This window comes from Arcticibacter sp., assembly GCF_053551015.1.
This window is the reverse complement of record NZ_JBMQOB010000007.1, coordinates 115,343-173,013: the sequence shown is the minus strand read 5'-3', so window position 1 is coordinate 173,013 and position 57,671 is coordinate 115,343. Positions and strand designations below refer to the sequence as shown.

General features: G+C 47.1%; 51 protein-coding genes (2 of these 51 running past the window's edge). 21 read left to right on the top strand and 30 right to left on the bottom strand.

Annotation, left to right across the window (positions count from 1 at the left end; translation table 11 throughout):
- Positions 1-307 carry the 3' end of a xanthine dehydrogenase family protein molybdopterin-binding subunit gene (locus ACO1NU_RS03555; protein WP_448817085.1) on the top strand. It extends 1,931 nt beyond the left edge of the window, so the window shows 307 of its 2,238 coding nt (coding positions 1,932-2,238); the start codon falls outside the window, past its left edge; its stop codon occupies positions 305-307.
- A gap of 18 nt (positions 308-325) precedes the next feature.
- Positions 326-496 (top strand): hypothetical protein, encoded by a 171-nt coding sequence (locus tag ACO1NU_RS03550; protein WP_448817084.1) that lies wholly within the window; start codon positions 326-328, stop codon positions 494-496.
- A gap of 37 nt (positions 497-533) precedes the next feature.
- On the opposite strand, the gene ACO1NU_RS03545 is transcribed toward ACO1NU_RS03550, so the two are convergent.
- Positions 534-1,343: an SDR family NAD(P)-dependent oxidoreductase gene (locus ACO1NU_RS03545; RefSeq protein ID WP_448817083.1), complete on the bottom strand. Its 810-nt coding sequence runs from the start codon at positions 1,341-1,343 to the stop codon at positions 534-536.
- A gap of 138 nt (positions 1,344-1,481) precedes the next feature.
- On the opposite strand from ACO1NU_RS03545, the gene ACO1NU_RS03540 reads away from it, so the two are divergent.
- Entirely contained in the window at positions 1,482-2,165 is a 684-nt protein-coding gene (locus ACO1NU_RS03540) for an SIR2 family NAD-dependent protein deacylase (RefSeq protein ID WP_448817082.1), read from the top strand.
- Here ACO1NU_RS03540 and rlmF read toward each other — a convergent pair.
- Entirely contained in the window at positions 2,151-3,098 is a 948-nt protein-coding gene (rlmF, locus tag ACO1NU_RS03535; RefSeq protein WP_448817081.1) for a 23S rRNA (adenine(1618)-N(6))-methyltransferase RlmF, read from the bottom strand. The genes ACO1NU_RS03540 and rlmF overlap by 15 nt on opposite strands.
- 97 nt (positions 3,099-3,195) lie before the next feature.
- Here rlmF and ACO1NU_RS03530 point away from each other — a divergent pair, with 97 nt between their 5' ends.
- The 4 genes from ACO1NU_RS03530 to ACO1NU_RS03515 all read left to right on the top strand — a co-directional run bounded on the left by ACO1NU_RS03530 (position 3,196) and on the right by ACO1NU_RS03515 (position 8,096).
- Positions 3,196-4,989: a mechanosensitive ion channel family protein gene (locus ACO1NU_RS03530; protein ID WP_448817080.1), complete on the top strand. Its 1,794-nt coding sequence runs from the start codon at positions 3,196-3,198 to the stop codon at positions 4,987-4,989.
- A gap of 63 nt (positions 4,990-5,052) precedes the next feature.
- Positions 5,053-5,700: a TetR family transcriptional regulator C-terminal domain-containing protein gene (locus tag ACO1NU_RS03525; RefSeq protein WP_448817079.1), complete on the top strand. Its 648-nt coding sequence runs from the start codon at positions 5,053-5,055 to the stop codon at positions 5,698-5,700.
- A gap of 1 nt (position 5,701) precedes the next feature.
- Positions 5,702-7,027 (top strand): ABC1 kinase family protein, encoded by a 1,326-nt coding sequence (locus ACO1NU_RS03520; RefSeq protein ID WP_448817078.1) that lies wholly within the window; start codon positions 5,702-5,704, stop codon positions 7,025-7,027.
- Between the two features lie 13 nt (positions 7,028-7,040).
- On the top strand, positions 7,041-8,096 hold the full coding sequence (locus ACO1NU_RS03515) for an oxygenase MpaB family protein (RefSeq protein WP_448817077.1): 1,056 nt from the start codon (positions 7,041-7,043) through the stop codon (positions 8,094-8,096).
- Here ACO1NU_RS03515 and ACO1NU_RS03510 read toward each other — a convergent pair.
- A complete protein-coding gene (locus ACO1NU_RS03510) occupies positions 8,074-8,469 on the bottom strand; it encodes a hypothetical protein (protein ID WP_448817076.1) in 396 nt (131 codons plus the stop codon). The two genes, ACO1NU_RS03515 and ACO1NU_RS03510, sit on opposite strands and share 23 nt — an antisense overlap.
- A gap of 169 nt (positions 8,470-8,638) precedes the next feature.
- Here ACO1NU_RS03510 and ACO1NU_RS03505 point away from each other — a divergent pair, with 169 nt between their 5' ends.
- Both ACO1NU_RS03505 and ACO1NU_RS03500 read left to right on the top strand, forming a co-directional pair.
- Positions 8,639-9,040, top strand: coding sequence for a YybH family protein (locus ACO1NU_RS03505; RefSeq protein WP_448817075.1), 402 nt, complete (start codon positions 8,639-8,641; stop codon positions 9,038-9,040).
- A 40-nt stretch (positions 9,041-9,080) separates the two neighbouring features.
- Entirely contained in the window at positions 9,081-10,346 is a 1,266-nt protein-coding gene (locus ACO1NU_RS03500; protein ID WP_448817074.1) for an MFS transporter, read from the top strand.
- Between the two features lie 47 nt (positions 10,347-10,393).
- Here ACO1NU_RS03500 and ACO1NU_RS03495 read toward each other — a convergent pair whose 3' ends face one another.
- Positions 10,394-10,936 (bottom strand): OmpA family protein, encoded by a 543-nt coding sequence (locus tag ACO1NU_RS03495; protein ID WP_448817073.1) that lies wholly within the window; start codon positions 10,934-10,936, stop codon positions 10,394-10,396.
- An 88-nt stretch (positions 10,937-11,024) separates the two neighbouring features.
- On the bottom strand, positions 11,025-11,591 hold the full coding sequence (locus ACO1NU_RS03490) for a DUF1543 domain-containing protein (protein ID WP_448817072.1): 567 nt from the start codon (positions 11,589-11,591) through the stop codon (positions 11,025-11,027).
- A gap of 142 nt (positions 11,592-11,733) precedes the next feature.
- Between ACO1NU_RS03490 and ACO1NU_RS03485 the strand changes: the two genes are divergently transcribed.
- Positions 11,734-12,093: a hypothetical protein gene (locus ACO1NU_RS03485; RefSeq protein WP_448817071.1), complete on the top strand. Its 360-nt coding sequence runs from the start codon at positions 11,734-11,736 to the stop codon at positions 12,091-12,093.
- A 58-nt stretch (positions 12,094-12,151) separates the two neighbouring features.
- Here the strand turns inward: ACO1NU_RS03485 and ACO1NU_RS03480 are convergent, their stop codons facing one another.
- The 5 genes from ACO1NU_RS03480 to ACO1NU_RS03460 all read right to left on the bottom strand — a co-directional run bounded on the left by ACO1NU_RS03480 (position 12,152) and on the right by ACO1NU_RS03460 (position 18,892).
- Entirely contained in the window at positions 12,152-12,397 is a 246-nt protein-coding gene (locus ACO1NU_RS03480; RefSeq protein ID WP_448817070.1) for a hypothetical protein, read from the bottom strand.
- Complete coding sequence (locus tag ACO1NU_RS03475; RefSeq protein WP_448817069.1) at positions 12,394-13,809, bottom strand: TolC family protein; 1,416 nt, start codon at positions 13,807-13,809, stop codon at positions 12,394-12,396. The genes ACO1NU_RS03480 and ACO1NU_RS03475 overlap by 4 nt, the downstream gene beginning before the upstream one ends.
- Positions 13,793-16,981 (bottom strand): efflux RND transporter permease subunit, encoded by a 3,189-nt coding sequence (locus ACO1NU_RS03470; RefSeq protein WP_448817068.1) that lies wholly within the window; start codon positions 16,979-16,981, stop codon positions 13,793-13,795. The genes ACO1NU_RS03475 and ACO1NU_RS03470 overlap by 17 nt, the downstream gene beginning before the upstream one ends.
- Positions 16,982-16,990: 9 nt before the next feature.
- Positions 16,991-18,124 carry an efflux RND transporter periplasmic adaptor subunit gene (locus tag ACO1NU_RS03465; protein WP_448817067.1) on the bottom strand — a complete coding sequence of 378 codons (1,134 nt, stop codon included), beginning with the start codon at positions 18,122-18,124 and terminating at the stop codon, positions 16,991-16,993.
- A 168-nt stretch (positions 18,125-18,292) separates the two neighbouring features.
- On the bottom strand, positions 18,293-18,892 hold the full coding sequence (locus ACO1NU_RS03460; protein ID WP_448817066.1) for a TetR/AcrR family transcriptional regulator: 600 nt from the start codon (positions 18,890-18,892) through the stop codon (positions 18,293-18,295).
- Positions 18,893-19,128: 236 nt separating this feature from the next.
- On the opposite strand from ACO1NU_RS03460, the gene ACO1NU_RS03455 reads away from it, so the two are divergent.
- Positions 19,129-20,463, top strand: a complete 1,335-nt coding sequence (locus ACO1NU_RS03455) for a Gfo/Idh/MocA family protein (RefSeq protein WP_448817065.1) — start codon at positions 19,129-19,131, stop codon at positions 20,461-20,463.
- Between the two features lie 95 nt (positions 20,464-20,558).
- Here ACO1NU_RS03455 and ACO1NU_RS03450 read toward each other — a convergent pair whose 3' ends face one another.
- Together ACO1NU_RS03450 and ACO1NU_RS03445 are read right to left on the bottom strand one after the other, a co-directional pair.
- Positions 20,559-21,275 (bottom strand): 3-ketoacyl-ACP reductase, encoded by a 717-nt coding sequence (locus ACO1NU_RS03450; RefSeq protein ID WP_448817064.1) that lies wholly within the window; start codon positions 21,273-21,275, stop codon positions 20,559-20,561.
- A 144-nt stretch (positions 21,276-21,419) separates the two neighbouring features.
- Positions 21,420-24,050 carry a glycoside hydrolase family 3 C-terminal domain-containing protein gene (locus ACO1NU_RS03445; protein WP_448817063.1) on the bottom strand — a complete coding sequence of 877 codons (2,631 nt, stop codon included), beginning with the start codon at positions 24,048-24,050 and terminating at the stop codon, positions 21,420-21,422.
- 214 nt (positions 24,051-24,264) lie between these two features.
- Between ACO1NU_RS03445 and ACO1NU_RS03440 the strand changes: the two genes are divergently transcribed.
- From ACO1NU_RS03440 to ACO1NU_RS03425, 4 genes are read left to right on the top strand one after another with little or no spacing between them, the layout of a single operon-like run.
- On the top strand, positions 24,265-26,706 hold the full coding sequence (locus ACO1NU_RS03440) for a PIG-L family deacetylase (RefSeq protein WP_448817062.1): 2,442 nt from the start codon (positions 24,265-24,267) through the stop codon (positions 26,704-26,706).
- Between the two features lies 1 nt (position 26,707).
- Positions 26,708-26,833 (top strand): hypothetical protein, encoded by a 126-nt coding sequence (locus tag ACO1NU_RS03435; protein WP_448817061.1) that lies wholly within the window; start codon positions 26,708-26,710, stop codon positions 26,831-26,833.
- Entirely contained in the window at positions 26,830-28,515 is a 1,686-nt protein-coding gene (locus ACO1NU_RS03430; protein ID WP_448817060.1) for a sodium:solute symporter, read from the top strand. The genes ACO1NU_RS03435 and ACO1NU_RS03430 overlap by 4 nt, the downstream gene beginning before the upstream one ends.
- 10 nt (positions 28,516-28,525) lie before the next feature.
- On the top strand, positions 28,526-29,689 hold the full coding sequence (locus ACO1NU_RS03425; protein WP_448817059.1) for an MFS transporter: 1,164 nt from the start codon (positions 28,526-28,528) through the stop codon (positions 29,687-29,689).
- Between the two features lie 63 nt (positions 29,690-29,752).
- On the opposite strand, the gene ACO1NU_RS03420 is transcribed toward ACO1NU_RS03425, so the two are convergent.
- Entirely contained in the window at positions 29,753-30,601 is an 849-nt protein-coding gene (locus ACO1NU_RS03420; protein WP_448817058.1) for a DUF2911 domain-containing protein, read from the bottom strand.
- Positions 30,602-30,670: 69 nt separating this feature from the next.
- Between ACO1NU_RS03420 and ACO1NU_RS03415 the strand changes: the two genes are divergently transcribed.
- Positions 30,671-31,873: a DUF6807 domain-containing protein gene (locus tag ACO1NU_RS03415; RefSeq protein WP_448817057.1), complete on the top strand. Its 1,203-nt coding sequence runs from the start codon at positions 30,671-30,673 to the stop codon at positions 31,871-31,873.
- Positions 31,866-33,005: a DmpA family aminopeptidase gene (locus ACO1NU_RS03410; protein WP_448817056.1), complete on the top strand. Its 1,140-nt coding sequence runs from the start codon at positions 31,866-31,868 to the stop codon at positions 33,003-33,005. Before ACO1NU_RS03415 ends, ACO1NU_RS03410 begins: the two co-directional genes overlap by 8 nt.
- On the opposite strand, the gene ACO1NU_RS03405 is transcribed toward ACO1NU_RS03410, so the two are convergent.
- Entirely contained in the window at positions 33,002-33,874 is an 873-nt protein-coding gene (locus tag ACO1NU_RS03405) for an aminotransferase class IV (protein ID WP_448817055.1), read from the bottom strand. The genes ACO1NU_RS03410 and ACO1NU_RS03405 overlap by 4 nt on opposite strands.
- A 150-nt stretch (positions 33,875-34,024) precedes the next feature.
- On the opposite strand from ACO1NU_RS03405, the gene ACO1NU_RS03400 reads away from it, so the two are divergent.
- Both ACO1NU_RS03400 and ACO1NU_RS03395 read left to right on the top strand, forming a co-directional pair.
- Positions 34,025-34,399: a BlaI/MecI/CopY family transcriptional regulator gene (locus ACO1NU_RS03400; RefSeq protein ID WP_448817054.1), complete on the top strand. Its 375-nt coding sequence runs from the start codon at positions 34,025-34,027 to the stop codon at positions 34,397-34,399.
- 6 nt (positions 34,400-34,405) lie between these two features.
- Positions 34,406-36,040 (top strand): M56 family metallopeptidase, encoded by a 1,635-nt coding sequence (locus ACO1NU_RS03395; protein ID WP_448817053.1) that lies wholly within the window; start codon positions 34,406-34,408, stop codon positions 36,038-36,040.
- Here the strand turns inward: ACO1NU_RS03395 and ACO1NU_RS03390 are convergent.
- From ACO1NU_RS03390 to ACO1NU_RS03365, 6 genes are all read right to left on the bottom strand, one after another.
- Positions 36,037-36,888 carry a VOC family protein gene (locus ACO1NU_RS03390; RefSeq protein WP_448817052.1) on the bottom strand — a complete coding sequence of 284 codons (852 nt, stop codon included), beginning with the start codon at positions 36,886-36,888 and terminating at the stop codon, positions 36,037-36,039. The two genes, ACO1NU_RS03395 and ACO1NU_RS03390, sit on opposite strands and share 4 nt — an antisense overlap.
- A gap of 28 nt (positions 36,889-36,916) precedes the next feature.
- Complete coding sequence (locus tag ACO1NU_RS03385) at positions 36,917-37,549, bottom strand: DinB family protein (RefSeq protein ID WP_448817051.1); 633 nt, start codon at positions 37,547-37,549, stop codon at positions 36,917-36,919.
- A gap of 8 nt (positions 37,550-37,557) precedes the next feature.
- Positions 37,558-37,974 (bottom strand): VOC family protein, encoded by a 417-nt coding sequence (locus tag ACO1NU_RS03380; protein WP_448817050.1) that lies wholly within the window; start codon positions 37,972-37,974, stop codon positions 37,558-37,560.
- A 91-nt stretch (positions 37,975-38,065) separates the two neighbouring features.
- Positions 38,066-38,644: a Crp/Fnr family transcriptional regulator gene (locus ACO1NU_RS03375; protein WP_448817049.1), complete on the bottom strand. Its 579-nt coding sequence runs from the start codon at positions 38,642-38,644 to the stop codon at positions 38,066-38,068.
- Between the two features lie 157 nt (positions 38,645-38,801).
- Entirely contained in the window at positions 38,802-39,194 is a 393-nt protein-coding gene (locus ACO1NU_RS03370; RefSeq protein ID WP_448817048.1) for a VOC family protein, read from the bottom strand.
- A 25-nt stretch (positions 39,195-39,219) separates the two neighbouring features.
- On the bottom strand, positions 39,220-40,107 hold the full coding sequence (locus ACO1NU_RS03365; protein WP_448817047.1) for a dienelactone hydrolase family protein: 888 nt from the start codon (positions 40,105-40,107) through the stop codon (positions 39,220-39,222).
- Positions 40,108-40,276: 169 nt separating this feature from the next.
- On the opposite strand from ACO1NU_RS03365, the gene ACO1NU_RS03360 reads away from it, so the two are divergent.
- Complete coding sequence (locus tag ACO1NU_RS03360; RefSeq protein ID WP_448817046.1) at positions 40,277-41,485, top strand: MFS transporter; 1,209 nt, start codon at positions 40,277-40,279, stop codon at positions 41,483-41,485.
- 6 nt (positions 41,486-41,491) lie between these two features.
- Here the strand turns inward: ACO1NU_RS03360 and ACO1NU_RS03355 are convergent, their stop codons facing one another.
- The 10 genes from ACO1NU_RS03355 to ACO1NU_RS03310 form a co-directional block, all read right to left on the bottom strand.
- Positions 41,492-43,408, bottom strand: a complete 1,917-nt coding sequence (locus tag ACO1NU_RS03355) for a beta-N-acetylhexosaminidase (protein WP_448817045.1) — start codon at positions 43,406-43,408, stop codon at positions 41,492-41,494.
- A 42-nt stretch (positions 43,409-43,450) separates the two neighbouring features.
- Positions 43,451-44,623: an AGE family epimerase/isomerase gene (locus ACO1NU_RS03350; protein WP_448817044.1), complete on the bottom strand. Its 1,173-nt coding sequence runs from the start codon at positions 44,621-44,623 to the stop codon at positions 43,451-43,453.
- 9 nt (positions 44,624-44,632) lie between these two features.
- A complete protein-coding gene (locus ACO1NU_RS03345) occupies positions 44,633-45,571 on the bottom strand; it encodes a DUF4434 domain-containing protein (RefSeq protein WP_448817043.1) in 939 nt (312 codons plus the stop codon).
- On the bottom strand, positions 45,568-46,251 hold the full coding sequence (locus ACO1NU_RS03340) for a GDSL-type esterase/lipase family protein (protein WP_448817042.1): 684 nt from the start codon (positions 46,249-46,251) through the stop codon (positions 45,568-45,570). Before ACO1NU_RS03340 ends, ACO1NU_RS03345 begins: the two co-directional genes overlap by 4 nt.
- Positions 46,252-46,261: 10 nt before the next feature.
- Positions 46,262-46,948, bottom strand: coding sequence for a GDSL-type esterase/lipase family protein (locus ACO1NU_RS03335; protein WP_448817041.1), 687 nt, complete (start codon positions 46,946-46,948; stop codon positions 46,262-46,264).
- An 11-nt stretch (positions 46,949-46,959) separates the two neighbouring features.
- Positions 46,960-48,189: an MFS transporter gene (locus tag ACO1NU_RS03330; RefSeq protein WP_448817040.1), complete on the bottom strand. Its 1,230-nt coding sequence runs from the start codon at positions 48,187-48,189 to the stop codon at positions 46,960-46,962.
- A gap of 79 nt (positions 48,190-48,268) precedes the next feature.
- Positions 48,269-49,186 carry a DUF5017 domain-containing protein gene (locus ACO1NU_RS03325; protein ID WP_448817039.1) on the bottom strand — a complete coding sequence of 306 codons (918 nt, stop codon included), beginning with the start codon at positions 49,184-49,186 and terminating at the stop codon, positions 48,269-48,271.
- A gap of 25 nt (positions 49,187-49,211) precedes the next feature.
- Complete coding sequence (locus tag ACO1NU_RS03320) at positions 49,212-51,059, bottom strand: RagB/SusD family nutrient uptake outer membrane protein (RefSeq protein WP_448817038.1); 1,848 nt, start codon at positions 51,057-51,059, stop codon at positions 49,212-49,214.
- A 17-nt stretch (positions 51,060-51,076) separates the two neighbouring features.
- On the bottom strand, positions 51,077-54,268 hold the full coding sequence (locus tag ACO1NU_RS03315) for a SusC/RagA family TonB-linked outer membrane protein (RefSeq protein ID WP_448817037.1): 3,192 nt from the start codon (positions 54,266-54,268) through the stop codon (positions 51,077-51,079).
- Positions 54,269-54,308: 40 nt separating this feature from the next.
- On the bottom strand, positions 54,309-56,111 hold the full coding sequence (locus ACO1NU_RS03310; RefSeq protein WP_448817036.1) for an FAD-dependent oxidoreductase: 1,803 nt from the start codon (positions 56,109-56,111) through the stop codon (positions 54,309-54,311).
- A gap of 395 nt (positions 56,112-56,506) precedes the next feature.
- On the opposite strand from ACO1NU_RS03310, the gene ACO1NU_RS03305 reads away from it, so the two are divergent.
- A protein-coding gene (locus ACO1NU_RS03305) for an ROK family transcriptional regulator (RefSeq protein WP_448817035.1) crosses the window boundary here: on the top strand, positions 56,507-57,671 show its 5' portion. Its footprint extends 68 nt past the window's final position; only the first 1,165 of its 1,233 coding nucleotides appear in the window; its start codon is at positions 56,507-56,509; its stop codon lies off the right edge, out of view.

Sequence of the window (57,671 nt, the reverse complement as noted above, 5' to 3'; positions counted from 1 at the left end):
CCAGATGATCGGTGGCGTGACCGGCGGAATCGGGATGGCCTTGCAAGAAGATGCTGTGATGGATCACCGGTTCGGCAGATACATGACCAAGGATTTTGCAGACTATCATGTTCCGGTACATGCAGACGTACCCGATATCCAGGTACTGTTCGCGAATAAGCCGGATTATATTGTGGATCCGATGGGAACGAAAGGTATCGGTGAAATTGCCATTATCGGGGTGGCGCCTGCTATTGTCAATGCGATTTTTAACGCCACAGGCAAACGCATCAGGCAGTTGCCGGTGACACCAGACAAATTAATTTAAACCAAAACAAGCGAAACTATGATTTATGAAAACGATCCGCTGGGGAGATTCCCTGACGATGAAAGTGTAGAGAAAGCGAAAACAGAAAACCCCGACGGCGACTATGAAGAAAACGATGTGGAACTGGAGGATGGAAGTGACGATTTGGTGTCGCCCGATGCAGACGAGGGTGTTGATAATCTCGAATAAAAAAAGCCGGCAAAGTTTATCCCTTTGCCGGCTTTTTCTATTGTTGTGGCCTGAGCGGATCGTTGGTGGGTTCCATCATTTTATGCATTTGCCTGGCGACCATATCGTCGGGCATCACATGTGAGGAAGCGACCATCGCCTTGTTCATGAGTCCTGACACTATCTTATGGTCGCCCGCCATCAAGGCATCATAGCCATCCTGAGCGACTTTTGCAGGATCAGCCTTGTCGCCTTCCTTAACCATTTTAGCATCTTCCTGATCAGCCTTACGGAAAAAGTCGGTGTCGGTTACCCCTGGAAGCAGAGCAGTAATCGTTACCCCTTTATGAAGCACTTCATTACGGACTGCTTCAGTGAAAGATGTAACGAATGCTTTAGTTGCATGGTAAACAGACTGAAGAGGGCCCGGCATCTCCCCTCCTATGGATGAGACGTTTAAGATCTTTCCACTTCTTCTCTGAACCATGTCTCTGAGGAAAAACTTGGTAAGCGCGACATAGGCTACGATGTTGAGGTTGATGATCTCGATCTCCCGGTTGATGTCGGTAAGAATAAATTCACCATACTGTCCCTGTCCGGCGTCATTGACCAGCACATCGATGATAATGCCCTGCCGCTTCACTTCTTCGTAAACCTCAAAAGGAGACTCGACCCTCGAAAGGTCCTTGCTGATGGGGACCACGAGGACCGCATACTGCTCCAGCAACTGAGCTGCGGTCCTTTCCAGGTCAGCCTGATTTCTGGCGACGATAACGAGGTTGTAGTCGTTTTTCGCAAAAACTTTGGCGAGCTCCAGGCCTATTCCGCTGGTAGCCCCCGTAATAAGCGCAAATTTGTGATCTGACATATTTCAATAGATTAGATGTTAAGCTTAGCGTGCCATTTCTATGCCAAAAGGAGGAGTCTAGGTGTACAAAAACGCAACGGATTGATCAAGCATGCAGGATTTTGGTACCTTAGCTAAACGAACAACCCTATTATAAAGATGAAAAGAATCGTTGTTTTGACAGGTGCCGGCATCAGCGCAGAAAGTGGCTTGCAAACCTTCAGAGGATCAGACGGGCTCTGGGAAGGCTATGCGATCGAAGACGTTGCGACCCCTGAAGCCTGGCAGCGGAACCCTGTACTTGTACAGCGGTTCTATAATGAGCGGCGCAGGTCCGTTCTTGAGGCGCAGCCGAATGCTGCTCATCTGGCATTAGCCAAACTGCAGGAGGCATTTGATGTGCAAATCATCACCCAGAACATTGACGACCTGCATGAGCGCGCCGGAAGCCGGCATGTACTGCATCTGCATGGGCTGATCACACGGTCACAGTCGAGCAAATTTCCCTGGCTTACTTACCCGCTGGAGGGAACGGAGATCAGGATGGGCGAGCTTTGCGAAAACGGCTCCCAACTACGGCCGCATGTAGTATTTTTCGGAGAACCTGTGCCGATGCTGGAGCCGGCAGCTGAGATTTGTGCGACGGCTGACTATTTTGCGGTGATTGGCACTACCCTGCTGGTGTATCCCGCTGCGAGTCTGGTTGACTATGTGCCTGCGGGCGTACCCAGGTACGTGATCGACCCGCAGATACCGGACGTACGGGATCATAGCTTCATCCGGATTCAGGAGCCCGCCACTACGGGAGTTTTGAAGATGATCGATGATTTATTTAATGGTTAAATCGCGCTGGTCAACGAAGAACGACCAGGCAAGGAGGCGGCTTTTCTTCTGACCCTGGGACATGTCGATTGTTTTCACTGATATCGCCCCGGCGGTCTTCAGCTCCCTGTAACATCCGGGCAGCGTCTCTTTCTTTGAAATCAGGGAAGTAAACCATCTGCAGTTGCTCGAGAATTGTACACTCTCCCTGATCATCTGGCGAACAAAGCGTTCCTCTCCCCCCTCACACCATAGTTCATTTCCCTGACCGCCAAAATTAAGCAGACCTGTGGCTTGCTTTGTATGTCTAAGATTCTTCCACTTTCTGTCGGAACCTTCAAGTGCCGCCTGTCGGGAGGCATGAAACGGAGGATTGCAGATGCTTGCATCAAACACTTCGCCTGCACGTACAACACCAGAGAAGATCTGCGACTTCGAGACCTGCCTGCGAATGCTGATGGCTTTGGTCAAGTGGTTCGCCTCTACTATGCTGCGTGCGTTACGCAGTGCCTGTGGATCGATATCCGTGCCGACAAACGTCCAACCGTATTCTTGATGCCCAATCAGCGGATAAATACAATTAGCACCCATTCCGACATCCAGTATTCGGACCTTTTTTCCACCAGCTTGACCATCCTTCCCCGCGATAGCGATCAGGTCGGCCAAATAATGGATATAATCAGCCCTGCCGGGTATGGGTGGACAAAGGTATCCCGGTGGGATATCCCAGAACGCAATACGGTAAAAGTGCTTGAGGAGCGACCTGTTCAATGTTTTTACCGCTTCAGCATCTTTAAAGTCAATTGACAGATCGCCGTATGCGTTTGTTGAAACATAATCGGCCAGATGGGCGTTGGTTTGTATAAGCGCAGGGAAATCATAGCGCTCCCGGTGTTTGTTACGCGGGTGCAGCATGTCTTTCTGCTCATCGTTCCGCTTGTGGCTTGGTGTCATGCTTGTAAATCGATGCGAAATTATACAATAAGCGGTACAAACAAATTTCTTATTTTAGTTTTCCGTGCCTGCAAAGGCCGTATTCAGCAAGTCACCTATGATCAAGCGCTACTTTCCACTAATTTTATTTTTTCTGTGTTTCGTATCTGAGGCCCTTATGGCCCAGGAACGCAGGGACAGTGTTGATCAAAGTCTTGGTATGGATGAGGCTATATTGCTAAAGGACCAGCAACAGAAGCAGATCGATTCACTCGTGAGACTCCAGCTGCAGCAGGAACTGGAGCAGGCGGTGGGCAATACCAAGCGAACTGAGGAGTTGGAGCAGAAGTTACGCCAGATCGCTGTGAATGATTCTCTGCGGACAATTGAACAGCTCAAAAAGATCAAAGAGCTGAAGAAGACGGCGGTCGGCTATCCCGTGACGCTCAACACTGACACACTTTTTTACATTTTCACGCGGACAGGCTCATTCCAGCCGAGAGACCGGGCTACCGCCATTTCTTCCAAGATCAAGCGTCTCTACGATGATCCGTTCTTTTCGCCGGACTCACTGGTACTGAAAAACAATGAAGACAGCTATGATCTCAGTTACAGAAACCAGGAAGTTCTGCTAACCGTATCCAATATAGACGGCTTGTGGTTTGGTAAAAGCAACGAGCAACTCGCAAAAGAATATCTGCAGACTGTCAGGGAAGCTATTGTTCGTGAACGGGAGGCACACAGTCTGGTGAACTGGCTAAAGCGCATTGGCCTGGTTGTATTGATCATTGTACTGCTGAGCTTGATCGTCATCGGCATCAACCGGCTCTTTGCCCGTAGCGCCCTGATTCTCTCCTCAGCAAAGGACAAGTACACGTCGACCCTCAAAATACGTGAGACCAGACTTATTACGCCGGAGCACCTCGACTACCTGCTGCTCCGAATCAACAACATCGTAAGGATTCTGACGATATTGTTCGTGATCTATCTGTCGCTGCCCGTCATCTTCAGCATCTTTCCGGAGACGGAGGGTTGGACGGGAACTTTGCTGGGTTGGGTATTGAAACCCATCCGGGCGGCACTGGCCGCGGTACTTAACTACCTGCCGGATCTCTTTACCATTGTGGTGATATATCTGATATTTAAATACATCCTGAAGGGGATTAAGTATATCTTTTTTGAAATTAAACGCGAGCATATCCGCATTCGCGGATTCCATACCGACTGGGCGATACCTACGTTCAACATCCTGCGTTTTATGCTTTACGCATTTATGCTAGTGTTGATTTTCCCCTACCTGCCGGGTTCAGACTCTCCGGCTTTCCAGGGGGTATCGGTTTTCCTGGGTATCCTGTTTTCACTGGGATCATCAAGTGCCATCAACAACATCGTGGCGGGGCTTGTTATTACCTATATGCGCCCTTTTAAGATTGGTGATCGCGTGAAGATCGGAGACGTAACGGGGGACATTGTGGAAAAATCTATGCTTGTCACCAGAATCAGGACGATCAAGAATGAAGACATTACCGTGCCCAATTCGATGGTGATGACCAGCAGCACGGTCAACTATTCGAACCATACCAGGGCAGAGAAACAAGGCCTTATTGTTCATTATACCGTGACCGTGGGCTACGAGGTGCACTGGAAGCAGGTTTATGATCTGTTAACGGAAGCCGCTTTAAAATCGGCTCATATTCTTGATGAACCAAAGCCATTTGTGTTACAGATTAGTCTGGATGACTACTATGTTTCCTATCAGATCAATGCCTATACACGAGAGGCCAATAAGCAGGCTGTGATTTACAGTAGCTTGCTGGAGAATATTCAGGATATATTTCATCAGGCGGGAATCGAGATTCTTTCGCCTACATATAATGTGATCAGGAAAGAAGACCCTCCCGCGAAGTCCTGACGCGACGGCTGAAGCTCAGCCTCTTTATGCAATTTACTTCAGCGTTAAACGTTTATAGACATTATGGAAATTAAAGACAGCCTTCAGGAAGCTTATATCGAGCATGTTCTTCTGCATGGTGAGCAACCAAAAACCGTTTACCTGTTTGCGAGGGAGAATGGAATTACAGAAGCGGAGTTTTATACTCATTTTGGATCTTTTGAAAGCATCGACATACGGATCTGGCAGAGCATGATGGCTGAAGCCATTCGTGAGGTAAAAGCTCAGGAGGTCTGGCCGGAATATTCGTCTCGGGAAAGGGCTCTAAGTTTGTTCTACGGCTTTATGGAGCTTCTGAAGAGCAGGCGCAGTTTCGTTACTTTTAGCCTGCGCAACGGAAAAAACCGAATCGGTCTCAACAATCTGTTTGAGGGCATGAAACAAGAGTTTGAGTTGTTCAGTGCAGATATTATCCGGGAAGGAATCGAATCAGGTGAGCTTACCGACAGGCCTTTCTTCACGGGCAAATACAAGGATGCCTTATGGGTGCAGCTTGGTCTGGTAATTAACTTCTGGCTGAAGGATACCTCGGCAGGTTTCGACAAGACCGACGAGGCCATAGAAAAGGGCGTGAATGTTACGTACAACCTGTTCCAGCGCTCTCCTATTGATGAGCTGTTTGAATACGGCAAATTTTTGGCTAAAAATTCTGGCATTAAGATGCCGTTCTGATATGATGAGAAAGGATGAAAATGAGCAAAGGAGCATTCCAACCAGCAAGGTAGAGCGCTCAACACAGTTCGTGAAAACGGGTTTCAAGATCGGTGGAAATTACGTTAAACATTATTCGAAAAAGCTTTTCAATTCCGATCTAAGTAAAGACGAGTTGAACGAAGATAACGCAGCAGACATCTACGAGTCATTAAGCAAGCTCAAAGGCAGTGCTTTGAAAGTGGCGCAGATGTTGAGTATGGATAAAAATATTTTGCCCAAAGCCTATGTAAATCAGTTCTCTCAGTCTCAATATAATGCGCCGCCACTTTCGGGACCTCTTATCGTGCAGACCTTCCGTAAGCTGCACGGAAAAGCACCCGAGAAGATTTATGATAAGTTCAACCTGAAGTCGAGCAACGCGGCTTCGATAGGCCAGGTTCATCAGGCCGAATTAAATGGACGAAAGCTCGCCGTGAAGATTCAGTATCCGGGTGTGGGTGATTCAATCTCCTCCGATCTGAAGCTGGTAAAGCCTTTCGCATTCCGGTTGATTGGAATGAGTGAGAAGGAGCTGGATGTGTATATGAGGGAAGTGGAGGAACGTTTGCTCGAGGAAACGGACTACGAGTTGGAAGTAAAACGCTCCATAGAAATATCCGAGGCATGTGCCTACCTCCGGAATATCGTGTTTCCTAGGTATTATCCGGAGCTGTCGAGCAAGCGTACCATCACGATGGACTGGATAGAGGGCCTCCATCTCAAGGAATATCTGGAGACTAACCCTTCGCAAGAAGAGAGGAATACCATTGGGCAGGCATTATGGGACTTCTACAACTTTCAGCAGCATGAGCTAAGGGCTGTGCATGCGGATCCTCACCCGGGGAACTTCATCATTACGCCTGACGGTAAATTGGGGATCATAGATTTTGGATGTATCAAGGAGCTGCCCGACGACTTCTATTATCCCTTCTTCTCGCTAACATCAGAGGGCTTCTTCAATGATAAAGAGAAGACGCTTCAGGCTTTCAGACAACTGGAAATGATCCACGAGAAAGACTCCGCGTCGGAAGTGGAGTTCTACTATGATATGTATCGTCAGATGATCGGTCTTTTTGCGAAACCATACTCCTCAGAATCATTTGATTTCAGCGGAACGGAGTTCTTTGAGCAGATCTATAATTATGGGGAGATGATTGCCAAGATGCCTGAGTTCAAAAAAGCGCGTGGTGTGAAGCATTTTATCTACGTTAATCGCACCAACTTTGGCTTGTACAATATCCTGCATGAGCTGAAAGCCACGGTGAGAACAGACACCTACGTGCCTCAGGTGGCTTATGCCGATTAACAGGTCTAATACCATGCAGGCAGCCTCTTATACAAACGGTTTACTTGATGCGAAACGCCAGAAAGGTGATGACGCGGTACAACTCTTTATTAGTGAATGGCTATCTGACCCCGGGCAGGGAAAAATATTTTACGCCTGGATGCGCGAACTGAATCGGAATATCGATCTGGACCTGTTTTCAGGCCAATTTGCGTCTGCAGCCTTTGTTTCAAGCAGCCGGACCTTACCGGCTTGGGCCGACCGAAAGTTGATGGCGCGGGGTTCAGGCTTTTTCATCAGGCGCGCGGATGCGATCATGTCATTGCTGGGCTTGCTTTCCCTACCCTATTGTTATGCCGCCGCGGAAGGTGCGAAGGTCTTGTATCTGACAGAGCGCCTTCGGGACCGCCCGGCTAAGCGCCTGTTGGATACGGCAGAGTTTGTCTGGGATGTCATGGCTCCTGATGCTTTCGAACCAGAAGGAAAGGGTTTTGCCAGTTGTTTGAAGATCCGGATGACACATGCGCTTGCCCGCCACTACGTACTTAAGAACAGCAGCTGGCCTGCAACCGCGGGACTACCCGTCAACCAGGAAGACATGGTGGGGACAAACCTTGCATTTTCACTCATTGTAGTGCGAGGCCTCAGAAAACTCGGTGTAGCTGTCAGCTATGAAGAGCAGCAATCATTTATGCATCTGTGGAACGTGATCGGGTTTATGCTTGGGGTAGATGAAGATCTGCTTCCTGAGAGCGGCAGGTCTGCAACCTTATTGGAAAGCGCCATCAGCCAGCGGCACTTCAGAATTTCGTTAGAAGGGAGGGCACTTGCAAAGTCGCTGCTTGAACACATAACGATTGATCCTGCTATGAGGCTGTCGCCGAGGGAGATTTACCAGATCATGCGATTCCTTCTGAATGACGAAGTAGCCGATATTTTGGATATTCCCAAAATGCCTGGTGTTGAATATGCCCCAGTTTTATTGAAGCTTATTGCAAATTTGCCACGTTTAGAAAACTCCAATTTACAGATAGCTTACCGAGAGCGCTACCTGGCTTTTATGAAGGCTAAAAGCGCGTCTGGGGTTTAAAAAACATGCTCTCATCCTTCTCTGTTGATTTTACAAGCTTTAACTTAAGCGAGAACTTTGCCTGATTGAATATACCCTCTATTTTATTGCTGTCTGGCACGAAGGTACCGGCAAACTTGATTCCCAGCTTTGGAGATGATACGCTCAATCTGTTATCTGCGAAACTGGTCTCTTCAATGGGAATATTATGGGCGCCCTGCGCGGGACTGTCCATAAGCGTTGTGTATCCGTTATTTGCTTTGCTGATCTTGAAAACCAATGGAAGCTCAGCTCCCTGGATGTTGAGGGTTCCCCGCCATTTGCCACTAATATCCTGGGCTTTAATTTCTAGTAAGGTGCAGGAAAGAAGTATAATTGCTAGTAGATGTTTCATAATATGGGTGATCTTAAATAAGATAAATATACAAAAAACATATAGGAGAAATTAACGAATATTGCTTCCCGATTGCTGGCTGTTCAGGTTAATGTATCCAGAGCTTACTTGTATGCAACTGTTTGTGGTATAAGTCCGGCGTAGTTGAGGAGTAGAATTTTAGCTAAATATGAGTGGATTAACAAACAATGCTTTATTGGATCTGAGTAATGAAGATGTACTATGTATTCACCGGGCAAGGGAAACATCTAACCAAGCCATAGCCAATAAGGATGTAAAAACGGTTTCTTCATTTTGGCTCGACGACTTTGTTCAAATTGCGGGAGATGGAAGTCACACCAAAGGAAAGAAGAAAATTACGAGCGACTGGAATTACATGTTTTCGAATGGAAGTCCCCTTTTTGAGAGGCTGCCAGAAGAGATCGTCATTGCTGACAACGGCAAGTATGCTTGGGAAAAAGGCCGCTGGCGTTATAAGACAGATCCTTTTCATGGGACTTACTCGGCTATGTGGAGGAAAGTCAGGGGGAAATGGATGACCCAATGTGAAATGTACGTTTCACTGAACTAGTTTTCAATTTCCCTGAATATATAGATTCAACATAATTCTGATGGAGCTTGATGCCATAAAAAATGATCCTTACGCAGCCTTGCGTTTTCCTGAATTCAGGGCATATCTGCTAATGCGCTTCTTTCTAACCTTTGGGTACCAGATCCAGGCAGTCGTGATCGGCTGGTATATCTATCATCTCACGAAAGATCCGCTGTCCCTGGGCATGATCGGTCTTTCAGAAGCGATTCATGCGATCGGTATAGCCCTGTATGGCGGATATGTAGCTGATAAGTCGGAAAAGACTAAGTTGTTGAAAGTCATCATCACTGGCATGTTCACTTGCTCGCTTGTGTTATACCTGATTACTCTGCCAGGTCTGGCATCTTCGCTGATAACGGGGCACATTGTTGGAATCATCTATGTGATGATCTTCTGTATCGGTATATGTCGCGGTTTTTTGGGGCCGGCAACCTTTTCACTGATGTCGATGATTATACCCCGGGAGCTTTATCCGAACTCTTCAACCTGGAACAGCACAGGTTTTCAAATCGCATCGATCGCTGGTCCAGCATGTGGGGGACTTATATATGCCTATGCTGGTGTATCCGCCACCTTTCTGCTTATATTGGCATTTATGGCTCTGGCCTTCTGCTGCATTTTGTTTATCAGAAAAAGGCCGCCGGTGTTTATGGCTAAGGAGAATATCTTCAAAAGCCTCAGCGTAGGACTTAAGTTTGTATGGGGAAACAAGATGATGCTGGGAGCAATGAGCCTGGACATGTTTTCTGTGTTCTTCGGAGGAGCTGTGGCACTGATACCGGTAATTGCCAGTGAAGTACTTCATGTAGGTGCTGAGCAATTTGGAATGATGAGGGCAGCGCCGGCCTTGGGAGCCGTACTGACGATGTTGTTTATGGCCCGGCATTCACCTATGAACAAGCCCTGGCGAAACCTGTTGTTTGCTGTAGCCGGCTTTGGGGTCTCTATAATCTGCTATGGGCTATCCACTAACTTTTATCTGACGCTGATCTTCCTGTTCTTTGAAGGGGTGTTTGACAGCGTAAGTGTGGTAATTCGATCTACGATCATGCAATTGCTTACGCCCGATGACATGCGTGGAAGAGTGTCATCAGTGAATTCTATGTTTATCGGCTCTTCGAACGAAATAGGTGCCTTTGAATCGGGACTGACTGCCCGACTAATGGGAACGGTACCCGCAGTTGTTTTTGGAGGAACGATGACTTTGATTGTGGTGGGCGCCACCTACTTCAAAACCAAAGTGTTAGTACCTTTGGGATTAAGGGATATTAATGAGAGAAAATAGCTTATAAAAAGGGTATCAAAGAAAGATACCCTTTTTATAATGGTTCATTAAGGTGCTAATTCTATTTCCACACGTCTGTTGATCGCACGGGCCTCTTCGGTATCATTCTTAGCAATCGGCTTTGATTCGCCGAAGCCTTTCGTAGCGAGACGGGACTCACTTACGCCTGCGTTGACCAAATAAGTCTTTACGGAGTTTGCGCGGTCTCTTGAGAGCGACATATTGTGTTCAACAGATCCTTCAGAAGACGAGTGACCATTGATGATGAATTTAACATTTGGATCCTTCTTCATTTCAGTAGCAGCCTTATCCAGTATCGGATAAGATACCGTCTTCAACACAACTGAGTTGAACTCGAACTGGATATTACGGAAGTTAAAATCCGGCACTTCTTTAACGGGCTCAGCAGGTTGCTCGACTTTCTTTGGTTCAGGAGCAGGAGTTTCCGCTTGTTGCGGCGCAGGTTCTTCTTTTACAGTACCATAAGGGTTAGCACCCATGCCTGCTTTCTTTGTTTTACAAGCCTGGAAGGTGGTCAGGGCCATAACAGCGATAATGGCCGGGAGCAAATTTGATTTTGCGAACTTCATATCTTAAATGTGATTTTGGATAAACATACAAGTTATCCTGGAAAAATAAAGCCGATAAAACAGTTTTCTCAGGAACAAACAACATTCATTACAACCTATCCAGCTTAAAATATCCCAGATGGTATTCATCTGCGAGGCCTGAATTGCCTTCTGTTATCCGGAGTGCATATCTTTCCTTCTGGTAGACAGGGAGGATTTCCGCAACGTCATATATGTCGTCTACGTCCAGTCCGTACTTATCGTCAATATGAGAATTGGCCCCCGGAAACTGAGTTTCCCTGTAGAAGGATGTTCTCTTTGCTTCCTGGACGGCTGTTGCCATATCGCTCTGAACAGATAGAACTTTGAAATGAGGTTCATCAAACAGGCCTTCCTGATAACCTCCCAGATTGATAAAAAACAAGTGTTTAGGGCTTTCTGCCTGTACCTCCTGGTTGCGGGCAATAACCTCAATCCTGTAAGGACCTACGTTATTGACTTCACGCCAGGCGTCAATATGCATTTTCCCTTTAGCTTCAGGCCAAAAATGGTTGATATCAGGAATTAAGGATTTGAGACTTTCTCCGATGGCAAAAAAGATATCGTGTTGTTCTGTATGTCTGCCCTCAGGCTTCCCGCCGAGTAGCAGCATGTAGAGTTTTAAGTTCTGTTCCAAATTTGTCGTTATTGAATGATAGCTAAGGCAAATATCTGAATTGTATCGTATCTGAAAGATCCTTTTTGGCATCAATTTGGAAGAAAGTAAATCAATACCACATTCACAATGTTTCTTATGTATCTATCTAAAAACATGAATTATGAAACGACCTATTTCAAGAAAAGCGCACGGCGTAGCGGATTGGACCTATATACCGCTTACTGCACTGGCACCTGAGCTATTGCATTTTAGAAATGATAAAACACCGGCTACCCTGGCTCGCGTAATGGCAGCAGCCATGTTGGGTTCTGCTTTGGTGACCAGATCTGAGTGGGGCTTGTTTAAATACATGCCGTTTAAAGCCCACCTGGGTGCTGACATTGCATTAGGTGCGGTGTCGCTGCTGGCGCCATGGCTGGGTAAGTTCTCAGAGAATGCTGTTGCCCGTAATACTTTCCTGGCAATCGGCCTTTCTGGGATCGTTATTGGTGGACTGCTTACCCAGAGAAAAGAAATGTAAACGAGTGCGGGAACCTCTCTCTACGGTTCCCGCTCCTGTTTTGCCAATGAAGGCAGGCTTACCAATAAGGCATTGACTCGCATGTGTATGCATATTGGGCAAAGACTTGTTCTATATCCCGCGCTACTTCCTTGTTGCATACAACCCTTAGTACCTTATCTTCATCATCCAGATCTATTGTCCAGTTTTTTTCTCCTACGAGGTAGTTTAGCTTATCGGCGACCCTGGATTTTTCGTTGGTGTTCTGCACGGATGTGCGATATATCAGAATACTGTTCCAGTTGCTATGTCTGTCGTTGCTCATCTCCATCCCCCTCCCAGTGTGCGATAAAGTTCGACATTTGCAATGAGCTGTGCGGTTCTTATAGAGGTCAGATCAAGTTCACTCTGCAGGGCATTTGCTTGCGCGGTAACTACTTCAAGGTAGTTAGCCATGCCGCTTTTGAAAAGTAAATTAGCATTGCGAAGGCCTTCTTTCACGATCTTAACCCGGGCGTCTGAAATGCTATACTGTTCTTCGAGCTTCTCGATCCTGATCAGTTCATCCGAGACTTCAGCTACCGCATGGAGCACTGTAGAGCGGAACTGAAGTACGGACCTTTCCCGATCGATCGAAGCAAGCTCGTACTGTGTCTTTAACTGCTTCCTCTGGAAAATGGGTTGAGTAATGCCCCCTCCCACTACGCCAAACAAAGAGCCGGGAATAGCAAACCAATTACTGGCTTTGAAGGCATTAACTCCACCTGTTGCTGAGATAGTCAGCGAAGGATACATATTTGCACGGGATATTCCTACCAAAGCATTGGACCTGTGCAGCTCGAGCTCAGCAGCTTTCACGTCCGGGCGGTGAGACAACATATCGGAAGGAATACCGGTGGCAAAACTTCTTTCTGTTTTGACGGAATTCAATGCGACCTGTCTCTTGATAGCGCCAGGGAAGACACCAGTGAGGATACTGAGTGCATTCTCCTGTATAGCGATTTTTTGTTCCAGTGCAGGAACGAGACCTGCTGCAAGCTGCCTCTGTGCCTGAGCCTGCTGTATCGCCAGCGAGGTCACTTGCCCGGACTTGAATTGCAGCCGGATCATATTGAGGGTGGTATCGTTGAGTCGCAGGCTTTTTCGGGCAATTTCAAGCTGAGCATCGAGCATGACCAGATTATAAAATCCGGTAGCAATAGTGGATACGAGTCTTGTCTGCACCGCTTTTTTAGCTTCTTCCGATTGCAGATAAGTGGCACCTGCCAGATTTTTCTGGTTTGCAATTTTGCGCCATATGTCTGCTTCCCAGCTCAGACCTACAGATGCATTGTAGTCTTCGATATGCCTGGTATCTGCAAACTGGCTTACCGTGAGTCCGTTGAGGCTATTATCAGAAGGTCGACTTGAACTGGCAGTGATATTGAGGTTTGCTGATGGCAGGTTGCCAAGCCTGGATTGCCGTAACACTACTGACGCCGCTTCTATGTTCTTCAAGGCGATTTGCATATCGTAATTTTTCAGCACAGCGGAGTCAATAAGCTGTATAACGGCTTCCTCTTTAATGAAATCTCTGTATGGCAGAGTTGCTATGCTCTTATCCATGGTGATTAGCGTCCCCCTGAATGTAGCCGGCATCGTATTATGCGGGACCGGCACGTCGCGGGAGATCACGCATGACGAAAGCGAAATCATCAATATGAGAATAAGAAGCCTGTTTTTAAATGGTAGTTGCATGATCATTTATGATTAAAGGTTGAACATGGGTATTTCTGACGATAGGTCTTCCGTTGATCTTTTCCTGCAAGGCCTGGAAGATGACGAATAGTACCGGAATGATTAAAAGACCGAGTATAACACCTGTTACCATGCCTCCCGCAGCTCCGATACTGATCGAATGATTACCGAGAGCCGATGGTCCGGTAGCGCTCATCATAGGAACGAGACCTACAACGAATGCCAGCGAGGTCATGATAATCGGACGGAGTCTTAGCTTTGCAGCTTCGAGAGCTGAGGCTACGAGTGGAACACCGGATTTTCTTCGCTGGACAGCAAATTCCACAATCAAAATGGCATTCTTAGCGAGGAGACCGATCAGCATAACCAAGGCAACCTGTACATAGATATTGTTTTCAATGCCTGTTAGACCAATCGCAGCGAACACGCCGAATATTCCTGTAGGGATAGATAAGATAACTGCCAGAGGAAGTATATAGCTCTCATACTGCGCCGCCAGTAAGAAGTAGACAAAGATGAGACATAGGCCAAAGATGATAGCCGATTGTCCGCCTGAAGATATTTCCTCCTTTGTAAGTCCTGTAAATTCGAATCCGTATCCCGAAGGAAGTTCTTTGGCGGCAACTTCTTCAACTGCTCTGATAGCATCACCTGAACTAAAGCCCGGCTTCGGCATGGCATTTATACCTATGGAGTTGAAGAGGTTATATCGAGATGCTGTTTCCGGGCCATACACGCGCTTCAGCTTGACCAGGGTGTTTATCGGGACATTCTCCCCATTTCTGTTTTTTACAAAGATCTCGTCCATGGCAGAAGGGTCGGCACGGTCTGCTACGTCAGCTTGCACCATTACCCGGTAGTATTTCCCGAACCGGTTAAAATCAGAGGCTTGTGCGGAACCGAAGTAGGCCTGCATGGTTTGAAGAACATCGGTTACGGACACACCTAGTTGCTCCGCCTTGGCATCATCCAAGTCAAGCTCCAGTTGAGGGTAGTCAGCTCTGAAGGATGTGAAGGCTACGGCGATTTCCGGTCGCCTCATCAGTTGCATGATGAAGTTGTTGGCTATTCCGCTAAACTTGTCCAGTTTTCCGCCGGTCTTATCCTGCAAGACCATGTCAAGGCCATCCACATTACTGAATCCCGGGACAGTAGGAAAAGTAAAAACAAAGAAATTGGCACCTTTGATCTCCGAAAGTTTTGCTCTCACGATATTCATGATGGCATTGATATCCTGTACCTCTCCCCTTTCATCTGTCGGTTTCAATAAGATAAAAGCGACGCCTGCTGAGGGACTTGTTGATTGAGTGAGTAAGTTGAAACCCGACAAAACATTGAACAGCTTTGTAAAAGGCAGAGGACTCAATGATTTTTCAGCCTCCTTTAATGCGGCTGTGCTACGATCCATGGAAGCACCGGCGGGCATGGACATGGAGATAGCTATAAAGCCCTGATCTTCCGAAGGAATGAATCCGGAGGGCGTTCTGTTCACCATCCAGAATGTTGCGAGGATCACCAGCACCAATCCGCCTATGCTGACCCATTTAGCACGCACAAGAAACCGAAGGCTCTTTACGTATCTGTTGCTGAGGTTCTCAAAGCTGGAGTTAAAGGCTGTAAAAAATCTCGCTTTAAACCCGAGAGGTTTAACTGTGCCATTTCCGGAAGTATGTGTACTCTTCAAAAACAGAGCACAGAGCGCGGGACTTAGCGTCAGCGCATTTACTGCGGAGATTACTATCGCGATAGCCAGTGTGAAAGCGAATTGTCTGTAAAATACTCCGGTTGATCCTTCCATGAACCCAACCGGTAAAAACACCGCACTCATAACCAGAGTGATAGAGATGATGGCTCCGGTGATTTCATGCATGGCTGATACAGTGGCTTGTTTAGGTCCGAGATGTTCATGTTCCATCTTCGCATGTACCGCTTCGACGACCACGATCGCGTCGTCGACTACAATGCCGATGGCGAGGATCAACGCGAAGAGCGTGAGCAGGTTGATGGAGAAGCCGAATACCTGCATGAAAAAGAAGGTCCCGAGTATGGCCACAGGAACCGCAATTGCGGGAATGAGGGTTGACCGGAAGTCCTGCAGAAACAGGAATACGACAAGAAATACCAGGATGAACGCTTCAATAAGTGTGTGAATGACCTGGTTAATGGACTGATCGAGAGAGACTTTGGTACTGTAAAGAATATCATACTTCACTCCTGCAGGAAAGTCTTTCTTCGCCTTTTCCATAAAGTCCATAACAGCCATCTGTATTTCGTTGGCGTTCGATCCACTGAGTTGCTGGATGCCGATATTTAATCCGGTTTTACCGTTGATACGGGTCAGACTGGAATAGGAATATGCTCCCAATTCTATACGTGCAACATCTTTCAGCCGGAGGAAGGACCCATCTGCATTTGATCGTATGATGATATTCTCGTAATCCGTGGGCTTGTTTAACTTTCCCTTGTATTTGATGATGTATTCAAACGCATTGGTACTGCTTTCGCCAAACCTTCCCGGAGCGGCCTCCAGGTTTTTATCTTTGATTGTTGATATAACTTCCTGAGGAGTCAGGTTATAGGAAGCCATCTGTGCGGGGTTCAACCAAATACGCATGGAATAATCTTTACTACCACCGAACATAACAGCCTGACCTACTCCCTGGATCCGCTTGATCTCTGGAATAAGATTTATGGCTGCATAGTTCGCCATAAAGGTTTGATCATAGGCGGCTTCATTCTCGGTATAAAGGTCTACAACCATGATCAGGCTATTCTGCTGTTTCGCCGTTGTTACGCCTGCCTGAACCACCTCAGCCGGTAGCTGGCTTGTAGCCTGAGCAACGCGGTTTTGGACGTTTACAGCGGCCTGATCTGGATCTGTGCCTAGCTTGAAGTATACCGTAATCATGAGGGAACCGTCATTGCTGGCGGTTGAGCTCATATAGCTCATTCCTTCGACCCCGTTTATGGACTCTTCCAATGAGGGTGCCACCGAGCGTAAAACTGTTTCGGCGTTAGCGCCTGGGTATAATGCCGTAACCTGTACAGCTGGGGGCGCAATGTCGGGAAACTGCTGCAGAGGAAGTCGGCTGAGGCCAAGTAAACCGACAATAACCAGCAGAATTGATATGACAGTTGCGAGGACGGGCCTATCTATAAATATTTTAAACATAATGATATCTTATCTGGATGTAGCTGCGATTGCTTGGCTTTTGGTGTTTGCGGGGGCAATGATGTCGCCATCTTTTAACTTATCGATTCCGTCGACCACGATGCGCTGACCTGACTTGAGGCCGTTGCTTACTAGATAGTCGCTGCCGCTGGCAGCCATAACCTCAATAGGTTGTCTTGCCACCTTATTTTCCGAATCGACAGTATAAACGAACATTTTATCCTGGACTTCTACAGTTGCCGACTGAGGTATGAGAATTACATTCTTATGGTCAATCGGAAGGCGAATCTTACCTGTGTTGCCAGACCTTAATAAGCCATTGTTATTAGAGAACCTGGCTCTCAAAGTGATGGATCCCGTCTGATTATCAAACTGTCCGTCGACCATATCTACGGTACCCTGCACTGCGTATACTGAACCATCAGTTAAAAGAAGTGATACAGGAGGCAATTTGTCCAGCCTTTCCGTGACTGAAGCGCCTGGATACCTGGCGTTGAAGGCGATAAAATCAGCTTCAGCCAAAGAAAAATAGACATGAACGTCATGCGTGTCGGAAAGCTGGGTAAGCGGCACGGGATCAGTTGGACCTACCAGACTTCCCTGCTTCTTAGGAAGGCGCCCGACATAGCCGCTAACAGGCGACTTAATCACGGTGTAGCTCAAGTTTATCTTCGCCGCAGCGACGCCAGCTCTTGCTTGTTCAAGGTTAGCTAGAGCAATCTGGTGTGCAGCTTTTGCACTTTGTAACTGGAAGTCAGACACGACCTTGGCTGCTACCAAAGGGCTTAGTTTGTCCACTTCTATCCGGGCGTTCAACGCTGCTGCTTTGGCTGCCTGAAGAGTCGCGTTTGCATTATTTAAAGCCTCCTTAAAGGGTAAGTCGTTGATTTTAAAAAGAATCTGACCTTTGCGGACTTGAGCACCTTCGTTGATGTAGATCTTATCGAGTAAGCCTGATATCTGTGGCCGAAGTTCCAGATCGACGGTGCCTTTTATCGATGCAGGATATTCCATATAGGTCGTTTGCGGACCATTTACAAGAGATTTAACAGGCAAGGACTGAACCACCGGATCAGCAAGGTGAACTTTTTCGTTTGAACACGCTGCGAAAAGAAGTACGGATAGTGTTAAAGGGATTTTCATAACGTTTATTAATAATTTAACAGTGTTAAGTGTAGGCTTAAAAAAAAGCATAATGATGATTTGTGAAGGAGATATCTAATGTTGATATTATATTTAACAGCGTTAAGTAGATGTCGAAAAAAGAGGGAGATCTATGTCTCCCCTTAAGTCAGCCCTTGTTCGGCAGCCTTAGTCATTTATATATTTAATAATGCCGTTTATGGCATCTTCAAGAATTTGTCTGTTTGTTTTCTCGTCATTCGTACACTTTCTGACAAGGTTGATCGAAATCAAGCCGTGAATAACAGACCAGAAGGTATAGTACTTGCGGCAAATCAATTCCTTATCGGGCGACTTGTTGTCCATTAGAGCCACTATCGCGTCAATCACCAGCTGTCTGGCTGCCTCCGCCTCGGGAATCTGTTTAGCAACGCAACAGTTCATGTCGACACCAAACATGAGCTGGTAGAGTTCTTTATGTGCAAAAGCGAAATCCCAGTATGCCGTCCACATTGCTCTGAGTTGTTTCTCAGGTGTATCAAAGGATTCTTTAGCTGCAGCGAAGTCTTTAAGGAGCAGTCGGTTACCCTGACGGGTTAGTTCCAGGAGTATGCCTTCTTTATTGTCAAAGTACTCATAGATAATGGGAGCTGTGTATTCTATCTTATCAGCGATCTTTCGCATGCTTAAAGCCTGCCATCCGTCTTCTTTTACAATCTCCAGTGCTGCTTCCAAAATATTGGATTTTGTTTCTTCTTTCTGCCTTTGAATTCTTTCTTTACTTCCCATGAAACAGTCCGTATAATAATTTAACAGTGTTAAGCAAATGTATCTCTCTTTTTAGAAGATAATATCAGCCGATTGTCATAAGACGTAGCAAAAGAGGCGTGCACTTGAAATAAAAAGTTTGTTCGGGCCACTTTTCGTAAAATAATTATTACGGTATCGATTGCATAGTTTTCTTTCAGCGGTTTAAGATTTTTGATCTTGTAATTTTTTAGATTCGTTTAACTAACCAAAATAATATGCTTCGTAGAAAATTCATCCAACAAACCGGTACGGTAATGGCCGGGGCGCTAATTTCAGACTCTTTATTTGCTTCCTCATTAAATCTTCCAAAAAAGAGAATAGCAATGGTTGGAACTGGCCATAGGGGTACAGGAATGTGGGGCACTGAGGTGCTCGAGGAGTATGCGCAGACCGTCGAATTTGTTGGGCTTTGTGATAAAAATTCAGGCCGTGTTGCAACAGCGAAGAAGATGTTGAAGCTCAGTTGCCCTACTTATGTCGACTTGGATAAGATGCTAAAGGAAACCAAGCCGGAGATCCTGATTGTTACAACGGTTGACAGCACTCATCACGAGCAAATTGTAAAAGGACTGGAATCCGGGGCTGATGTAATCACTGAGAAGCCGATGACGACGGATGAAAAGAAGTGTCAGATGATCCTGGATGCTGAAAAGAGAACGGGCAAGAAAGTTTATGTGACGTTCAATTACCGATATTCGCCACACCGGCAGAAAATATATGAACTGCTGAATAATGATGAGATTGGAAAGATTACCTCTGTAGACTTTCACTGGTACCTGGATACTTCACACGGTGCGGATTATTTCAGAAGATGGCATAGAAAGAGAGAATTCGGAGGATCCTTACTTGTTCACAAATCGACACACCATTTTGACCTTCTGAATTGGTGGCTCAATTCCGACCCCGAAGAAGTATATGCAAACGGTGCCCTGGAGTTTTATGGAAAAAACAACCCGTTCCGTCATACGCATTGCCGGCCCTGCCCACATAAAGATAAATGCAAGTTCTATTTTGACGTAACGAAAAGCCCTCGCTTGGTGGAGCTATATGTCGACAATGAGAAATACGACGGATACCATCGCGATGGCTGTGTCTGGAAAGAAGATATTGATATCTTCGACAAGATGGCCGTTCAGATCAAATACGCCAATAATGTTCAAGTGAGTTACTCACTCACCACCTATTCACCGTACGAGGGCTACAGGATCTCCTTCAACGGTACGAAAGGAAAGCTGGACGCCTGGATACATGAAAGACAGCCCTGGGAGATGGAAAAATACGATGAGATCCAGGTAACCAAAAACTTCGGAAAAACGGAGTATATCCGCATCGATAATACGGAAGAGGGACACGGTGGCGGCGACAAACGTCTTAGAAAACAGCTCTTCAATCCGGGACCAGATCCTTACAAACAAGGAGCAGGTAGCCGCGACGGAGCCATGTCTATCCTGGTGGGTATCGCGGCCAGACAGAGTATAGACAAAGGTGAAGTGGTTAAAATTAAAGACCTGACTAGCTTAGTCCCGCATCCTACAAGGGGCAATGCTTAGTATCATATAACAAAGAAGGAGCTGCAATTTGCAGCTCCTTCTTTGTTATATACCGGATCAGCTCATTAACCTAATGAGCGTGCTAGAGCCGGATCTTATGGATTTGTTGACCACATCGACGCGTCCTTCACAAACACACGCCTGTTTAACTTCAGCTGCGCGATGATCAGTTCCGCAAGATCTTCCGGATGCATAACCCTCTCTTCATTGTTGTTGATCAGGTTGGAGCTTTTTGCCAGGTCTGTAACAACCGTGCTTGGCGTTAGAGCTGTAACGCGGATGTTGTGCTTACGCATCTCCTGCATCAAAGAATCTGTGAGGCCCAGAACACCGAACTTAGAAGCACTGTAAGCGCTTGTTGCCGGCGCACCCTTTAGTCCTGCTGTTGAAGATATATTGACGATGTCGCCTGTTTTCCTGTCGATCATCTGTGGTATAACCGCTCTTGTCACATAATAGGTTCCGAAGAGATTTACTTTAATCTGGTCTTCCCACTCAGCAGGCTCAAGATCCATGAACTTGCCGAACTTCGCAATACCTGCATTATTGATCAGTATATCTATATTTCCCAGACTATTTTGGATCTGCTGAACGGCTGAATTAACCGATTCTATATTGCTAATATCAGCAGCGGCAATAGCAGACTTTACTCCTTTTTCTTCGATCTCACGCGACAATGTTATCAGGTCACTCTCCGTCCTGGCAAGCAGAGCTACATGAACTCCTTCGTTTGCCAGAGCAATAGCTATCGCTCTTCCAATGCCTTTCCCGGCGCCTGTTACCAGGGCTATTTTTCCTTTTATTGATTCCATTTGTTTAAGATATTAGAGCTGCAAACCTAAGTACTTTATTGGTCATTCAAATGTTATTTTGCATTACGGCTTTCCTGTGTTGCTAAGGCAGCAATGTTATTGGCAGGCCGGGGCTGTGTGTCAAAACGCGGCCCCAGCTGCACGTTAAAGAATGCTCAACGTCTTTTCAACTACCTTGCCCTGGCTGATAGCATCCTGCCCTGGCTGGCGTCCGCCGGCACTGATGCTGATCTTCCCTGCCTGCTGTTGAACAGCTCCATCTGCCGAAACTACCGTCAGGTCGAGCGCACGGAGTTTGAATGTAAGCGTCTTGCTCTCTCCTTTTTTCAAGAATACGCGCTGAAATCCTTTCAGTGCTTTAGCAGGCGTTTTGAGTCCGGTGTCCTTGTGTGAAACATATAGCTGCACCACCTCATCGCCGTCCCGGGCGCCGGTATTCGTTACGCGCACACTGACAGTGACATCCTTACCTTTTGATGTACTTGCCGGAATGTTAAGCTGATCATAGCGGAAAGTGGTATAGCTCAAGCCATGTCCAAACTCGAACAAGGGTTTACCTTTGAAATAACGGTAGGTCCGGTTGTCCATAGAATAGTCGTTGAAATCAGGCAGATCCTCGTCCTTGCTGTAGAACGTTACCGGCAGGCGGCCTGCAGGATTATAGTCGCCGAACAGAACGTCAGCTAATGCAGTACCGGCCGACTGGCCACCATACCAGCTATTGATAATGGCAGGAAGGTTTGCCGCTTCCCATGGTGTTGCAATGGCACTTCCGGTCATCATCACGAACACAACCGGTTTTCCGGTGGCATGAAGCGCTTTCATTAGTTCAGTCTGCACAGCAGGTAGTAATATAGAAGTACGGTCTCCTCCGTCAAATCCTGCTTCATTTACTTTCATCTCCTCGCCTTCCAGTTGTGGTGAGATACCTCCCACGTAGACGATTGCGTCTGCATCTTTAAACCGTTGAGCGAGGTTCTGGAAGTTTGTACGTTTGAAGTTTCCGGCACGCAGTTTAACGGAGGCCTTCCCCTCAGCCTGATAATATTCTAAAACCAGACGGTACGTTTTACCTTTCTGCGTGTTCAGCTTGTAGCTCTTCGCTCCCCAACGGTTCCTTGTCCATGCATTTAAAACCTCTTCACCGTTAACCAGGAAACGGTATCCGTCATCACCCTCTACTTCGAAAGTGATACTCTCGTTGTCAGCTGCCTTGTAATCGGTAGTATAGCGCGCAGAGAAATTGTAAGCCTTCATTTGCTTAACCACAATCTCTCCCTCCTGCCAGTCGTGATTAACATCTTTTTCCATCCGTGTTATAACCGGCGTTCCACTCAGCTCCTTATTGGAGAAATATTCAGCTTTCACGCCTTTGCTGCCGTCGATGCTGTAGAAGCTGCTCACGTCCTTGTAGGCTAAAAGCGTGTCATTGGTGAATGTAGTAGCACGCTCATAGACGATCTCGGTACCTTTACCGATCTTGTTTTTAATTCCCTGAAGAGGAGTCACGATCTCAGAAGGCGTCCCGTTATAGTTCCCCAACACCGAAATAGGATTGTCGGCATTCGGCCCCAGTACCACAATCTTCTTCAGGTTCTTTCTCAAAGGAAGAACATTGTTCTCGTTCTTCAGCAGCACGATAGATTGCCGTGCCATCTTAAGAGCATGTTCACGATGCGGAGCACTTTCAAGTACTGAAACCGGAGTCTGCGCATATTTCACCATAGAAACAGGATCAAACATCCCTAATCTGAAGCGGATCTTGAAAAGCCTTTTCACCGAGACGTCGATCTGCTTCTCTGTTATTTTACCATCCTTTACAGCCTGAACGAGAGCCAGATAAGCGGATTCGCCGCAATCAATATCTGTACCGTGCATCACCGCATCAGCAGCTGCACTGGCAGCATCCGGATGAGTCTTATGATTTTTATAGAAATCGTCTATAGCCCAGCAATCGGAGGTTACATAACCGTCAAACTTCCACTGATTTCTCAATATATCGTTCATCAGAAGGTCACTGCCGCAGCATGGCTGTCCCTGGTAGGCATTATAGGCACACATCACGCCGGCAACATTTCCCCTCACGATCAGTTCTTCAAAAGCAGGAAGATAGGTATCCCAAAGATCATACGGGCTCACCGTTACGTCGAATACGTGCCTGAGAGGCTCGGGACCGCTATGTACCGCATAATGTTTAGCACAGGCAGCTGCTTTGAGATATTTCGGATCGTCTCCCTGCAGACCGTGAACAAATGCCCGGCCCAGCATAGCTGTTAGATACGGATCTTCACCGTAGGTTTCCTGCCCCCTGCCCCAACGTGGGTCTCTGAAAATATTAATGTTAGGGGTCCAGTATGTGAGTCCCACATAGCGCTGCCCTGCCTTACCTTCAGCAATGGCCTTGTTATAGATCGCTCTGCCCTCAAGTGCTGAGTAGTCTGCCATCTTGTGCAGCGATAAGGTGTCAAAAGTTGCCGCCATACCGATCGCCTGCGGAAATACTGTAACCTTGTAAGGCGTCCGCGCCACTCCGTGCAGAACCTCGTTCCACCAATCGTAGGCTGGGATTCCAAGACGCTCAATGGCAGGTGCTGCGTTCAGCATCTGAGCAACCTTCTCTTCCAGTGTAAGCCGGGAAACAAGGTCGTCCACGCGGGTATCGATACTCTTAGATGGGTCTTGGAAAAGATAGGTGTACTGACTTGCTTGCGGCGACTTAAAAGAAGAGCTTACTACAAGAACGAGCAGGATAATCAAGTTAGCTGTTTTTTTCATTGGAGAAATTTTACATGCCGGCGTATGCCAACGTTGGAATTATAGTTTATTAAGTTCGTTAGTTTCACCATAAAACTAAAAAATTTATTCTTACAGGTTTATCAAAAATGGCAGAATATCAAAATAAACTTCTTGTGAATCACTTTTTTTACAGACTTTAAAGCTGGTACGTATATTTAAGAACTTAATTTTACCCTTTCCTACTTCGCCAACAATGAAACTTATTTTCTTCACCTTTAATCTTCTGTTTTTTTCCATCGTCGCATTTGCGCAAGTATCTCCGCAGCTATCGTCCGCAGAGATTAAGCTGAGAATAGAAAAGCTTGGTGTCACCGGGAGCGTTCTTTATATCGCTGCTCACCCGGATGATGAGAATACCCGCCTATTATCTTATCTGGCTACAGAAAGGAAAGTAAGAACCGGATATCTGTCGCTGACACGGGGTGACGGTGGGCAAAATCTGATTGGTACCGAACAAGCAGAAGAACTTGGTCTGATCAGAACGCAGGAACTGCTTGCAGCGCGCAGGATTGACGGTGCAGAGCAGTTCTTCACCAGAGCAAACGACTTTGGCTTTTCAAAAACGTCAGAGGAGACCTTCCGTATATGGAACAAAGACAGTATCCTTTCAGATGTTGTCTGGGTTATCCGCAAGTTCAGACCAGATGTGATCATTACCCGGTTTCCTCCGGATGCAAGGGCGGGGCACGGTCATCACGCAGCTTCTGCTATACTGGCAATTGAAGCGTTTAAAGCAGCGGGGGATCCGGCAGCATTCCCTGAACAGCTTTCTTCTGTGAACCCCTGGAAAGCTCAACGATTGTTATGGAACACCTTTAATTTCGGCGGCAACAACACAACCAGCGAAGATCAGCTCAAGGTCGATGTTGGCCAATATAATCCGCTTCTTGGAACCTCTTATGGCGAGATTGCTTCTGAAAGCCGGTCTCAGCATAAGTCGCAGGGTTTCGGTGTAGCCAAACAAAGAGGAGAATCATTTGAATACTTTGGATTGCTGGCGGGTACTCCGGCCAGGAAGGATCTGCTTGACGGTATAAGCATAAACTGGGATCCTGCACAGTCGCTGATGAGCTCCATATCCCGCGCGGCCAGCGATATCAATGCAAATTACCGGATTGATGCACCGCAAAGTTCTTTACCTGCGCTGATCAGGTTGTACGACCTGGTAGCCCAGGTTCCCGATAAGCAGCTAAGAGAACGAAAGGCTGCTGAAGTGGCCGACCTGATACTCGCTGCAAGTGGTACATGGTTCGAAGTATATTCACAGGAACCTGCCTATTCGGTGACGGACAGTATTCCCCTCCGTGTACAGGCTATTTCCAGATATCCGGATGCTCCTACCCTGACAGCCTTCTTCGGTAATACCCCGGGGCGGAATGTTACTTTGACTCCAAACCAGCTGACCAGCTTGCAGGGAACTGCAAAAGCAAGTTCACTGAGTCAACCTTACTGGCTGGCTGAAGCACATCCTATCGGCGAGTATGTAATCGACAGCAGACAGAAGATCGGTTATCCGGAGAATCCCGATCCGCTTGCTGTGCGCTTTACTCTCCGCATCCATAACCGCACGATTCCGTTTAGCCGCCCGGTCCTCTACAAATTTACCGACCCGGTCCGCGGAGAAGTATACCGCCCGCTTGAAATCACTCCGCCGGTCATTGCCAGCCTCCAGAGTTCCCGCCTGCTCTATACCAGTCAGCAAGCTCAAAGCCTGGAACTGAAACTCAAAGCTTTCACCGCGAATGCAGCCGGCGAACTCCGCTTAAGAGTGCCCGAAGGCTGGAGCGTACAGCCGCAGTCTTTCCCTTTTGACTTTAAAAACGAGGCTGAGGAAAAAAGCTTCCGCTTTCAAATCGTACCTTCAGAGAAGGCCGTGTCCGGAAGGCTTATAGCAGATATAAATCTGGATGGAACCAGCTGGTCCAAATCATTAAGAAGCATCCAATACGACCATATCCCGTCTACAACCTGGTTTCCGGACGCAACGGCTCAGCTGATCCGACTGAACGTCAAAAAAGCCGGAAACAGAATTGGTTACCTGCCGGGTGCAGGCGACCTGATTCCCGAATCGCTGAAACAACTTGGATATGAGGTCGTCATCTTAGATGCAGCAGCTATTGCGACGATGGATCTTAGCGGCTTTGATGCCATTGTTACCGGGATCCGCCTCTATAATGTCTCTTCTCAAATCAGCTATACCAACAAATTCCTGCTGAAGTACGTGGAAGATGGAGGTATTCTTGTTGTTCAGTATAACGTCAATCAGCCCCTGAAGCTCAACGCAATCGGCCCCTATCCTTTCACCATCACCCGCAACCGGGTGACGGAAGAAAATGCATCGGTTCGAATCCTGAATCCCGCTCACAGGATCTTTAATTATCCAAACAAGATAAGTTCGCAGGATTTCGATGGCTGGGTTCAGGAAAGGGGGCTCTACTTTGCTGAGGCGCTAGATCCCCGATATGAATCCCTCCTCTCCATGTGGGATACAGGTGAAGCCGAGAATACCGGATCTCTTTTCGTCGCCAATTACGGCAAGGGGCGTTTTGTCTATACAGGCCTGTCCTTTTTCAGACAACTTCCTGCTGGTGTTCCCGGAGCATACCGCTTGTTCGTAAACTTAATTTCCAGATAACATGAAGGAAAATACCGATGGTCTTCCATCATTCATCAAATCATGGAAGCAATTCTACCTGATCATCGTATGCTGGCTCGTTTTTCTGATCCTGGCTTTTTCTCTTATCACTAACATTTACTCATGAGCTTACTGGATTGGGTTGTACTCGGCATTACCCTGCTGTCTATAGTCATCTATGGCATCTGGAAAAGCAGTGGAAGCAAGAACCTGGATCACTACTTTCTTGGCGACCAGTCGCTACCATGGTACCACGTGGGTCTCTCCGTAATGGCCACCCAGGCAAGTGCGATCACCTTCTTATCGGCACCGGGGCAGGCATTTTCAGATGGGATGCGTTTTGTGCAATTCTATTTCGGACTTCCGCTGGCCATGATTGTTCTTTGTATCACATTCGTGCCAATCTTTCACAGGCTGAAGGTCTACACGGCATACGAGTACCTCGAACAGCGCTTTGACCTCAAAACACGGGCATTTACGTCTTTTTTATTCCTCATTCAGCGTGGGCTATCTACCGGCATATCGATATATGCTCCCGCCATAATCCTGTCGACTATTTTACAGATCGACACCGTCTATACAACGCTGTTTACGGGCGGACTGGTGATCGTATATACCGTCTACGGAGGTACCAAGGCCGTGTCGTACACGCAGCTCCTACAGATGAGTATCATCTTTTCCGGGCTCTTTGTAGCGGGTATTGTGGTGGTCATGCTGCTCCCTGATAATGTCGGAATGAACAAAGCACTCCATATTGCCGGCAGTATGGACCGCATGAATGTTATCGACTGGAATTTTGACTGGAATAACCGTTATACGGTCTGGACCGGACTTCTCGGGGGCTTCTTCCTTCAGCTCTCGTATTTCGGGACGGACCAATCACAGGTCGGGCGTTATCTCACAGCGGAGTCCATCAATCAAAGCCGGCTGGGCCTCATTATGAACGCCGTCATCAAGATCCCAATGCAGTTCCTGATCCTCCTGATCGGGGTCTTAGTCTTTGCCTTTTATCAATACAATCAGCCGCCCTTGTTCTTCAATAGCTATGAAGTAAAGCAGATCTCCAATTCAGCTTACAAAGGCGAGTATAAGCAATTGGATGAACGCTATCAGACGGAGTTTGAACAGCGTAAACGATACGCGACCCTCCTGGCGGATGATAGCCACAATGCAGACCTGAGAGCTCAGGTGAAAAAATCCAACCTGGCAATGGAAGATATCAAGCAGGAAGCCACTGCGCTGATGAAAAAGAACAATAAAGAGGCGGATACGAACGACTCCAATTATGTTTTCCTGACGTTTGTTACGCAGTATCTTCCAAAGGGACTAGTGGGACTGTTGATTGCCATCATCTTTCTTGCTTCCATGGGTTCCATCGCCAGTGCTTTCAACTCGCTTGCCTCAACCACCTCGGTGGATATTTATAAGCGTCTGATCAACCCCGGTGCCAGCGATAAAAACTACCTCCGCTTTTCCAGGCTCAGCACCGTAGGCTGGGGCATTATCAGCATCGGTATGGCGCTGTATGCCGGTAAGATGGGAAATCTCATCGAAGCGGTAAATATCCTCGGCTCTTTGTTTTACGGAACAATACTCGGAATTTTTGTTGTGGCCTTCTATGTGAAGAGCGTTAAAGGAAACGCCGTGTTCATCGCCGCCCTGCTTGCAGAACTTATTGTATGCCTCGCTTTTTACTATGAGGTTATGGCCTACCTGTGGCTTAACGTACTGGGTTGTGTGCTCGTGGTTGCCTTTGGATTAATTGCTGAAGCGCTGCTCCCGAAACAATCTCCCCGTATTGAAGGTTAGGCTTACTGAAATGAATCAAGAAAGTCTCAGTAGATCACAGATCGCCATTATGTCTGTTACGGCCGGTGTCTGTGTAGCCAACATTTACTACAACCAGCCCATCCTGAAAGATATCGCACAAACATTTGGCACGAATGAAGCCAGGGTAGGCGTTACATCGGTGCTCTCGCAGGCGGGCTATGGTCTCGGACTACTGCTGCTCACTCCTCTCGGTGATAAAGTTGATCGGAAAGCGCTCATCCTGCTGCTTCAGGCGCTGCTCGCCCTGTCACTGACGGCAATGGCCTTTGCTCCTAACTTTGCTACCGTAGTTCTGCTGAGCACCCTGATCGGGATATTTGCAGTAGCTGCGCAGGTAATCCTGCCCATGGCTGCGAGTTTGGCGGGCGATAACAAAGGAAGAACGGTGGGCTTCATCTTCACCGGGATTTTATCAGGCATTCTGCTGGCGCGCGTATTCAGCGGCATTATTACCGGCTGGCTAGGTTGGAGGTACGTCTACGGGATAGCTGCAGGAATGGTATGTATGACTGCTGCCACGTGCTACATGACTCTGCCCAGCGTGAAGCCACTATTCCGCGGAACCTACGCTGAACTTCTGGGATCTACCTTGAAACAGATTGTACGATTTCCGGTGCTGAGACGAACAGCTCTGATCGGAGCGCTCGTTTTTGGAGCATTTTGCTCGTTCTGGACAACCCTGACGTTTCACCTGAGCGGTCCGCCTTTCGGCTATTCGTCCGAGGTAATCGGCTTGTTCGGCATCCTTGCGGTAGGTGGTGCACTCCTGGCACCTTTATTCGGCCGCTTAGCAGATAAAGGAAGCCCTCAGAAGTCGCAGCTTTTCGCCATCTCTCTGCTCATTATAGCGGTTATCCTCATCAAAGTATTTCCATATGGACTTGCTTCTCTGGTCCTTGCCGTTTTACTCCTGGACGTGGGTGTACAAGCTACACAGGTGACCAACGTAGCAACGATATACACGCTCGATGAAGAAGCACATAGCCGGGTCAATACCGTCTACATGACCACTTATTTTATCGGCGGATCTCTTGGAACGCTTGCAGGTGTGCAGTCATGGGGTTTAGGTGGCTGGTCAATGCTGACCTGGCAGCTGCTGATCTGGAGCATTGCAGCCATGGTTATCACCCTCTGGAGTGTCAAAACAAAATAGCCGCATCATGAATACATGACGCGGCTATTGAACACGGCTCTGAAATGCCGTAATTAAAAATGACTATTTACCAGCTTCAGCGATTAGCTTTTTATTTAAAGCGACATAGTCGGGGTTCTTCTGAACTTCCGCCTTCTTCAGCGAGCTTTGTGCTGCCGCAACAGCGCCTTTTTTGTCGCCCTTCTTCAGCAGGATCTTCGCACGCAGGTGCTCAACCCAGTAAGCATCCGGCTGTGCTTTTACAGCTTCGGCTGACCAGTCAGCGGCCTTATTCAGATCCAATCCCTTCTCATAGTAATAGCTCGCTGCCTGGAAATAAGGCTTCTTGTCGCCTTTCATCGCAGTTTCTATGGATGACAGGATCTTCTTGTCGATATCTGCCTTTACTGTGAATCCTACTGCTACATCGTCCCAAAGCAGCTGTATGTCCACAGAATTAGCCGTCTGGTTGGCAAAAAGGATGCTGAAGTTCTCAATCTTAAACGGAAGCTTTTGCGGTGTAGCAGTAAATCTTATCAGGTCGTCAGATTGCTGATACCCGATTGATCCCCATAAAGAAAGCTTCTTGCTTAAAATGAAGGTCCATGTATTTGCTGTCGGGATGCTGTAAAGGGCATACTCCCCTGCAGGTACAGGCTTGCCGTCGATGCTCACGTCTTCACCGAACTTGATCTTTGTAGGAGAATTCGCTCCTGTGCGCCATATTTGTCCGTAAGGAACGAGGTCCCCAAATATTACCCGTCCTTTTACTGCCGGTCTGGAATAGCTCAACGAGATGCTGGATAAAGCAAATTCCTGAGTAACTGTTTGAGCCGGACTGGCTGAAGGGAGTTTCACATCCTGGGCCTGAAGGTTGCCGGATAGCACTATACCCGCAACGGCAACAGCCAGAACTCTTCGTAGATTTTTCATAATGTCGTATATATTTAACAAATTAAAGGATAAATTAAGAAAGTTCCTTTTCTAAGGCCCATTTGTAAGATGCTTAAAACATTTGTTACACTTTTATCTGTCCTTGCGACGTTGCCGGGCTTCAGTCAGAAAACAGATCGTATCAGCGTTAATAATCCGGGCGCAAGCCGCAGGAACGCCATCATTACCTTCCCCTATACACCAGCTTCGGGCACGGCAAACCTCTGTCTTACTGATTTACGTAGTCGGAAGAGTTATCCTCTGCAGATTCTTCCTACAGGCGAGGCCGTGAGCATTATCGACATAGATGCGGGCGAAAGGCGTATTTTCCATATAAAAGCTGCCGCAACGCAGGCTTCCAAAGCCGAAATAGTAGAGGAGGAAAAGCAGGTCAGGGTGCTCCTAAACGGAAAGCTGATCATAGGGTTTCAAACCGGCAGAGGAGATCTTCCCGAGGGAGTCGAGCCCATTTATCGCCGCGGCGGATACATACATCCGGTATTGTCGCCCTCGGGACTGCAGATCACGGACGATTATCCCCAGGATCATAAACATCATCATGGTGTTTGGGCTGCCTGGACCAAGACGAGCTTCCAGGGAAGAAACCCCGACTTCTGGAACATGGCCCAAAACAAGGGCGCAGTGGAGTTCCGGGCCTTAGATCATGTGCAGGCAGGGCCTGTGCTGGCCTACCTTGCTGCAAAAAACAGCTACATGGACAAGACCATCCTTCCACACGTCGAGGCCTTAAAAGAAGACTTCATCGTTCGCGCATACAATATCAACGGTAGCCAAAAGCGATTCTATGTTTTTGATATTGAATTACAACAGCGCTGCGCAACACAGGATCCGCTGATACTGCTTAACCATATCTATGGAGGGATCGCATTCCGCGGAAACGGAGCCTGGAACGGCAAAGAGCATGCACAATTCCTGACTTCTGGAGGAAAGGACAGGGAGAGTGGAAATGCGACAAATGCTGACTGGATCAGGGTGAGCGGACAAGTTGCCGGCAAGCTTACAGGTCTCACCATACTCAGCCATCCCTCTAATTTCAGAGCCCCGCAGCCACTTCGCATCCATCCGAAAGAACCTTACATCAGCTTTGCCCCTTCGCAGGCAGGCGAATTCCGCATTCAACCAGGAGAAGTTTATACCGCCAGATACCGCTTCATCGTGTACGATGGCGAGGCGGATACCGGCTTTATCCAGGGCATGTGGAAGGACTACAGTCAACCTCTTAAAGTTGAATTCAACCTAAACCATGATTAGAACCACCTCACTCTTATGCGCTGCCACACTGCTGTTTACCACCGCCTTTTCTCAAACAAAGCGGGTTGCAGAATATGGAATCAAGATAGGCGTTCTTCCTTCAGGCAAACTGAACGCGATAACTGATGTTGCAGGCGTCAAAGTGGGCCAACGCACACTGATAAGCGGCGACGATGTCAGAACAGGCGTGACGGCGATCCTGCCGCACGACGGAAACATCTTCCAAAGCAAAGTTCCCGCTGCCGTGTATGTGGGCAACGGCTTTGGAAAGCTCGCGGGAAGCACCCAGATCACCGAACTCGGATATATGGAAACGCCCGTGGTCCTCACCAATACTCTCAACGTCTCTACAGCAATGGAGGCCGTAATCACACATACGCTCAATCAGCCCGGAAACGAAGACATCCAATCTGTCAATGCAGTAGTAGGCGAAACGAACGACGGCTATCTGAACGATATAAGGGGGCGGCACGTGAAGGTTGAAGATGTCCTCTACGCGATAAAGAACGCAGATTCCTCGCTGCCAAAAGAGGGAAACGCAGGAGCCGGTACCGGCACCATGTGCTTCGGCTTTAAAGGCGGGATCGGAACGGCCTCGCGGAAGCTTCCTCCCGCGCTGGGCGGTTATACCGTGGGCGTTTTGGTTCAAACAAACTTTGGAGGGGTGCTGCAGGTTGCCGGCGCAAATATCGGCAAAGACCTGGGGGTATTTTCCTTCAGCGATAAGCTGCTTAATAATGTAGATGGCTCCTGTATGATCGTGGTGGCAACCGATGCTCCTCTGGACAGCAGAAATTTACAGCGGCTGGCTAAACGTGCATTTATGGGTCTGGCCAAAACAGGAGGCATTGCATCTAACGGAAGTGGTGATTATGTTATCGCCTTCTCAACAGCCGAAGAAATGCGGGTGCCCCACAATGGGAAAGCATCCCTGCAGGAAAACAGCACGGTTCCAAACGATCTAAGCTCCCCCTTGTTCATGGCTGCTATCGAAGCAACGGAAGAAGCAATACTCAACTCCCTGTTTAAAGCGGCGAGTGTTACGGGGAGAGACGGCCATAAAGCAGAGGCATTACCATCGTCGAAGGTGCTGCCCCTGCTTAAAAAGTACGGGATTATTACAAAAAACTAAGTCAGCCCTGTTTCTGCTGCCACGCGTTCCACAAAGGCCTTCTGCAGGCGACGGGTAAGCGGACCGGCTTCTGCTGCGGTATAAACCTCTTTATCGCCCATCGTAGCCGACGTTACAGCCGTCACTTGCACGGTTGTGCCCGTCAGGAAGATCTCATCCATTGACGTGATGTCATTCACGTGCAGAGCCTGTTCGCTTACCGTAAGCGACAGCTCCTGACAAAGGCTGATGACGACCTTCCTCGTAACACCCGGGAGAATATGATGGTCTTCAGGATGCGTGTACAATACGCCGTCTTTCACAAAGAAAACGGAGGTATGTGAACCCTCGGTTACATAACCGTCCCGGGCGAGAAGATTCTCTGCCACTCCCCTTTTATGCGCCTCATTATTAGCAAGTACATTCGCCATCAGCGATATCGACTTGATATCACATCTGTGCCAACGGCGGTCTTCGGTCACAATGACGCTGGCTTTTTTCTCCTCAAATCCCTTAAGAGTTATCGGATAGGCATACAACAAAACACCCGGTTGTACATCCTCAGGGAAGAAATGCGTACGTGGTGCTACTCCTCTGGTTACCTGGATATAGATGGCCGCATCGGAGTTCTGCAAACCCGACCTCCCGATCGCTTCCAGTATCAGCGGCTTCAACTCCTCCACATCGAAATCTATCCCCACCGTTTTCAGTCCGTTCTGAAAACGCTCCAGATGCCCTCCCACCGCAAAGGGCTTGCCTTCATAGACCGGAATTACCTCGTAGATACCATCACCGAGCAGGTATCCGCGATCAAATACAGAAACAAATGCTTTATCGTGAGCCGACCATGCGCCGTTCAGATAAACTTCTTTGGGGAAAGACTTTTTCATACATGCAATATCCCAAAAAACCTGAATATACCGGATCTTAAATGGACACCTGTTGCAAAAAAATGCACAAACGCGGCACATCTGCAAATTTTCCTTTGTTATTTACGAAATCCTTCGTACTATTACATACGAAAATATTCGTACTATATCATGAACATCAAACCAACTGATAGTGAACTCGATATACTGCAGGTCCTTTGGGAACTGAAAAGTGCCACTGTAAGGGAGGTGAACGACACCTTGTCAAAGAACAAAGAGAAGGAAGTTGGTTATACCACCACCCTCAAACTGATGCAGATTATGCATGAAAAAGGTATGGTTGAACGCGACATCAGCTCACGCACGCATATTTACAGGGCAGTGGTCAGTCAAAAAGATACGCAGGTAAACCTCGTCAGTAAGATCATCGACACCGTATTCAACGGATCGCCCGCCCAGCTTGTCATGCAGGCGCTGAACAGTAAAAGGTCTTCTCCTAAAGAGATTGAGCTCATCAGGAAGTATCTGGAACAAATGGAAAAATAGTAGATTATGGAAACCTCTGCATTTATCGAAGCTTTAACTGAGACGCTGATTATATCAACAGCTCAGGCCTTTGCAATTGTGCTTTTTTTCAGGGTGATGTTTAGTGCAGTGCCCGAAATACCATCTGCAATCAAATACAGGCTGTGGTATTCATCCTTAATACTGATCTTCGGCTTGTTCATCTATACCCTCTCCTCGATGTACGGCCAGAAGATACATCAGGATACAATCTCAGGAACTGTCCCGATCTTACAGCAGGAAAATCACCGGGTCTCCTGGCTGACCACGCTGGAATCGTGGAAGCTGAAATATGCAGGCTTCATCGCCTCTTTTTATTTCGCCGGCGTCGGTATACAATTCCTGTCACTTACTTTTGCATGGTTCAGGGCCAGGTCGCTCGGCCAGGCAGAGCCCTTACTGCATGACCCCGTCTGGATGATGAAGCTGGATACGCTGTGCGAAAAATTGCAGATCGCGAAAAAGATCAGTCTCCATATCTCTGAAAGAATCACCGTGCCGGTTACAGCAGGGTTCATCAAGCCCGTTATCTTGCTGCCGGTGGCGATGGTTAGTCGTCTCAGTCCTGAGCAGGTGGAGTCCATCCTCTTACATGAACTGGCTCATATCAAAAGGAACGATTATATCTGGAATATCGGGCAGAAGGTTATCGAGAGCATCCTGTTCTTCAATCCTTTCGTATGGTTGATCGCCGGGGAAATTCATAAAGAGCGCGAGTACTGCTGTGATGAAATCGTAGTGAGCAAAACCTCCGATCCCATGACCTATGCCAAAGCACTTCTGCAGCTCGAAGTACAGGTAAAATGCAACGAACTTACCATGGCAGCGAGCGGAATGGATAAATATCCGCTTCTCGAACGTATCAAGCGTATCTCGGGACTGAAAAATCCAGATCCTGCTCCAAGAACCGGTCTAATCGTACTGGCTACGATCCTTTGTATCGGCTTGTCCCTGGCTGTTGCGCTGCCCCAGCATGAAGGAGTTAAAATGGACCTGGATGCTAAACAAAACGCCAGCAAATCACGGGTTTCTACCGAGGTGAAATCTCAGGAGATCAGCACCGTGGTAGACAGCCCTGACGAAGGCAGACCTGTGCTATCCAGATTTATTGTTAAAGCCCCACTCCGGAAGGATACTGTTTCCGGGGAGCCTGCTGAAATAAAGTTACACAAAGAGGCTATTCACATACATGCGGCGGAAGTTCGCAAGATTGCCTTAGAGCAAGCCAAGCATCAGGAAATGATAAAGAAGCACGCGGAGGAAATACGGAAGCACTTCGAAAGTAAAGAGTGGAAAGAGATGCAGAAGGAGCTTGTTGAACACAGCGTGGCCATGTCTAAGGCCGCTGTAGCTGCAGCAAAGATAAGTGAGGTTCCACCAGTTCCTCCTGTTGAGGCAGAAGTACCCGCATATCCGGACAAGCTGAACCGAAAATTGGAAAAACTCCAACGCAAGCTGGAAAGTGCCGAATGGCAGGAGAAACAAATGGAACTGCACAGGAAGATTTCTGAGTTCACCCGGAAGGTTACTTCTGTCGACTGGGACAAGAAAGGTCACGAAATTGAGAAGCAGGTCGAAGCCCTTGTTGAAGGCTTCGATCCGTCTTCTACCATCAAGTACTAATCTTGTGCCGCAGCCCTCTCCACACCCGCTATATCAAATTTTTTCATCTTCATGAAGGCTTCGGTCACCCTTGCTGCGGTAGCCGGATCCTTCATGAGTGTATTTAGAACGGAAGGCACTACCTGCCAGGAAACTCCGAAAGCATCGCGACACCAGCCACAGTCCTCCTCTGTTCCCCCCTCTGTGAGATTGAGCCAGTAAAAGTCTATCTCCTCCTGCGTTTCGCAGGTGATCACAAAGCTCACACCAGCATCGAAACTGAAATCGTGATTGAAAGAACTTTCCATGGCACCCATGCGGTAACCGTTCAGAAAGTACTGCGAATACTTGATATGGCCTTCTGTATCGTGCTCGCCTTTTTCATAGCGGGAGATAAGGCCTATTGATGAGTTTGGGAACAATGAAGTATAAAAATTAATGGCTCGTTCAGCATTGCCGTTTTGCTCGCCTACAAACATGAGGGACGGAAATACATCCGGTTTCTCATCCCCTTCTTTTCCGAGGGACAGCTGCCAGGATACGCCGTACCTGTCTTGTACCCAGCCATATTTATCACTCCAGGGGTAGCTGTCCAGCTGCATCAAAGAATGGCCGCCTTCCATCAGCTTTTCCCAGGCTCTGTTGATCTCTTCCTCGGAACTACAGATGACAAAAAACGAGATGGAGGGATTAGGTCTGTACACCGGACCGCCATTCAGCGCCATGAAAGGTTTATCCTTGATCCGAAACCTACACAAAAGAGGTGAGCACATTTCCATGCTCGTATCCGAAAAAGCCTCGCAATAGAGCTTTACTGCTTCCTCGGCTTTATTATCAAACCAAATACAGGGATAAATTGAGCTTTGCATAAAAGTATTTCTTAGAGATGTATCATTCTTACTTGGTGGGGAAGTTCGGGTCTGCTTTAATCTCGTCGATCTGCAGCGTATGTCTTGCCGTATGCCCGGCGATAAATAAGAACGACTGGAACGCGTCAACCGGTCCGAATGGAGAGTCACTGATGTGGTTGCGCAGGTCCGCCTCATTAACGTTAGCCAGATAATCGAAAATCACCTTTCTGTCGTTCTTGAGTGCAGCCAGCGCCTCGTCTGCTTTATTCAGCAGGTTCTTTCCCGTTAGGTCATCAGTAGCCTTGGCCTTATGAGACCTGTCGTTTATGCCCTGTATAATCTCCTCATCGCTTACCTTCACTTCTGAACGCCGGGCCGGAGTAGCGGGACTCTCCATCGCCTGTTTTGCATAGCCGAACAGCGTCTTTTCTGTTGCGACGATATGCTCCAGGCATTGGCCAACCGACCATTTGTCTGCTGCAGGCTTAAAATGCAGCTGAGCAGCACTCAGGTTCCCGGTGCTCTTTGTCAGGGCGTCTAAGGTCTTCTGATAATAATCAAGAAGGTACTTTTTGTTGTTTAACTTCGCGGGGGCTTCTTGACTTTGCGCGAAGCTTTGCGTGCCGACAGAACCCAGGATCAGGAGCATAGTCAGCAATTGGGATAGAGAACGTCTCATAATACAAGCTAGTTATTTGCGTAATTGATCATCCAACAGGTGCCGAACTTATCTTTAAAGGAGCCGAAATAGTCGCCCCAGAACATATCCGCCAGAGGCATTTCAATGGTTCCTCCTGCAGATAAGCCATTGAATATTCGCTCCGCTTCTTCTCTGCTGTCCGGGGAAACTGAAATGTAATTATTATTGCCATTCGTGAGCACATGCCCCTGTGATTTAATGCAGTCGGATGCCATGAGGAACTGCCCGTCGCCTACAGGTATAGCGACATGCAACGCCAGGTTCTTCTCCTCTTCCGTCAGGTTTTCCATACCGGGTGCTTCGCCCATTCTCTGGATATACAGCTCGCCGCCGAATACCGCATTATAGAACCTGAATACTTCTTCAGCATTTCCATCGAAATTTAAATAGGGATTGAGTTTCATGATGTTGATTTTAGAATTTTTATAGTTTTAGTTTATACCAAAACTAGTTTAGTTTTAAATCAATCCACTTGCCATAAGGCAAGAAAGAAACTCAGCCTTCCCGCACAAGCTCTTTTCTGATCCGACTGAGTGAAGTGTCCGTGATCCCAAGAAAACTGGCGATGAACTTCAAGGGAGACTGCAGCAGGATCTGCGGATGTTTAGTCCGCAGTGCGATATACCGCTGACTGGCGGAATCGGCGACCATGGAGATCGTACGTTGCTTAAGTTCGAATAAACTGGCCGACATCCAGGATCGCCCCCATTCGTTAAATCCTCTGATCGAGTGATAAAGAACCTGGAAGTCCTCCAGGTTGATAACAGCGCATTCGCAGTCGGTCAGCGCCTGAAAGTATTCGACCCCTGGTACGCGGTTAAATAATGAAACCACGTCTATCGCCAGTTCATTCTCTCCTATAAAACCTGTGGTAATGTCATTCCCATCGTAATCGTAGACATAGGAACGGATTAACCCCTTTTCAATACAGAAATACCGGTTCGCTATTTCTCCCTTTTTAAACAGGAAGTCGCCCTTTTTGATCTGAGTCCTCCGGTGCGCGTTCAGTATAGCTGACATATCGTCCTGGGACAGCAAGGGATGATGGTAAATGGTTTTTAAGGCGGACATCATGTTGAATTTGAATCTGACAAAAGCAGGCCGGGCCTGATGCGTATGCACCAATTTACACAATTCATCGACAAAAGACAATGTAGCGAGTGCACATGGGTCGCACCTTGTGCCAATAAATCCGCATCATATTTCATGAGACGACCTCTTATCGATGAACCTATTGGGGAGACAGAAGCGGATTGGCTCGTTTACAAAACTGTATAGCCAATCCCCAGGGATCACGCATCATCACCAGATGAGATCCGTCGTCAAGTACATCGTCTGAAATACTCGTTGCCCCGGCATCCTCCAGACGCTTCTTATCTGCCGCAGGATCTGCGGAAACAAAAGCAATATGCATGACGAGGGGATGCATTGTCCGGTAATCCGGAACCTGGTCCGCGGGATTTGTATAAATCTCGATCATCATCTGCCCACTGTCGTCGGCCAGGAAGGTCATAAAGGGAGCCTGCTCTTGCTGCTTTACTACTACAAGGCCTAAATGTTGTACATACCATTCTGTCATCCCACGGGGATCACTTACATTAATCGCAAAGTGTTCAAATTTCATACGTTATTTTAAGGTTCACTGAGGTTTAGCTCAGCGTTTTTTTAAAGAAGTCGAGCGTACGACTCCAGGCCAGCTCTGCCGCTGCCTTATCGTACCGCGGTGTGGTATCATTATGGAAGCCATGGTTTACCTGCGGGTACATGAAGGCCTCATACGTCTTCTTGTTTTCCTTCAAAGCAGCCTCATAGGCAGGCCAGCCTTCGTTAACCCGCGTGTCGAGCTCTGCATAGTGAAGCTGAAGCGGCGCCTTGATCTTCGGAACGTCAGCCAGGTCCGGCTGACCGCCGTAGAACGGCACCGCTGCGGCGAGTTCGGGAATACGTACAGCCATCATATTGGATATCCATCCTCCGATGCAGAAACCCACTACTCCCACTTTGCCATTGCAGCTTTTGTGGTTCTTCAGGTAATCGTAGGCCGCTATAAAATCTTCCAGCATCTCATCTCTGTTCCTCTTGCTTTGGAGATTCCTGCCGTCATCATCATTTCCGGGGTAGCCTCCAAGCGGAGTCAAGGCGTCCGGAGCGAGAGATACGAATCCGGCAAGAGCGGCCCTGCGGGCAACGTCTTCAATGTGCGGATTCAAGCCCCTGTTTTCATGAACCACAATGATCCCGCCGAGCTTCTCCTTTGAGCCAGCCGGAGTGGATAATAGTCCCTTTATGTCGCCGCCGCCTTTTGGCGAATTGTAAGTAATATAATCTGAGCTCAGGCGGCTATCACCCGCTTTTACCTGGATGGCGTCAATGTAATCCGGGGAAAGGAAGCTCATCAGCGAGGTGACGGTAAGTCCTCCTACTGCAAAAACGGACAGTCGCTGCACGAAGTCGCGACGGTTCAAACGGTTATGTGCATAGTCGTCATACAGGTCGAATACCTCCTGTTTGATGTCTTCTTTTTTGATTTCTTTCATGGTGAGGCGTGATTAATGTAGCTTAGCTAATAAAAATACATTTTTAAACGGGAGTATCGATGAATGATGATTATTTATGTCATAAGCTGGTCCGATCTCTTAACTTTGCGCCGCAACATACCTGAATGGCCATGCATAACGGCCTTCAACAAATCCATTTTTAATTATCGTGACACGATTCTGGAAATTCTACCTTGCCTCTTATCAGGGGCTCACGCAACCGGTTTGGATGCTCTCGCTCATTATGCTGATCAACAGAAGCGGTGCGATGGTCATTCCTTTTCTGGGTGTGTATATGACGCGGGCACTTCAGTTCAGCCTGACGGAGACAGGTACTGTACTGAGTTGCTTCGGCATAGGCGCCATGTGTGGCTCATGGGTGGGCGGCTGGCTAAGTGATCGCTTTGATCATTTCTACATTCAACTGCTCAGCTTGCTGCTCTGTGTCCCGATATTCTGCCTTCTCCCTTTGCTGAAAGAACCACTATTGCTCTCGGCGGGAGTTTTTACTCTCAGCCTGATATCGGAGACGTTCAGACCCGCTAACTCGGTGGCGCTTGCGCACTATACGAAACCAGAGAACATCACAAAAGCTTTTTCCCTCAACCGTATGGCCGTGAACCTCGGATTCTCGGTAGGACCCGCTCTCGGGGGCTTTCTTGCGGCGTTTTCTTACAACCTGCTTTTCTTTGGAAATGCACTTAGCTGCGCTATTGCAGCCCTGGTTTTCTTCTTCTATTTCAGAAGCCGAAAAGGCGAGCAACACGAAACAAGAAATTCGCGGGCAGCGCATTCAGAACTTAAAGGAATATCTCCATGGAAAGATGGGTACTTTCTGGTGTTCACGCTATTATGCTGTTTCTATGCGATCTGCTTTTTTCAGCTGCTGAGTACCTTGCCGCTGTTTTACCGGGAAGCACATCGGCTGAATGAGTGGAGCATCGGGCTCATACTTGGATTTAGCGGACTGGTTGTCTTCCTCCTCGAGATGCTATTGGTGCATATCGCTGAAAAAAGGCTGAGCACGACTGCTGTGATCGTCACCGGCACTGTTCTATGCGGGTTGTCTTTTCTAATGTTGCTGATCCCGGGGGGACAAATTGTGTTGTACGCTTCGATCTTTGTGCTCTGTATATCGGAGATTCTGGCAATGCCGTTTATGTCGACCGTTGCGATGCAGCGTTCAACCGCTGACACCCGGGGTGCCTATATGGGAATGAACTCCCTGGCATTTTCTGTGGCTTATGTTTTGTCGCCTTACCTGGGAACTCGCATCGCGCATAACTGGGGCTTTGACATTCTGTGGTTGCTTACGGGACTTGTGATCTGCCTGACAGCTCCCGGATTCAGCTGGGTGATCAGGCGAATGAAAATGTAAGCGGCTCTAATCCTTGATGCGTTTCGTGATTTCCTCCACAGGCATATTCTGCATTCTTCCTGCGACTTCGTCGCCCCGATAAGTAATCACGCGAAGCAAAGTAGCGTCTTTGGGTATGGAAAGCGGCTTTTCGTAACGCGGATAGAATCGGTCGGGATAGGAATTGTCAAAGCTGTAATGTATAGAGAGTCCTTCGACTTCGGTAGACAGCGTAACGAGCGGTTCAGACTGGGCCGATTTTCTTACAGTGAAAATCGGATCATACACACTCGGCGCGTATTTCGTCTGCCGTAGATCCAGCCTTTTGAAATGATCTTCCACGCGGTGAAAGAACTCAGGCCAGTTCTTAGTCGTGTCGGCGGACCATAGTGCTTCTGCAACAGCAAACCCTCTTGGCCAGGTCATGTACTCGGCGTGACGAATGTTATAGACATTCTCAGTCCAGAGGTTCGCCTGTCCGCCCAGAATGTACGCGGCGTCAGATCCTGCTGGAACAGGATTAAACTGATAGGTTTTACTCAGACGCACTTCTTTATAAACCGGAGGTTCGATGATCGCATCTCCTTGCCTAAGATCCAAGTAGTTATGGCCGATAGGCGCTAAGACCACCGCATGTTTCAGCCGGGATGCCTCAACAGCTTTCTCCGGATTGTGCCACACCATGACGGCAGCATCCTGAGGAAGGCCATTATCCAGGATCTCGTCCCAGCCCATGAACTTCTTCCCACGTTTCTCTACCAGGCTTTTTACCCGCTTTGCGAAGTATCCCTGTACCTGATGCATGTCTTTCAAGCCCTCTCTGGCCATCAGCTCTTTCACGGCTTCGCTTTTCTCCCAGTAGTTAGTCGATGTTTCGTCGCCGCCCATGTGTATATAGCTGAATGGAAAAAGCGGGACGACTTCTTCAAGAACATCGTCTATAAAGCTATAAACGGATTCATTAGCGGGGCAAAGGTTATTATCATAGATGGCCTGAGGTAACTTACCACCTGCCGACCAGTCCATGATCCGTTCCCCTGAACGCACACGGTAATTGACTGCCTCCGGGGTGCAGGATAGCTCGGGATAAGCAACTACAGCAGCCAGGCTATGGCCCGGAACGTCGATCTCCGGAAGAATATCAACAAACCTTTCTTTGGCATACTGAACCAGTTCCCGGATATCGTCCTGCGTATAAAAACCACCATAGTCGTTTGCAGCGTCTGCTGCAGGTGGGCTAAAGGTACCAAAGTTGCCCTCTCTTCCAGGCCTCCAGGCACCTACGGCCGTAAGCTTGGGATACTTTTTGATTTCAATACGCCAGCCCTCATTGTCTGTCAGATGCAGGTGAAGCAGGTTATACTTATAGCGAACCATCGCGTCAATGTATTGCTTTACCTCGTCCTTTGTAAAGAAGTGGCGGGCAACATCAAACATCAGTCCTCTCCAGGGAAGTCGGGGGAAATCAAGGATCTCCACACAGGGTAGTGTCCAGTCGGCAGTTTGCACCACGTTCTCTGCTTCAATCTCTTTCGGGAACAGCTGCAATACGGTTTGTACCCCGTAAAAGAGCCCGGCGGCGTGGTTAGCCTTAATGGTGACGAAACGAGGGGTAACAAGGAGTCTGTACCCCTCATTACCCAACTGAGTTTCTTGTTTGTGCAGGATTTCAAACCTGATTGATGCCTTCTTTGAAGTATGATTAAGCAGGCTTACTTTCCTTCCGGTAGCAGCACCAATCCTGGTTTTCAAAAATACAGCCGCAGCTTCACTTTGCTTAGCGCTGTTTGAACTTATCAATACGTGCTGCGGCAGCTCGAAGCTTCCCTTGTTTAGCTCCAGGGATACTGGTTTAGGAAGAATAGCGAACTGAGGCGTTTGAGCTTCAGCCACATTCAGAACAGTCCACAGAAGAATAACAGAGAGAAAACCGAGGCGCTTCATCACATAAATTGATTGACGTATTGAACTTTATTAAAGCCTTGATCAGATCAGTTGAATTTCCGGCTGCGGCTCGAGTGTTTTATACACCTGGAAGAGCGCACGAGGCACATGAAAACAACCCTTCCATTTACCGCCCTTCAAATTCAGAAGAACCTCACCGCGCCTGTTCAGATAACCGAACCATTCGCCATGTTCCGGATCCTTGAAGTGATTCCAGGTATAGTCATGTAATTTCAGGAACCACTCTTTTGCGGCCTCATTACCTGTTAATGACCAGGCTTTAGCCATGCATACCAGAGCTTCCACGTGTACCCACCAAAGCTTCTGATCCCATTCCAGCTGCTGCGGCGGATTGCCCTTGCAGTCGAGGAAATAGAAAATACCGCCATACTGCTCGTCCCAGCCATATTCTAGCGCCTTTAAAGCAATATCGATACTCTTGTTTATTAAAGCCTGGTCGTTTAAACGAACACCAAGGTCCATCATAAACCACATGGCCTCGATAGTGTGGCCCGGGTTCAGCAAGCGTCCTTCGAAGCTATCGGAGAATGATCCGTCGAGGTTAACATTCTCATAGATGATACCGCTTTCAGGCTGATAGAATACGTTCATCACCTCATTGATTACATCCTGAATCAGACCTTCTACCAATGATTTGTCCAGCAGGTGTTCTAACTCGATGGATAGATTGCTCAGGATCATAGGCAGGGAGAAGTTCCGCAGGTCGCGTGTACCAGGGTAAATCTTATTGTATGCGCCTTTCGTATTGTTCCTTCTTCTGAGGATATTTTCAAAGGTCTGCTTGGCGATCTCTCCAAACTCATCTTTCTTTGTTGCCTCATACAGAGCGCCAAAGCCCATTGTAGCGAAACAATCAGAAAAGATATTGTAAGGCTGCACCAGAGGTTTGCCTTGTTGGTTGAGAGAGAAGTACCAGTTACCCTCGCTGTCTCTGCCATATTTTTTCATAAAGTCTGCACCGTGCAGAGCCATATCCAACCATTCCTGCTTCGCTTCCAGTTTATTGTACAGGGTTGCAAACATCCATACCTCACGGCCTTGCAGCCACATAAACTTGTCTGTGTCGAATACCTTACCATCACGTCCCAGACAGGTGAAGTAGCCACCATGCGTTTCATCTTTCGAATGCTTCATCCAGAACGGAATTACATTCCCTAGCAGTTCCTCCCTGTAAATTTCACTAAGCTTGTTCATATATCAATCTCAAAAAGTCAGTCCTTTCAGGTACTCCTGATACCTGTTGTATAAATGTCCTGCCTGCAGATAAGCTGACTGAGGACTCATAAAATGTGAAAACTCAAATGTTATCGCCTTATCGTAGCCGGCTGCGGCTGCGGCCTCCAGCTTCAGGCGTAACTTGTCGAATTTAATCGGCAAAAACTTAATGGGCATATCGCGATCAAACGACTCCACGTTAGTCCAGCACTCCAAGCCGAAGCGGTCGGCCAGTTTTTTGTTTACTTCGAAGAAGGCAGGCAGCTCGTCATAGTCGATGTGCCCGTCCTGGAACGCCACCGCATCGATAGCTCCGGAGATGCCTTCAAAGATCTCGCCCCATTCATCTTCGTGTTCCTTAACCGATATGGCATCTGCCTTACTCAGCTGTGAAGAAGAAGCCATGACTGCCTTTTTGCCGTCGATCCAAGGGGAAATCAGCGTTGGCAGACCGTTGCTGATGCCTTTGCATTGCATCCCGAGGGTTCTGAACGCTTCCGTTGCCCCCTTTGTTTTTCTGCTTATTTCTGTGCTTACATACCAGCCTCCGAAGCTTTTATAGTGGCCGTACTTCTGCCATACTTCATCTACCACATAGCGGTTGGCGTCGATCTCATGCTGAAGATTCCCTGTATCCCAATAAATGCCGCTGTCATAAAGCCCGAAGTAAAACTTCATAGCGTATTTATCTGCAAGGCGTAGGAAAAGATCAACCAGATCCGTCGATGGCCTGTAGCAGCCGTAATGGTCCATCAGGTATTGCGATGGGTAAGTAATAAACTTCCTGTACCCACTGCGGATCATGATAACCGTGTCGATACCTATGCTCCTCATATGAGCAAAGTCCTGATCCCACTCCTTTTCTCCCCAATTCTGATGCGGAATATCGTGTGAGATTTCGTCTATAAACGTTCCTGTTATTTTCATAAAACTTTCTTGCGCTTTAGGAATGCAACCCAGTTAATATAAGCTGCCGGTTTCAGGTGAATACCGTCCGGGGTGTATTCAGATTTGAGCACACCATTTTCGTCCTGAAACAGCGGACATATATCAATATAGGTTATCTTTTCATCTTTGGCCAGCTGCTTTAGCTTGGCGTTCAGCTGAGGCACCAGTACATTTCGGCCCTTGGTATAAGGCTCGGTTGTCATGGCCTCGTTTATCGGCAATGCGCTCTCCAGATAGATCTTTGTCTTTGGCGACAAGGCTTTAATCTTCCTGATGATGCGGAGGTAGTTGTAGATGCTGACCTCATGAGGCAGCTTTCTGAACTGGTCGTTAATGCCATCCATCAGAAAAACCGCTTTCGGCTTGCCTTTCAATGCCTCCTCTATTCTGGCGAGTATGCCGAAAGAATTATCGCCGCCAATTCCTCTGTTTACAACAGGATATTTGCTGCCGGAGAGTATTTCCTGCCACTCGCCCCGTTCGGTTATACTATTACCCAGAAATACGATCGCATTTTTAACGGGCGGCATATTATTAAAATATTCCATGCGCTGTACGTAGTACCAGTTGGCGTAAGCGCTGTCGATCTTAACACTCTGTGCGTTTGCCGAGGCTGCCAATAACAGCAGCATGGCGGTTGTTGATATAAACTTATTCATCAGGTTGAGGCTAATCCAGTAAATTCAATTTCTTCAGGTGATTGGCCCACAAGATATAAGAGGCCTGGCGCAAGTGAAGGCCATCAATGGAAAGCTCCTTGCGCAGGCTTCCCTCCTGGTCTTCCAAAGCCGGATGCAGATCAACATAAGTCGCGCCTGTCTGTCTGCACAGGGTCTCCAGGCTGCTATTCAACTCATTAATCCTGGCATTGTTGATCTTGTCATAGGATGCGGGCAGCATCGCCTCATTAACGGGCAAAAGGCTTTGTATGAAGAGACGGGTTTTAGGCGACTCCCTCTTTACCCGCGTCGCGATCTTAGCGATGTTAGCGAGGATGACCTCGTTTGGTGTTCCCCGCTTCATGTCGTTAATACCACAAAGCAGAAAAATTTTCGAAGGTCTCGAACTTAATACCTCATCCAGCCTTGCCCATATTCCGTAGGTTACATCACCACTGATGCCCCGGTTGATTACATTCTTTTTGGAGACAAGTTCCTGCCATTTACCACCTTCAGTCAAACTGTTACCCAGAAACACGATCTCGTGCTTCTTATTAGGCATCTTTCTAAAAAAATCAAGCCTGGCGCTATAGTGACTGTTCAGATAGGTACTGTCCACCGTAGTTTGTTGTGCATTGGCAGTGCTGCAAAATATAGCAATACAGCCCACCAAGGCTCTTTGATATAAAGCGTTCATCTTTTTATAGTTTATACTGTCGCAGAATCGTTCTCGATTTCCTCAGGCGTTTTTAACGGAACCAGCCAGGTGACAATAAATGCCGGGATTGTTGCAATAAGCACCCAGATGAAGAATTCCTTATAGCCAAGCATATCGCTGAGCAATCCGCTGATCATTGAAGGAATCATGAAGCCCAGATTCATCAGTCCGCTTCCAAAAGCATAATGCGCCATCTTGTATTTGCCGGGCGCAATGTTCTGCATCATAAACAAGATCAGGCCAACAAAGCCATAACCATAACCCAGATATTCAATCGCTACTGCTGCTGCGATCACATACAAGTTTGTCGGCATAAAAATGGCGAGGAACGCATATGCTGCAAAAGGAAAATTAAAGAAGGCACACAGAATGAACAGGGTACGTCTCGTAAGACCTTTATTGGACACATAATAGCCCGCCAGGATGGATCCCAAAACGAATGCAATGGATCCGAAGACACCATATAGCAAACCAATTTCAGAAGTGCTTAGTCCGAGTCCTCCGCTTTCACGAGAGGCCTTAAAGAACAAAGGAACGATCTTGATAGCTTGTCCTTCTGCAAAGCGATAGAAAACAATAAAGCACAGGCTGGCCCAGATGTGTTTCTTCTGAAAGAAGGTGATGATAACATCTTTTAACGTGGCAAAGCCTTCCCTCACCGAAGAAGTGGTCTTTACCTGACTGCTGGAAGGCAGCGCCCTCATGTTATAGAGGCCAAGTAAAACCATGATGATCCCGTAAATAAACATCACGACCATCCAGGCACTCGGTATACCGATTTCCTTTTCCAACTGACCAGCCAGATAAACCAGCGCACCACCCGAGAACACTTTGGCCACATTGTAGAAGGCACCCTGCCATCCTACAAACTTCGCCTGCAGTTTCGGAGTAAGCTCGTTCAGGTATACACCGTCTGCCGCCGTATCGTGAGTGGCACCGCTGATCGCGATGATTGTCAGCATCGCGATGGAGAAGCTGAAGAAATGATCCAGTTGCAGGGTCAAGGCCAATAGCCCGAACACCAGACCGGTAAAGATCTGGGTGGTATAAACGAAGAATTTCTTCGTTTTATACATCTCTAGGAATGGTCCCCACAAAGGCTTTAAGGTCCAGGGTAACATAATCAAAGATGTCCATAAGGCGATCTGCGTATCGCTGATGCCCATGTTTTTGTACATAATAGAACTCGCACCCGACAGGGCAACGAAGGGAAGCCCCATGGCGAACCATGTTGAAGGAATCCAGCGAATTGGATTGGGAATCTTTTTTTCAGCTTGTATCAACGTGTGTAGGAATTAGTTATTTTACAGTAATGTTCAATTCTCTAACAACCTCTTTGTCTCCATGGCTATTTGCGTTTCTGGCAACAAAGGTAACCTTGTAGTGGCCGGGCATGCTGAAAGCATGCTTATACTCAGCGGGAGTCTTCGCAAGGAAGGCTTTAACCAGTGTTCCCTTGTCTGGATTGACGAGGCTTGGCTGAAAGGGCGCAGAGATCGCCCAGTCCAAAGATGGGCTAGTGTTGCCTGGTGCGAAGAAAACAAAAGGCGCAGTGCTTGCAATTGTCCATTTGTTCGCTTTGTTTTTTATATCAACACTGATCCAGCCGCCCGTTCTGGCTGTTGCTACTGTAGAAACTCCACCATCCGCATTAACCGTTTCTAAATTGAAATCGTAAACTCTCCATGTACGGCCGCCAAGTGCCGTAGTCGCACTCGTGTCACTTTTGTACTTAAAAGCAAAATATAAAGGCTTGTCCTTCTTAACGAATTCCGATAAATCAACCGGACCGGATAAAGTAGTAACGGTTGTACTACCGCCTGCAGGCGTTGGAGACAACGTGAATTTACTTGTAATATCCGTCCATTGTTCCTCCTTTATACCATTAGGAGTATAGCTGCCTTCGAAATCGTTCGAGCAAAGTATGCTGAAATTGTTGGTCTGTGCTCCATATAGAACCCGGGTACCAAGAGTTAAACGCAACTTCAGATCTTCAACATTCGTACGGTCTCTAAACCGGTATTCCTTTCCCAGTTCGCCAGAGTAAAATGTGATGACGTCAGCATCGCCATGGAAATGGAATGCCAGAGAATCATTTACCGCTATCTCTGTATGTGCAACGCTTACGTCAAACGAAGGAGCCTCAGGCTCGTCCTTGCCGCAAGATGCTAAAGCAAAAAAGGCGAGAGCTATAGTAGAATAAAATATTTTTTTCATAAACAATGTTCTATAAAGTATAAGCCTACCATCCGTTATTTTGACGAGCCTCTTTGTTTAAGAGCATCTCTCTTGAAGGGACGGCTAAAACTGTATCCCTGGCTGAAATATTATTACCGTGTCTTGCTGCATAAGAATAAGCGGAAGGCGCTGTAATTAAGATATCATTTGCTACGTTCTTCATCGCAGAAACATAGTCTCCCCAACGTACCAGATCGAAACGCCTTAATGCCTCATAACCCAACTCCAAATTCCGTTCCTTACGTATAGCCTGACGGAAAGCCTCCTGACCCGATACTTGTTCAGCCGGGAGATCAGAAACAAGGCTTGACTTTGATGTAAGAACCACTCTTGCCGTAGCGCCCGAACCCATATCCTGCGAACTGATGACTACTGAGGGTGCAGATGTATAGCCAGAACCGATATTGGTCAGCATAATGGACGCCACCTTGCCGCCCGAAATCGCTGCGGTAGCCTCTGCGCCAATCCCGCCGCCTCCAACGATTTCCACCTTAGGGGCAATTGTATAGCTGGATCCGCCTCCATTTGCAGGAACCTCAATGTACTTGATCGATTCGCCTGAACTTAGTTTTCCATATGCCCTTCTTCTTACCAGATTAACATACTCAATGGCCTCCTGTCTGGGACCATTGATTTCGTTATCTGCCTCTGCGTACATCAATAGAACATCCGAATATCTCAAAAGAGGGAAGTTGATTGTAGACGAACCATTAAATCGGGTCTCAACTTTCTCGTATTCCCGACGCCATTTCGCGTCAAATCTATTGTAGACAGAGCTAACTCCGTAGTTAATCTTAGCACGGCTTGTTGCATCGTAATAATAGGTTCCGATTGTCCAATCCCGTCTCATATCTGGCGAATGGCTGATTTGCACTCCGTTTACAGTCAGAAGATCTGCTTTAAATTGTCTGAAATAGTAATCTGTTGTATGCTTGGCACCGTAGCTATACCCGTAAGGTTCAGCATTTGCAGAGATTCCGTTGATGACTCCCACAGAGCCTTCCTCTGCCTGAGATTCATTATAGCGGTTGAATTCCACCTCCCAAATCGTTTCTTTGATATCATACGTTCCGTTACACATTCTGATGAATACATCCCGGTAATCAGGATTCAAGACATGGAATTTAGAGTCAATCACCTTTCCAGCCCACTTGACGACTTCAGGATACCGGGAAGCATCCCTTAACGGTGCTCCTGCCATCTTTAGATTTACTCTTGCGAGTATGCCCCATACCACGGGTTGGGTCACCCGGCTTCCATACGCATAAGTACCGGCAGGCTCCACCAACTCGGCTGCCTTTTCCATATCTGCGACGATCTGCGCATAGACCTCTTTGTAGGAAGTCCGTTTCAGGTTGACGTCATTTACTGCAGATGTTGCAGTGAGTCGCAGGGGAACGTCTCCCCAATAGTTCGTGAGCAGAAAATAATAGTAGCCGCGCAGAAACAAAGCCTGGCCCTCAATGGCCTTTTTGCGAGTTGCATCCATCTGTACCCTTGGAAGGTTCTCCAGAAGCACATTCGCGCGGTTGATGGCATTATATAGTGCTACCCAGAGATCTGTTACATCCGGATCAGAAGGGTTATAGTTAAACAAAGCTACATTCTGCGTCCAGTTCGAAAGTGCCACAAAGCTGTCGTCTGCGATATCGAGTTCAAAAAACAGCTTTCGACCATACGTGCTGTTTTTACCCAGGGGATCATATACACCGGCGAGGGCTACTTCTGCTTCCGCCGCTGTATTGAAATAGCCTTTAGGAGACAAGGTATCCTTAGGAGTGGTATCTAAAAACTTTTCACATGAACTGAAAAGTAACGTAGATATAGCGAGCATTAAGAATGTCTTTTTCATATTATATCTTTCCTCCACTAAAATGATGTAGTTAGTCCAAATGTGATTGTTCTGGCTCTTGGGTATGCCGAGAAGTCGAATCCGGGAGTAAGTGCCGAGTTCCGTACAGAGACCTCGGGATCATACCCGGAATAGCCTGTGAAAGTGTACAGGTTTTGCGCCGATACATATACCCTGGCCGAGGATACTTTTATCCGGTTCAGCAGTTCTTTAGGCAGGCTATATCCAAGGGAAACAGTTTTAAGTCTTAAGAATGAACCATCTTCTACAATGCGGGTCGAATAAGCTTTGAGACCAGCTCCTTTGATCGCTTGTACGCCTGGAATGTCTGAATCTTGGTTTTCTGCTGACCATCTGTTCACGTAACTCTCATATTGGTTATATCCATACTTGTAGGCAGACTCAAACATGATCCTGTTAGCGTTGTAAATGTCGTTTCCGTATGACCACTGCAGGAAAATACCGAGGTCGAAACCTTTGTAAGTGAAGTTATTGGAAAAACCACCGGTGTGCTTAGGGTTAGGATTGCCGATGACGGTCTTGTCATCCTCATTGATGATCAAATCACCATTCAGATCCCTGTATTTCACATCGCCCGGTTGTACCGAGCCGCGCGAAGCGTTGTTGGCAGTTATATTATTCTTCAGCGTATACGTATTGCCTACCTTGATGAAGTCTTCATACTGATACACGCCATCATATATCAAACCATAGAACTGCGAAATCGGTTGATCGATCATCGCCACGTAGCCATAGACGTTCTGCCAATCCTGTCCCCAGTTCTGAGCAGAAACGATGTAGTTCTGATTGTCTGACAATGCCAATACTTTATTTCTGTTAAAAGCAATGTTGAATGAGGATGTCCAGTTGAAATCCTTCTTCACGATCGGACTGTAGGATAGACTGATCTCTAAACCCTTATTACCGACCTTTCCGATATTTCTGACAGAACGGTAATAGCCGGTGTTGGGCGACATGTCTGCATTCAGCAGAAGATCGGTAGTACGTTTATCGTAAACATCAACTTCGATGTTCAGCTTGTCTTTGAATAATCCCAGATTGTACCCCAGATCCAGCTGACGTGTGGATTCCCATCTGAGATCAGGATTCCCAATCCCCACGTTAATCAGACCATTCTGATAGCCGCCACCAAATGTATATCCCGGATTGTTGTTAGCGGCGTTTCCAGCGTCCGGGTTTGAGGTCGACAATGCGGAATAAGAGGCATAATTGCTTACCGCATTATTACCCGTCACCCCCCAGGAAAACCTTAATTTAGAAGTCGAAATAAACTGCAGGTTCTTCATGAAAGCTTCTTTATCCATCTGCCATGCAAGGGCCGCCGATGGAAAATAGCCCCACTTATTCTTTCCTTGAAATCTCGAAGACCCGTCAGAACGCATCGTGGTAGTGAACAGGTAGCGATCGGAAAGTTTATAATTAACACGACCAAAGAAAGATGCCATCGTCCAGTCAGAAGAGTACGAGGTAATATTATTCGCTTCTCCTTCATCTAAACCATTGAGACCTAATCCAGCGTTAGGGAGATTAATAGCATAAGCACCAAACGCAGAGCTCTCTCCTCGTTCAGCAGTGAAACCACCCAATAGATCAAAATAGTGGTTTTTATTAATGCGTTTGCTGTAGCTAAGTGTATTGGTATTCTGCCACCCGACACTGTTGTTAAACGTCTTCGATCCGCTTACCGAATTGTTAGATAAGAACCCTGCCCTCGAGAATGGCCCGTTGAACAGATCGTACTGCCGGGTGCCTCGGTTAATGCCTCCCGAAATCTTCAGTTTCAATGCCTTAGTGAAGCTATACTCCGCAAAGGCATTGGCAACAAGGTTATTACCGAAGTTCTCTCTAAGCTCGTTCTTCGCCGTTAGCACGGGGTTGAATGTATTATTGCTTCCTTGTTCAACTTCGGGATCGACAGGCGAGTCAATCAGGTTTAGAGTGGAATCCACAGCTACAGGCCTGAAAGACCAGACGCTGAACAGCATATTCGTCTCATTACTGTAGCCGCTGGAAGAAGTTGGGCTTCCATAGTTCTTGACGTATGAATAGGTGGAGCTAATCCCAACCTTCAGCTTGTCATTTACCTCCTGGTCTAAAACCAGCTTACCCATCATTCTTTCAAATCCAGAATTAATTAAAACGCCGTCTTGACCAGTGTAGGATAAAGAAGCAGAATACTTGGTCTTCTCTGTACCTCCTGCCATATTCAGGTAATGGTTCTGCATCGGAGCAACTCGGGTAACCTGGTCTTCCCAGTTAATGCCACTCACATTCCGGTAATCTTCAAGGGTCTTTCCATTCTTGAAATAGAGTGTTTTAGTACGAATGGAGTCGATTTCGAACTGGAGTTTAACGAAATCATAGGGATTCATGGAGGACACCCTTCGATTGTTCTCCTGGAAACCATAATAGGCGTTATAGGAAATGACCGGCTTGCCTAGTTTCCCTCTCTTTGTGGTAACCATGATCACACCGTTTGCACCTCGCGCCCCGTATATGGCGGTCGCCGATGCATCTTTTAATACGTCAATGGATTCGATGTCATTTGGATCGATTGTAGAAAGAGGATTTACGGGAAAGTCTGAAGCGCTTTCAAATGGAAATCCATCGATCACAAAAAGAGGATAGTTGCTTTGCGTGATCGAGTTGTTCCCCCGTATAGTAATGTTAATATTAGATCCGGGTTGCCCTTCAGATGACGTTACCTGTACTCCTGCAACACGCCCTGCCAGAGCCTCGTCGAACGTTTTCACCGGAGCTTTTTGCAGATCCTCAATACTAACCCTTCCTACTGCGCCAGTAAGGTCTTTGCGTTTAACCGTGCCATACCCGACAACGACGGCCTCTTCCATCAACATGGAAGATTCGCTAAGTACAATGTTTAATGTTTCCTGACCGATAACTGTCACCGCCTTTTCTTCAAATCCTATGTATCTGAACAAAAGCGTGTTTTGCCCTGCACCAAGATTTAGCTGGAATCTACCCTGGGCATCTGTAGCTGTGCCTTTCTGAGTTCCTTTTACCTGCACAGAAACACCCACGAGTGCTTCCCCCCGCATGTCGGAAACTTTTCCTTTAATTATTCGATTCTGGGAATATGCCGATACTGAAAAGCAAAACAATAACATAGAAACGATTATTGCCCGGCACACAGATAGACCATTCGACTTGATACTTCTATACTTCATACAGAATAGGTTTAGGTATACTAACTTATAGGGTTAAAGATTATTTGAGATTTCCGTCAAACCCAATCGCACGATCAAACGGACGAAGCAGACTGTCAAGCATCACCGCAACATCTTCTCTTGTCATGAATGATGTATTTTTTTTCATCTCCTTGAATTTGCTGATCACGTGGTCCTTCGATACAGCAGGCTCCGCCTTGTTAATTGCATCAGCAAAGAAATCTATTTCCATATCCTTACCAGAGCCTTCTATTGCAGCTACTTTCGGATAGTAGGTTTTTAAACCATTGATGAAATCATACTCACTTACAGGATGCTTCGGATAAAACCAGGTCTGGTTAGCCCATTTGTATGAAAGTCCGGTTCCCTTCAGGATGCCCGTAGCTCCTATTCGCTGGATCGCCTGGAAACCCGGATCATGAGGTTTTACATCAATAAATGGCAGTAAATACGCATTGGCATTTAATAGCTCCTGCTGAACTTCCCTTACATTGACATCTTTGGGATCAATACCATGTTTGATAGCTGTTCCAGCTAAAGCTCCCGCAGCCTGGCCGATGCCAAGAACCACGGGCTGCAAGCGGGTTGCACCTGCTACAATATTTGAAACACTAATGCTTTTTTCGGCGACGATCAGTCCACTAACATCATTGGGAACGAGTGCGCCCAGAGGTACGTTGTACGAAGGCACTTTGATCTTAACAAAATCAATCTTCGGCGCATCTGCATTCTTTAGATGATGATGATCGATGGTATAGTCACCTACGATTGCTCCCGTGCGATACAAGGGCAGATCCTGATCATAAGGTTTGGATACATAGGGTAGCGTATATCTCACCAGTCCATTAACTCTTCGTGATTCACGGTGGTATGGAATCATTGGCAGCTTATCTTTAGTCGGGAACTCATCTGCTATACCCAGATGCTTGTATCCCAGTGTTGTCTGCATATGATAAACGAATCGTAAAGTATGCAATTTCGCTTCTTTAAGCGCTTCTTCGCGCTCTTGTGGCGTCTTCTCGATGATATTCAGGTAAATATCATTACCATCCTTAGGCCAGTTGATCATGTACTTGCCGTTAGGTAACTTACCATAAGTAAGCATTTTGGAACAGTCGATATGCGGAGCTGCATTTTCAGCAGCCGGATCGGCTACATCGCAGCAGTGTTTGAAAACTTCCGGATCATATCCCCTGGGTTTCTTTATTGTTTTATTTGCGCCTTTTCCAAAGTCTTTGAGAATGACTACGTAGGTAAGATCCTGAATAATGTCATTGGCTTTCTCGGGGGCATACATCTCGCCACTTACAGAGCGGCTATCCATACCGATATCATATTTTGCACCGGCTGCTGCCATCACATCACCAAGCTCGGTACAATCAATTACCAACTTGGCTTTGATCAAACGGAACGTCCCACCCTTCCTTACTTTTACCAACCACAGATTTCCTTCTTTTTTAATACTCTCATAGCGTGTATTATACCAAACATTCAGGTTTGGTGTGGCGACCATTTCTTTTAGGATTTTATTACCGACAGAGGGCTCAAACAAGGTATTGCTGACCCATCCGGTTTCTACAGCTTCCGGACCCCCATAGTGTCTATATAGTTTCTCACGAAACTCTCCCCATAAACCTGAAGGCAGCTGATGATTTCCGTCGATTGCTGAAACTCCTGCGGAGGTGAGCATACCTCCAAGCCAGCCTGTCTCCTCAATAATGAGCGTATTTGCCGACATTCTGGATGATTGAATACCCGCAGTCACACCGCTGGCTCCGCCACCCACAATTAAGATATCTACAGATACTGACTCTTCAGCAACCGCACGGAGGTGAAATGTCACCAGAAAACATATGAAAGTTATATAAAGATTACGCATAAGCTGATTTATAAAGACGAATGTAATTTATTTTTAATAACATTCCATGCGTTTTTAATTTTATTTACTAACTAATCAATGACAAATTCTTCTGTATTCAGAGACGTTCAGAGTCAGACAGCGATCAAAACTAAATAATTTCCAAAAAGAAGCGTGTTCTGTTAAGAATATCGCAATAAATATTATCTAATCTAACCGATAACTATTATAAAAACCAAGATATGAGCAAATCGAAATGTTAGAGCGGTTTTTAAAAATTATGAAGCTGTCGACAGGTTCTTGAGATAATTTTGCCATTTTTAGAATATATTTGATCACGAGTACTACCTTAATTTCTACTAGAACGCTTATCAGAGATCATGACCTTTTTTGAAGAACTTAATGACGAAAACATGTCCGGGGTTGCATATAAGAATATTCAGCTCAAAAAAAACGCTATCTCTTATTTGTGCAACAATGGAAGCTGCACGATAGCTGATCTCTGCAGAGAGCTAAATTTAAGCACGCCCAAAGTAACTAACCTCGTTAATGAACTGATGGGTGACGGGCTTGTCAAAGATTTAGGAAAGGTCCAATCTACCGGGGGCAGAAAGCCGAATCTATATGGAATGATCGCAGACTCAGTATTCTTTCTGGGTGTCGATGTGAAGCAAAACCATATTAATATCGGTTTGACAGATCTTCAAAAAAACCTTAGGGAGACCCAGGAGCATGTCCCCTACTTGCTGAGTAATGATCAGCAGTCACTCAATCAGCTTGTCACACTTATCAAGGACTTTATTAAAAGCAGTAGCGTCAGCCGTGAGAAGATCCTTGGATTAGGCATCAATCTATCCGGAAGGATCAACTATTCAACCGGATATAGCTATAGTTTTTTTCATTTTAATGAAGAGCCGCTGGCCAAAACACTCGAGAAAAAACTCGGCATAAAAACCTTCCTGGAGAATGACTCCCGGGCGATGGCCTATGGAGAATTCAATGCGGGAGTGGTAAAAGAAGAAAAGAATGTACTCTTCCTGAATATGGATTATGGGTTGGGAATGGGCGTCATGATCAATAGCCATCTTTATTATGGCAAGTCTGGCTTTGCCGGAGAGTTTGGACACATCCCCATTTTCGATAACGAGATCATCTGCAACTGCGGAAAGAAAGGTTGCCTGGAAACTGAAGCATCCGGGTGGGCTTTAACCCGCCTCTTCAAGGAAAAAGTAATGGCCGGATCTTCGACCATCATCTTTAATAACAAAAACATCAAGGCCACTAAGATCGAGGAGATTCAGCTTAGCGACATTCTGGAAGCTGCGAGTAATGACGATGTGCTCTCTATTGACCTTATAGCCAATGTTGGCGAAAAGCTCGGACGGGGAATCGCCCTTCTCATCAATATTTTCAATCCGGAACTCGTCATTATAGGTGGAAGTCTCGCTACAACCGGAGAATATATAAGATTGCCAATCAAAAGCGCGATCAATAAATATTCGCTAAGCCTGGTGAGCAGCGACACTCAGCTTCGGGTTTCACAGC

Excerpts from the sequence above, each read along its gene's own strand:
- ACO1NU_RS03320 (WP_448817038.1), bottom strand. The coding sequence starts at position 51,059 with ATGAAAAAGACATTCTTAATGCTCGCTATATCTACGTTACTTTTCAGT.
- ACO1NU_RS03485 (WP_448817071.1), top strand. The coding sequence starts at position 11,734 with ATGAAACGACCTATTTCAAGAAAAGCGCACGGCGTAGCGGATTGGACC.
- ACO1NU_RS03470 (WP_448817068.1), bottom strand. The coding sequence starts at position 16,981 with ATGTTTAAAATATTTATAGATAGGCCCGTCCTCGCAACTGTCATATCA.
- ACO1NU_RS03390 (WP_448817052.1), bottom strand. The coding sequence starts at position 36,888 with ATGCAAAGCTCAATTTATCCCTGTATTTGGTTTGATAATAAAGCCGAG.
- ACO1NU_RS03345 (WP_448817043.1), bottom strand. The coding sequence starts at position 45,571 with ATGAAAATAACAGGAACGTTTATAGACGAAATCTCACACGATATTCCG.
- ACO1NU_RS03340 (WP_448817042.1), bottom strand. The coding sequence starts at position 46,251 with ATGAATAAGTTTATATCAACAACCGCCATGCTGCTGTTATTGGCAGCC.
- rlmF (WP_448817081.1), bottom strand. The coding sequence starts at position 3,098 with ATGACACCAAGCCACAAGCGGAACGATGAGCAGAAAGACATGCTGCAC.
- ACO1NU_RS03335 (WP_448817041.1), bottom strand. The coding sequence starts at position 46,948 with ATGAACGCTTTATATCAAAGAGCCTTGGTGGGCTGTATTGCTATATTT.
- ACO1NU_RS03420 (WP_448817058.1), bottom strand. The coding sequence starts at position 30,601 with ATGAAAAATCTACGAAGAGTTCTGGCTGTTGCCGTTGCGGGTATAGTG.
- ACO1NU_RS03315 (WP_448817037.1), bottom strand. The coding sequence starts at position 54,268 with ATGAAGTATAGAAGTATCAAGTCGAATGGTCTATCTGTGTGCCGGGCA.
- ACO1NU_RS03465 (WP_448817067.1), bottom strand. The coding sequence starts at position 18,124 with ATGAAAATCCCTTTAACACTATCCGTACTTCTTTTCGCAGCGTGTTCA.
- ACO1NU_RS03325 (WP_448817039.1), bottom strand. The coding sequence starts at position 49,186 with ATGAAAAAAATATTTTATTCTACTATAGCTCTCGCCTTTTTTGCTTTA.
- ACO1NU_RS03410 (WP_448817056.1), top strand. The coding sequence starts at position 31,866 with ATGATTAGAACCACCTCACTCTTATGCGCTGCCACACTGCTGTTTACC.
- ACO1NU_RS03350 (WP_448817044.1), bottom strand. The coding sequence starts at position 44,623 with ATGAACAAGCTTAGTGAAATTTACAGGGAGGAACTGCTAGGGAATGTA.
- ACO1NU_RS03495 (WP_448817073.1), bottom strand. The coding sequence starts at position 10,936 with ATGAAGTTCGCAAAATCAAATTTGCTCCCGGCCATTATCGCTGTTATG.
- ACO1NU_RS03405 (WP_448817055.1), bottom strand. The coding sequence starts at position 33,874 with ATGAAAAAGTCTTTCCCCAAAGAAGTTTATCTGAACGGCGCATGGTCG.
- ACO1NU_RS03435 (WP_448817061.1), top strand. The coding sequence starts at position 26,708 with ATGAAGGAAAATACCGATGGTCTTCCATCATTCATCAAATCATGGAAG.
- ACO1NU_RS03415 (WP_448817057.1), top strand. The coding sequence starts at position 30,671 with ATGCTTAAAACATTTGTTACACTTTTATCTGTCCTTGCGACGTTGCCG.
- ACO1NU_RS03330 (WP_448817040.1), bottom strand. The coding sequence starts at position 48,189 with ATGGGGCTTCCCTTCGTTGCCCTGTCGGGTGCGAGTTCTATTATGTAC.
- ACO1NU_RS03505 (WP_448817075.1), top strand. The coding sequence starts at position 8,639 with ATGAGTGGATTAACAAACAATGCTTTATTGGATCTGAGTAATGAAGAT.
- ACO1NU_RS03525 (WP_448817079.1), top strand. The coding sequence starts at position 5,053 with ATGGAAATTAAAGACAGCCTTCAGGAAGCTTATATCGAGCATGTTCTT.
- ACO1NU_RS03550 (WP_448817084.1), top strand. The coding sequence starts at position 326 with ATGATTTATGAAAACGATCCGCTGGGGAGATTCCCTGACGATGAAAGT.
- ACO1NU_RS03355 (WP_448817045.1), bottom strand. The coding sequence starts at position 43,408 with ATGAAGCGCCTCGGTTTTCTCTCTGTTATTCTTCTGTGGACTGTTCTG.
- ACO1NU_RS03530 (WP_448817080.1), top strand. The coding sequence starts at position 3,196 with ATGATCAAGCGCTACTTTCCACTAATTTTATTTTTTCTGTGTTTCGTA.
- ACO1NU_RS03400 (WP_448817054.1), top strand. The coding sequence starts at position 34,025 with ATGAACATCAAACCAACTGATAGTGAACTCGATATACTGCAGGTCCTT.
- ACO1NU_RS03545 (WP_448817083.1), bottom strand. The coding sequence starts at position 1,343 with ATGTCAGATCACAAATTTGCGCTTATTACGGGGGCTACCAGCGGAATA.
- ACO1NU_RS03500 (WP_448817074.1), top strand. The coding sequence starts at position 9,081 with ATGGAGCTTGATGCCATAAAAAATGATCCTTACGCAGCCTTGCGTTTT.
- ACO1NU_RS03475 (WP_448817069.1), bottom strand. The coding sequence starts at position 13,809 with ATGCAACTACCATTTAAAAACAGGCTTCTTATTCTCATATTGATGATT.
- ACO1NU_RS03370 (WP_448817048.1), bottom strand. The coding sequence starts at position 39,194 with ATGAAATTTGAACACTTTGCGATTAATGTAAGTGATCCCCGTGGGATG.
- ACO1NU_RS03430 (WP_448817060.1), top strand. The coding sequence starts at position 26,830 with ATGAGCTTACTGGATTGGGTTGTACTCGGCATTACCCTGCTGTCTATA.
- ACO1NU_RS03520 (WP_448817078.1), top strand. The coding sequence starts at position 5,702 with ATGATGAGAAAGGATGAAAATGAGCAAAGGAGCATTCCAACCAGCAAG.
- ACO1NU_RS03515 (WP_448817077.1), top strand. The coding sequence starts at position 7,041 with ATGCAGGCAGCCTCTTATACAAACGGTTTACTTGATGCGAAACGCCAG.
- ACO1NU_RS03540 (WP_448817082.1), top strand. The coding sequence starts at position 1,482 with ATGAAAAGAATCGTTGTTTTGACAGGTGCCGGCATCAGCGCAGAAAGT.
- ACO1NU_RS03450 (WP_448817064.1), bottom strand. The coding sequence starts at position 21,275 with ATGGAATCAATAAAAGGAAAAATAGCCCTGGTAACAGGCGCCGGGAAA.
- ACO1NU_RS03460 (WP_448817066.1), bottom strand. The coding sequence starts at position 18,892 with ATGGGAAGTAAAGAAAGAATTCAAAGGCAGAAAGAAGAAACAAAATCC.
- ACO1NU_RS03380 (WP_448817050.1), bottom strand. The coding sequence starts at position 37,974 with ATGAAACTCAATCCCTATTTAAATTTCGATGGAAATGCTGAAGAAGTA.
- ACO1NU_RS03425 (WP_448817059.1), top strand. The coding sequence starts at position 28,526 with ATGAATCAAGAAAGTCTCAGTAGATCACAGATCGCCATTATGTCTGTT.
- ACO1NU_RS03385 (WP_448817051.1), bottom strand. The coding sequence starts at position 37,549 with ATGAGACGTTCTCTATCCCAATTGCTGACTATGCTCCTGATCCTGGGT.
- ACO1NU_RS03365 (WP_448817047.1), bottom strand. The coding sequence starts at position 40,107 with ATGAAAGAAATCAAAAAAGAAGACATCAAACAGGAGGTATTCGACCTG.
- ACO1NU_RS03395 (WP_448817053.1), top strand. The coding sequence starts at position 34,406 with ATGGAAACCTCTGCATTTATCGAAGCTTTAACTGAGACGCTGATTATA.
- ACO1NU_RS03445 (WP_448817063.1), bottom strand. The coding sequence starts at position 24,050 with ATGAAAAAAACAGCTAACTTGATTATCCTGCTCGTTCTTGTAGTAAGC.
- ACO1NU_RS03375 (WP_448817049.1), bottom strand. The coding sequence starts at position 38,644 with ATGATGTCCGCCTTAAAAACCATTTACCATCATCCCTTGCTGTCCCAG.
- ACO1NU_RS03455 (WP_448817065.1), top strand. The coding sequence starts at position 19,129 with ATGCTTCGTAGAAAATTCATCCAACAAACCGGTACGGTAATGGCCGGG.
- ACO1NU_RS03480 (WP_448817070.1), bottom strand. The coding sequence starts at position 12,397 with ATGAGCAACGACAGACATAGCAACTGGAACAGTATTCTGATATATCGC.
- ACO1NU_RS03440 (WP_448817062.1), top strand. The coding sequence starts at position 24,265 with ATGAAACTTATTTTCTTCACCTTTAATCTTCTGTTTTTTTCCATCGTC.
- ACO1NU_RS03510 (WP_448817076.1), bottom strand. The coding sequence starts at position 8,469 with ATGAAACATCTACTAGCAATTATACTTCTTTCCTGCACCTTACTAGAA.